The following is a 57671-nucleotide window of genomic DNA, read 5'->3' on the forward strand; positions in this document are numbered from 1 at the left end:
GCGCTTGTGCGCGGCATCGCGGCCGGTCAGAAGCTTGCCGTTCAGCAGCAGCACCTCGCCGGGCTTCCAGGTTGCTACGTCTTCGCGGGTCACTGTGTCGAGATCAACACGGCGCGCATTCGCGGGCGAGTACGTCAGCTCCGGCCAGTCTTCCAGAGATGGAGCTTCAATATGCGCCGGTCCCGAGCCATCCAGATGGAAGTGTGCATGGCGCGTCGCCGCGCAGTTGGGAATCATCGCCACGGGCAGGTTTGCCGCGTGCGTCGGATAATCAAGGATCTTAATATCGAGCACCGTCGTCAGACCGCCCAGGCCCTGCGCTCCAATACCCAGCGCATTGATCTTGCGGTAGAGCTCGATACGCATCTCTTCCAGCTTGTTCTGCGGACCGCGCGCGATCAACTCCTGCATATCGATCGGCTCCATCAGCGCTTGTTTGGCCAGCAGCATCGCCTTCTCGGCTGTTCCACCGATACCGATACCCAGCATGCCCGGCGGGCACCAGCCGGCGCCCATCGAGGGCACGGTTTTCACCACCCAGTCCACAATCGAGTCCGACGGATTCAGCATGGCGAACTTTGATTTCGCCTCGCTGCCGCCACCCTTGGCCGCAACAATAACATCGATGCTGTCGCCCTGCACCAGCTCAATGTTCACCACGGCAGGCGTGTTGTCCTTCGTATTCTTACGGCCGAAGGCCGGATCCGCCAAAACGCTGGCGCGCAGACGGTTGTCCGGATGATTGTAGGCACGGCGCACTCCCTCATCGCACATGGACTGCACGTCCATGGTCGCGCCTTCCCACCGCACACCCATACCGATCTTCAGGAAGACGGTCACAATGCCGGTGTCCTGGCAGATGGGACGGTGACCCTCGGCGCACATACGGCTGTTGATCAGAATCTGCGCCATCGCATCCTTCGCCGCGACCGACTGCTCCAGCTCATACGCCCGAGCCAGATTCCTGATGTAGTCCACCGGGTGGTAGTAGCTGATGTACTGCAGCGCGTCGGCGACGCTTTGGATGAGATCTTCCTGTTTAATCGTGGCCATGGGTAAGTTCCTGTATCCATTTTACGGCTCGGATAAGATCGTTGTACTCGCAGCGCAGGCACGGAACCGTTACGCAGGGCGCTCGATCTCCAGGACTGACTATGCGCAAACTCCTGATTGCCGCTGCCCTCTCGCTCTCCACGACTCTTCTACAAGGACAATCCCCTGCCATGAATCACGCCACCGGCACCTTTGAGGTCAAAGTCATGCCCACCGGACACGATCCGGAGCCGACCATCAGCTCCCTTTCGATCGACAAACAGATTCACGGCGATCTCGAGGCCACAACCAAAGGCGAGATGCTCGCCGCCGGCGACCAGAAGGCCGGCCTTGGCGGCTATGTCGCCATCGAGCGCGTCACCGGCAAACTCAGTGGCAGGATCGGCACCTTTGCCCTGATGCACTCCGGCACGATGGTTCCAGGCCAACCTTATGATCTGAAGATCATCGTCGTCCCAGGCTCGGGAACCGGAGATCTCTCCGGTATCTACGGCACCTTCCATATCATCATCGACAGCGCAGGCAAACACTCCTACACCTTCGACTACGCCTTCTCCACCAAGTAGATGGCTGCCCATAGATCGGCCTCGTATTTTTTGTTTGTCATTTCGCAGCGACCGGGCCCCGGCCAGCTTCGCTGGCTGGGTGAAGGGAGCGGAGAAATCTGCTTCTCTGCCCATCCACCGCACTACGCCATCAGGACACTCCACAAGCGATAATAGGGACCGGCTGAGCCCTCATGAAAACCCGTACAGAAAAAGACTCTCTCGGCACCATCGAACTTCCCGCTGATGCCCTCTACGGAGCGCAGACTGCCCGCGCCATCCGCAACTTTCCTATCAGCGGTATGCGCGCTCACCCAGCTTTGATTCGCGCCATCGCGGCCATCAAAATGGCAGCGGCCGAGGCCAATCGCGACCTGGGCACAGTCACCGCCGAACGCGCCAACGCCATCATGGCAGCCGCCAAAGAGATCCTCGACGGCAAACACCATGACCAGTTCGTGGTCGATGTCTTCCAGGCCGGCGCCGGTGTCAGCTTTCACATGAACACCAACGAGGTCATCGCCAACCGCGCCAACCAGATCCTGGGCGCGAGGCTCGGCAGCTACGAGAAGGTGCATCCCAACGATCACGTCAACTACGGTCAGTCGACGAATGACGTCTTCCCCACAGCCATGCGCCTCTCCGCGCTATTGGCCCTTGAAGATCTCTACCCGGTGCTGAAATCGCTTGCCGCTACTTTCGCAAAGAAGGCGGGAGAGTTCGACCACGTCCTCAAGTCCGGCCGCACCCACATGCAGGATGCAACCCCTATCCGCCTGGGACAGGAGTTCGCGGCCTACGGTTTGGCCATCGCCCACGCCTGCCGCACGATCAGCCGCACCTCGGCCAGCTTGCGCGAGCTCGGTCTGGGAGGCTCGGCTGTCGGCACCGGCCTCAACACCCATCCGCAGTACCGCGCTCTGGCGATTCAGAACCTCTCCACGCTGACGCGGCAGCCGCTCTGCCCCGCGCCCGATATGCGCTATGCCATGCAGAGCTGTGCCCCGATGGCCGATCTCTCAGCCTCGCTGCGCACCCTTGCTCTTGAGGTCATCCGCATCTCCAATGACCTGCGCCTGCTCGCCAGCGGCCCCAATACCGGCCTGAATGAGATTCAGCTTCCCGCACTGCAGCCCGGCTCCAGCATCATGCCTGGCAAGGTGAATCCGGTGCTAGCTGAGCTCGCCGCCATGGTTGCCTTCCAGGTCATCGGCAACGACACCGCCATCGGCTATGCTGTGCAGGCAGGACAGCTTGAATTGAATGTGATGATGCCCACCATCACGTACAACACGCTGCAGTCGATCCAGATCCTGACCAACATGCTGCGCGAGTTCGATGAACGCTGCATCGCCGGCATCACCGCCAACGAAGATCGTTGTGCTTTTTACGCGGAGTCGACAGTCTCACTGGCCACGGCGCTCAATCCCTACATCGGATATGCGAAAGCGGCGGAGCTGGTAAAGGAGTCCATTGCGAGCGGCAAAGGCATCCTCTCACTCGCTCGGGAGAAAGAACTCCTCACCGACGAACAGATCACCGAGATTCTCGATCCACAAAAGATGACCGAACCCCGCGAAACGATTTAACCCATACTTGAGTGCCTCATATCCGGGGTTCCCACGAGATATCCGGGGTTCCCACGAGCTTGCTCGGTTGGGGTGGTGTCTCGGCTACGCCGAGATGTGGGCATTCGCGCCCCGCGCGAACCATTTATTACCGCTAGTGTGGTGAACGTTCTGGGGGATAGCCGGCAACAGGGAAAATGCTCTAAACCAAACAAAAGCGAAGACTTCACCCGTCCCTCGTTAACACAGCCCCAAGCCCCAGAACTTTTTCTTGCAACTTCCTGTGCCGGAGGCTAGTCTCTACAACTGACATGCGGATGCGCACGTTCCAGCCCGGCTTTTGCTTTACCTACCGCTACTGGTGGCCAGTAGCGGCTCAGGCGAAGCGCGGGCGCGTGTTCCAGGGATAATACCCAAAATCCAGCACAAAAGCCCAAGTTTCAAGACCCGAGCCGCGACCCCACCAAGGTCGCGGCTTTTGTTTTCCCCAAATCCAGCCACAAAAGAGGACAATGAAATGGTGACCGTCGAAAGCGCAAAGAAACCCCAACCCCAAACTCCATCACTGATTACCGTCACCACCGAGCGCGTGGTGTTGACTGGCTATATGGGCGCCGGCAAGTCGACGGTTGGCCGCGCCCTGGCTAAGGAGCTTGGCTGGGAGTTCTGCGATCTCGATCACCTCATCGAAACCACGCACGGCGCAACCATCGCCGAACTCTTTGCCCAGCATGGCGAGCCCGGCTTCCGGCAGCTTGAGACCCGCGCTCTGGCTGCGGCTCTTGGCCGTCCAAACGCTGTCATCGCTCTCGGCGGCGGAGCGTTGGAGTCGCTTACCAATCGCCTGCTCCTCGAACAAAAGCCCAACACCCTTACGGTCTTCCTCGACGCCCCATTCGAGGTCCTCTTCGATCGCTGCGTGCTTCAGCCGGATGCCGCTATCCGCCCCGTTCTCAAGGATCCTGATGTCGCTGCAGCCCGCTTCAAGGCACGTCGACCGCAATACCAGCGCGCAGCCCAGATCGTCGTTGACACCGAACCGCTCACCCCGGCTGAGACCGTCACACGGTTGATTGAGGAGTTGCGCCGCAAGTAACTTCGCCCGCCAGGCGCAGTTCCTGCATCGTATGCTTTGACGAAAGCTGCGTTTGCACGGAGACCTGCGCTTGGCGGAACCACCCATCATTAATCCCCCGAAAGACCGCGCCCGCGAGATTCGCGGCTACATTCTCTTTACCTTTCTGGTGATGCTCGCCGGCTTTCTCGCCTGGAAGCTGATCCATGAGCTCGAGATTCTCTACGTTTCGGCCATCTTCGCCGTCGTACTGACTCCCGTCGTGCATGCCATCATGCGCTGGAAGATCAGGAGCTGGAGTCCCAGCAAAGGCACCTCCGTACTTGTCCTGATGATCGGCATCCTCGGTCTGCTGACGCTGCTCTTCTGGCTCGGTCTTCCACCGGTCATCTCCGATCTGAAGGAGTTCGCGCAGGATCTTCCCTCCCGTATTCCGGGAGCGATTGCCAAAATCAAACGCATCCCCATGGCCGACAGACTCGGTATCGACTCGGTCACCCAGCATGTCGAACAGGTGCTCGCCGCCACCGCCGGCTACATCGTCGCCGGCCTGCCGAAATGGATCGCCCGCGTCGCCGACATCATCATGGCAATCATCCTCACGATGTACTTCATCCTTGAGGGCGACACCGTCTACCACTACTTCCTCTCCATGGTGCCTGCCATCTATCGCACCCGCCTGGATATGACGCTGCAGAAAGCCGAGCTGCGTGTCAGCCGCTGGCTTATCGGGCAACTCTCGCTCATGGCGCTTCAAGGTGTCTACAGCATCATCGTTTTCTGGAGCCTGCACGTCCGCTACTTCATGCTGCTGGGTGTGCTGATGGGCATCACCAATATCATTCCTGTCGCCGGCAATCTGATTACCATCATCATCGTCTTCTGCGTTGCCGCAGTAGACTCCTGGACCAAGGCCTCCCTTGTCCTGCTCTTCTATGTCATCTATTCCCAGGTGGAGAACGCGTGGCTCGTGCCCCGCATTATGCGCTCCAGTGTCGACCTGATGGGCATTACTGTCCTGGTCGCACTACTCTGCGGCACCGCCGTCGCCGGCATCGTCGGCGCGCTGGTTGCTGTCCCCACCGCCGCCCTTGTGGCGGTGATCGCCGGGGAGTATCTGGTACGGGGAGATTGAGGAAGGTTGAATAATTGAATGATTGAAAAATTGAAAAACGCGATAGTGGCCATACCTCCCGCCTAGCCAAGCCCCTGATTCAATCATTCCATCCTTCAATTATTCAATTGTTTTTCTCCGTCCTTATTGTGTTGCAGGTCATGTTTTTAGCGTCCTATACTCGTGCGGTTTGGCCACCGACCGGTCTGGTCAAACCAGTTCCGCTGCCGATCTATACCGTGGCAGCACGACGGCCGGAGAGACGCTGCTGACAGCGACAACCATGAAGGACAAAAAACATGCAGGTGAACGAAATTTTGACGCTTGACCAGGAGACCAATCCCTGGGCAGCGCAGGAAGCCCGCTTCAACGAAGCGGCAGAAAAACTCGGGCTCGAAGAAGGTCTACAAAAAGTTCTACGTCTGCCAAATCGCGAGATCATAGTCCACTTCCCCGTTCTGATGGACAACGGAAAAATTGAAGTCTTTACCGGCTACCGTGTGCAACACTCGGTTGCCCGCGGCCCGGCCAAGGGCGGTATCCGCTACGCTCCAGACGTCTCTCTCGATGAGGTTCGAGCTCTGGCAAGCTGGATGACCTGGAAGTGCGCCGTGGTTAACATCCCCTTTGGTGGCGCAAAGGGAGGAGTGATCTGCGACCCTCGCAAGATGAGCCAGGGAGAGCTCGAACGGCTCACCCGCCGTTTTACTGCGGAGCTCATCGAGTTTATCGGCCCCGAAAAAGACATCCCCGCCCCGGACATGAACACCAACGAGCAGACCATGGCCTGGATCATGGACACCTACTCCATGCACATGCGCCAGACCGTAACCGCTGTCGTCACCGGCAAGCCGGTCAACATCGGCGGCTCCCGCGGCCGCACTGCTGCTACCGGACGCGGCCTCAGCGTTGTCTGCGATGAAGCGCTGAAGCACCTTGGCATCGCCCGCGAAGGCTGCAAGGTCATTGTCCAGGGCTTCGGCAACGTCGGCTCTAACGCCGCCAAGCTTCTCTGTGAGAAGCGCTACAACGTTATCGGCATCGCCGAGCACGACGGTGGGCTCTACAACGCCAACGGCATCGACATCCACGCCCTGTTGAAATACAAACAGCAGGCCGGCACGGTCGTCGGATTCAAAGACTCCGAAGCCGTCGATCCGCTGGAGCTGCTTACCTGGAAGACCGACATCCTTCTTCCGGCGGCGACAGAAAACGTCATCACCAGCCGCAACGCAGAACGCATCCAGGCCCGCATCCTCTGTGAGGGCGCCAACGGTCCCACCACCCCCGTCGCCGACGAAATCCTGGCCGACAAGAAAGTCTTCGTTATTCCCGACATTATGGCCAACGCCGGCGGGGTCACCACCAGCTACTTCGAATGGGTCCAGGACCGCATGGGCTTCTTCTGGACCGAGGAAGAAGTCAACACCCGTCTCGATAAAACCATGGCGGAAAGCTTCGCGGACGTCCTCCGCTATGCCCAGGCCCACAATGTCAATAACCGCATCGCGGCCTACATGCTGGCTGTCGATCGCGTCGCCTATAACATCCGTCAGCGCGGCATCTACGCATAGGGCATGTCATCGCCCTCCGGCAGAACAGTGGATCGCAAGGTCCACTGTTTTGCTTGGCGGCAATCCCCGGCAAGTGACTAGAATAAAGTTGCCGTGAATCTCCCGAACTCCATCACGATGAGCCGTATCGCCAGTGTCCCCCTGCTCATTTGGGCGCTGTCCCCGGTCTTTCCCTGGAAGCACGTTTCTGGTGCGCAGGAGATCACTGCCTCAATCATCTTCATCCTCGCCTCCATCACCGATGGCGTCGACGGCTATCTTGCCCGGCGACGAGGCCAGGTCACCACACTCGGCATACTGCTCGACCCTCTGGCTGACAAACTTCTGATCACCACGGGATACATCTGCCTGGTCAGTTACACACCCTCCGTTGTGAAGGCCTGGATTGCCGTCCTGGTCATTGGCCGTGAGTTCCTGGTCAACGGCCTGCGCTCCATCGCCTCCAATGAGGGCTTCACCATCGAAGCCAGCGAGATCGGGAAACTCAAGACCGTGCTCCAGATCGTCAGCGTTACAGCCGCCATCATGAATCACGGCTGGCAGACCTGGAATATCTACGGCTTCATCTTCGACTGGCACCTGGTCGCCATCACCGCGATCTACTGGATGGCTATCGTCTCGATCATCTCGGCGGTGGACTACTTCGTCGGCTTCTGGAAGAAGATCGACACCAAGTCCGAGATCCGCCGCAAGCGCCGCTCTTTCGTTCTCAGCCGCAAAAAGAAGAAAATTCTCCCAGGCGCATCGGGTCCCCAGTCGGCGAATCCCCTCCACTAACCCCCAAATGGTGCCTCACCCACCGCTTTGCGACGGATCGATCTCGAGCGAACCTCTTTCTTGAAATTCTTGGGTATTCCCTCCCACCCTAACGTTGTGAGGGGTGGGGCACCCATGCAAGGAAAATGGATAGAAGAAGCCAGCAAAGCCACCGAAAGAGACAACAACAAAAGCCCCGCCGAAGGCGGGGCTTTTGTGCGGAGTTCTTTCGAAGTTACGCGCTGACAGCGGTTACCGGCACACGTGCCGCAGCGGCGACCACCTGAGCCGGAACCGCCGGCTGGTGGGTCTGATGTCCGGTCTGAGGACGATGCACGAAGTGATACGGCGGCCAGGGCCCGGAAAGCTGGAATTGGCAATCCTTCATCGTCTGATGCGCCTGAACATACTTATTCTGGTAGCGCTCCACGCACTTGCGATCAATCAGGTGAGCGATGTCAATCAGCAGCTTGCCGGAGTCCAGACGCTTGCAGGAGATCTCCTCCGCCAGCGGCAGGAACATACGGTTCAGTTGCACTGACAATGCCCGGGCACGAGCCTGACGCTCACGCTGGCGGGCAGCCTGCTCACGCAGACCAGCCAGATACTCTTTGCCGGCACAGCAGGTCTGTACCTTAGAGGCGCCCTCGACATCGTCGACCAGGACCTTCAGGTGCATCTCCGCCTTGCCCTGGAAGCGCTCCAGGTTGGCGACAAATTGGCGATGGTTGGAACGAATCGATCGCCGCAGCGCATCGTCATCCGTAAAAGTGGTGTTGAAACGAAATGGCAGAAGCGTCGTCTGTTTAAAGCAGTCGGCGATTACGCGTGCGTGATCCTTCTGACACTGCTGGTCGATGCGGGCTGCATCTTCCTCGGAGTGCTCAGAAACCAGAACGGCGAGGTCGCTCGCCGGAAAGAGGAATACCTGATTTCCAAAGAGGCCTTTTACGTTCTCCAGGGGCATCGGACGACGATGCCGCGAAAGCTCCGGAAACGCCTGCCGTTCAGCGATACAGTATGCATACCAAGACATATTCTCTCCGCATAAAACCTTGGGAATCATATAGATCCCTCGGCCGTTATCGACGTATGAAGTGCGGTGAAACTCAACAACGTTTGGCAGCTGGTTCGACCACTATGGCGGACTGAACCGATTGCGAAACGGATACTATGCCCGCCATACAACGTTTGGCAAGCAGATGTTTTCTTGCGGGTTTGAAGAAAAAACCGAAGGCACCAGCGGCCTGTTCGCGGTCTCCGCTTATCCCTTACGATTCAAGCGCATGGAGGGAGTTCGCCAGCCGAAGAAATTCGATAACAGGCGCAGCAGAAAACCCGTCGCAGATCCCAGGGTTGAGCTTGTCTCCGGAGACAACCCAAGCCGTTCGGCGGTGAGATAGGTTGCAGCAGCAGCAGTTGCGGCCAGGGCGTAAGGCTCGCCCCTCTCAAAGACAGCTGGTGTCCGGCCGGTGAAGACATCACGCAACGCTCCACCGCCGACTGCGGTCGTAATTCCCAGCAGCAGGCACGGCAGAAAAGCCAGGCCGGCATCCTGGGCCCGCGTGGCTCCAGCGACGGCAAAGAGGCCGAGCGAAACCGCATCGATAAAGAAGATGAAGCGTTGCACACGCGCACCCACCGCGGAGCCGAAGAACAGCGCCAGCGTCGCTCCGCCAAGAGCACAAGTGAGATAGGACGGATGTTCGAATGAAAGTGGTACGCCCTGCTGCAGAATGAGGTCGCGGGTAACTCCGCCACCCACACCCGAGATCAGGCCCAGGCCGAGTACACCTATCCAGTCGTAGTGGTATCGCTGGTCGCGCCGCACGGCCAATGCTCCGGCAAACGCACCTACTCCGAGCGCCAGATACTCGATAACGGTCGAGATCGTAGAGCTGCGAATAGGAGCATGCGGCAGCGCGGGCAGCATGGGCTATTTTTTTCCGTCCTCAGGCAGCTTGTCACGCCAACTCGGCCCGTTAGCCTCGCGGCGCTTACGCGAATCCTCGGGGTTCGAGATGCCGACGAGGGAAAGAATGCGAACAATCATATCGATAAGAGACTTCATGTCACGTGCCCTCGTCTGCGTGAGGGAAAGATGACATCATCTTATGAGACTGCCCGTTGATGTGGCTATGGGATGAGAGTCCCGTAACCCGAGACAAACCGCACAAAAACCCCCATTTTTGCTGAGAGGAAATCGCGAGTTCATGTCCCTGTTCAAACATGCGCGCGGATTAGCGCTGTTCTTTGCCCTGATTCCGGCAGCCATGCCGGCTGAAGATAAGCCGAATACCGAAAAATCAAACCCCGATGTCATCGTCTTCAAGAACGGCGACCAGTTGACCGGAACTCTGGTGCGCGGCGTCGGCAATTCCATCCTCTTCAAAAGCGATATCGTTGGCGAAGTCACCATTCCGTTAAGCAAGATCAAGGAGCTCCACTCCAGCGGCAGCTTCGCTGTCCTCAAGAAAGACACCCCTGCGACCCGTACCAATACTCAGACCGGCATGGTCACCGTCAACGACAGCACCGTCACCTTGCTGCATCCCATGGGACAGGTTGAGACGCTTCCGGTCAGCAACGTAGCCTACATCATCGACCAGGCCGTCTACGACCGCGAACTCGAAAAGAAGGCCGGCCCTCTCTATGGATGGACGGGCAGCATCTCCGCCGGAGCATCGTTCGTTCAGAGCACCCAACATGGAGGCACGTTCACAACAGGCGTGAAACTGATACGCACTATCCCTTCCGTACCCTATCTGCCGACACGAAACCGTACCCTTTTCAATATTTCAGAGAGCTACGGAAAACTCACCACGCCGGTGATTCCACAGACGATTCCGGCGTCGCCTGACTCTGTGGTTAAGACCAGCATCTTCCACACCGACCTCGAACGTGATCAGTACGTCTCGAAGAAGTTCTACTACCTCGGCACCACAGCCTTCGACCACAACTTCTCCTCCGGTCTCGATCTGCAGCAGATCTACGGTGCCGGTCTCGGTTGGACACCTGTCCTGGACGGGAAGCAACAACTCGATGTTAAAGGCGATATTCATTACGAAAAGCAGGAGTTTGAGAACTCTGCCAGCAACCTGAACCTGATCGGCGCGACCATCGGTGAGGCCTACAAGCGAACCCTGCCGCGCTCCATGATCTTCACACAGACAATGCAGTTCCTACCGGCCTTCAATGAAACCAATGCCTACTCGGCAAACTTTACTACCAGTGTGGCGATGCCGGTCTTCAAAAAGCTCAGCATGAGTATCGCCGCCAGCGACGGTTTCCTGAATAACCCATCGCCCGGCTTCAGAAAGAATACCTTCCAGTTCGTCACCGGCGTAACCTACACGCTGCCGTAAACGGAAAGAAAAGCCCGCATCGTCAGGATGCGGGCTTTCACTTTGGAACATTCAAAGACAGAATCGCCGTGTCCTGACAGACGTGGCTGTTCGTGCGCAGGTCGACTCTTTTGTTTGTCATTTCGTAGCTCCCGGAGGGAGCGGAGAAATCTGCTTCTCTACCACCTGCGTTTCTAGCCATCTATCCAGCTAGAGCATTTTCCCTGTAGGTGTAGTGTAGGGTTTCTACATCTATGGGCGTTTTCCGCAATGAAAATGCCACGGCACTCTTCTTTCGGGAATACCGGCAACAGGGAAAGTGCTCTAATCTCCCAGCAGATTACGAACCGGATCGGGCAGATCATTGCCAGCCTCCTTCAATAGCAACGTGAGCTGCCAGATCTGTTGGCTGCTCAGTTTGCCGGCAAAGGCATGGCCGCTCACCTTCGGACTTCCCTTGGCAATCACCGTATAGATCGCCGACGGAGCCTTGTGACCAACACTGGATGCACCCGCAACCCAGAACTGCGGAGCTCCTCCAGTTCGTGGCTTTCCGCTCGGCGTTCCATGGCAGGCGGCACATTGCTTGCGGTAGATCGGAGCCGCAGCCTCAAAGACATCCTCGCTGGCGGCAAACGGGGGTTGCCCAGCGGCAACTTCAGCCGGATTCGGCGGCGCTACCTCAGACGGAGCAGGCGTCACCGGCTGCTGATGCGGCTTATCCTGTGGTTTCGATAAGGGCGGCCGCTTCGCTGCCGATGCCTCTTCAGCGCCCGGATTTTCTGCTGCCCCATTTTCTGCTCCTGGATAATCGCCATGAATCCCCGCGGAGCCGCGAATACCACGCAGAGCCGCCGGATGCAGGTACAAATAGCCTGCACCTGCGACAAGCCCACCGCCCAGCAGCGCGCCAAGCAGCAAGCCGGATGTACTGGAAGAGCCTTTACTGGATCGTTTGGCCATGAATTCCGCGCCGGGGATGTTCTAATAAAAGGGTGTGCCGCAAATGACGGCCCACCTGGTTTGAAACTAACAGAGCAAGAAGGCTGCAGGGGTATCGTTTGATGTTCGGTTTGAAGCGGATCGTGTGCGCGCTGGCCTTGGCCGCGCTGGTGGGAACGGCTTTTCACGGCGAGGCACAACAGGACCGCCGGCAGCGGCGCATGAACGCCAATCGCCAGGCGCGTATCGCCAAAATGATTGAGGACACCTACTCCCACAAGTACGAGGTCTTCGGCGGCATCGGCTACCTGCGCTTCCGCTCGGGTGAGTTCCTGCAGCGCAACAACGAGATCAGTTGGCAGGTTGCCGGGAACTACTACCTGAACCCGCGTTGGGCAGTTGTCGGTGATGTCCGCGGCCACTACGGCAATGCCAAGACGGGCAACAACCCCTATAACATCTGGGATCCGCTCATCACGCACTACACCTTCATGGGCGGACCGCAGTACCGCTTCTACCGGAAGGAACGTCTGAGCGCGAACGTCAACGTTCTCGGCGGTATGGCCATGGGCAACTTCGACGGTGGCTCCAAGGGTGTTCCCGCTCCTGCTCTGGGTATGTGGAAGACCGGCAACGCCGGCGCCTTCGCCCTTGGCGGAAGCGTGGACTACAGCTTCTACCCGAACCTGGCCTTCCGTTTTGCTCCGACCTACCAGATCACAACCTTCGGCTCCACCCTGCAACATAACGTGGGCTTCAATGCCGGTCTCGTCTATCGCTGGGGCCATCAGAACAAGTAAGTTTCTACAAAAACGAGAACAGCCCGGCATTCGCCCGGCTGTTCCTTTGTTTGTCATTTCGCAGCGAGCGGCGCGAGCGGAGAATCCGCTTCTCTACCTACTCTCCCGCCATCCGGGCGGCATACGCATCTGGCAGATTCGCCCGCCTGAACTCGCGGTCGATCACCACATGCACGGTCTCCCCCTCGCAGAGTAGTTCCTCATCCCCGACACGGACTACCTGGTAGCCGATACGGATAATCGATCCCCGCACCTGCTTCACTGTCGTACGGACCGCAATCTCATCGTCGTACCTCGCTGGGCGCTTGTACCGGGCAGTCACCTCCGCGACGGCGATCAGAATGCCCTCTTCTTCTAACTGCTTATAGGGCAGGCCGATCGAGCGCAGAAGCTCCACCCTGCCAACTTCAAACCAGACAACATAGTTCGCGTGGTAAACCACACCCATCTGGTCGGTCTCGGCATAGCGGACCCGGATACGTGCTTCGGCTGTTGGTGCTGGCATAGTCCTAGTGTACGAATAACTGCATGACCTTCGCGTTATCTTCCACTGACGCCCTTATCGTTATCGACCTGCAGAACGACTTCTGTCCAGATGGCGCGCTGGAGGTGCAAAGGGGCGATGAGATCGTCCCCCTGGTCAACCGTTTGCAACAACGTTTTGCCCACGTCGCACTTACCCAGGACTGGCACCCAGCCGGACATATCTCGTTTGCGACCTCCCATCCCGGCACTCATCCCTTCGAGACCATTCAGGTCGCCTACGGCCCCCAGGTGCTATGGCCCGATCACTGCCTTCAGGGCAGCGAGGGAGCGGCCTTCCATCCGCTGCTCGACACCACACGCGCCGAGATGATCGTCCGCAAGGGCTACAACCCGCGCATCGACTCCTACTCCGCTTTTCTGGATAACGACCACTCCACGCCAACTGGCTTGGCCGGAGCCCTCAAAGAACGCGGCATCCAGCGTCTGTTCTTTTGCGGCCTGGCGTATGACTACTGCGTTCACTTCTCCGCCATGGATGCCGTAACCCTGGGTTTTACCGCCTGCATCATCGAGGATGCCTGCCGCGCCATTGACCTCAACGGCTCTGTCGCCCGAGTCAACGCAGAGATGCAGCAGGCAGGTATCATCCGCCTCTACAGCGACATGCTGCTCTAACACTCCCATCAAAAGCCTCTATGGGACGTTATTTCGGCGCCTGCGAGATCATCCCCTCAACCAGCTCCCCGACGCCACCGAGATGTTTGCCGGTTCCGCTCCGCTGCCCGAGAGTTAGAGCCGGACCCTCGCCCCTGAGCTACAATCGAAGAAGGTTCTAAAGCAGCGCGTCACGCCCTGCCTCATCCGGCCCTTGCGCCCGGAAAACCATCAGAACAGTTCAGGAGACACACCATGGCGATTCCCGCCACCCAGATGCGCCCGGGCATGATCATCAAGCACAACGACAAGCTCCACCTTGTCTTCTCCGTGGAGCACCGTACCCCCGGTAACCTGCGCGCCTTCATTCAGGCCAAGCTGCGCAACCTCTCCTCCGGAGCGATGTTTGAGCATCGCTTCCGCTCGGGCGATGCCATCGACCGCGTCGTTGTCGATGAAGTGGCCATGGAGTACCTGTACAACGACGGCGACGACTACATCTTCATGGACACAACCACCTACGAGCAGACCACCCTCTCCCGTGAGATCCTCGGCGACGCCGTGGACTACCTGCTCCCGAACATCGGCATCTCCGTCAGCTTCTATGACGGCAAGGCCGTCGGTATCGAGCTGCCGCAGGTTGTGGAGATGACCGTCGTCGAGACCGAGCCGGGCATCAAGTCCGCAACCGCCTCGTCCGTGACCAAGCCCGCCAAGACAGAGACCGGCCTGGTGGTGCAGGTTCCTCCCTTCATCAACGAAGGTGAGAAGATCCGCATCGACACCTCCGAAGGCGCCTACATGTCACGAGCCTAAGTCTGCGATTACTTCTGAAAAAGCTCGCCATCCGGCGAGTTTTTTTTCATTGGCTGTAAGGCACTCCGAACACCATCGCTGCTGTCCTCGCCGGACGGTGCATCTCTCCCACAATCTTGGGCGCTTTGCCCATCGCCCGCCACACCCGCAGCGCCTCGGCGTTCATGTAGTACGTCCGCGCCTGCTCACGTGTCTTGCCACTCTCGCCGTAGATGCTGATCGTGCGCAGCAGGTCTTCCTGGCCGGTCGCCTGCAGATACTCCCACATGCTTACCGACGGAGAGTTGCCGGTATCGCGCATCTCCTCCACACTCTGTGCCACCACGCTATAGTTCAAAGCCACATTCCGATTATCCACTTGCTCTACACTGACCAGAGTCATGGTGCGTCATTACCTCATCTCCGGTCGCGTGCAGGGTGTTGGCTTTCGCTGGTTCGTTCATCGCGAAGCCGCGGAACTGAACCTCAATGGCTGGGTCCGCAATCTCCCTAGCGGAGAGGTGGAATGCGTAGCTGCCGGCCCCGAAGACAGACTCAAAGAGCTGGAAGGCCACCTCCGCCAAGGCTCACGCGGCTCACGCGTCGACCGCCTCCAGATCCACGATCTTGATGACAATGAAGCCGACAAGCTCGGTCCCTTCCAGATTGAAGGGGCCTGGTGAGACGGTTGAATCGTTCAATTGTTGAATAGTTGAATGGTAGCGACTGCTCTAGCGGAGTGGCTGCGAGATTCGACCTGGCTACGTCTCACTATTCAACGATTCAACCATTCAACAATTCAACTATCCTCTAAAATTTCCTCATGGCGACACCCATTAACTGTGAACCACTCAAGTCCCTCGTGCGGACTGTTCCTGATTTCCCTAAGCCCGGCATCCTGTTCTACGACATCACCACGCTGCTGAAGGACAAGGCCGGCTTCGCGCAGATGATCGATGCCTTCGCCGCCTATTACATCGACAAGGATGTCGACCTGGTGCTCGGCATTGAGGCCCGCGGCTTCATCTTCGGACCGGCGCTCGCCTATCGCCTGAACGCCGGTTTCGTACCGGTCCGTAAGCCGCGCAAGCTGCCTGCCGCCACTGCCAAGGTTACCTACGACCTCGAATACGGCTCCGACTCGCTCGAAATCCATCTGGACGCCGTTCAGCCCGGACAGAAGGTCGTTATTGTCGATGACCTGCTTGCCACCGGAGGCACTATGGAGGCCACCACCCAGCTCGTCCGCCAGCTTGGCGGCATCGTGGTCGGCCTGGGCTTTGCCGTTGAGCTCGACTTCCTCAAAGGCCGCGCCAAGTTCCCGGACTACGACGTTTACTCGCTGCTGCACTACAACGAGTAACCGGCTGAATTTCCACTATCCCAGGCCTTCCGTAGAGATTTCTGCGGAAGGCTTGCCTATTTCTGCAGATTTGCGCAGAAATGATGCTTCTCCTCACCCGGCTTCGCTAGACTTTTCTTCGTGAGCCTGGCCGCCATTCACGCCCGGATGAACCGCATTCTCGACCGCATCTGCAGCGGTGAGGGCATTCGTCCCACCGAGCTGCCGGGACTACGTACCGTCCGTTGCCATAAGAACATTCCCCGCAGCTCCGTGCTTTACGAGCCCTCCATGGTGATCATCACCAGTGGCAGCAAGCGAGGGTATGTTGGCAGTCGAAGCTTCCTCTACGACACCGAGAACTACCTGGTCCTCGCCGCGCCCCTTCCCTTCGAGTGCGAGACCTTCTGCGAGCCCCATGCACCCATGCGTGGCGTCTCCATCCTGCTCGACATGGCTGTTCTCGCCGACCTGGTCCTCAAACTTCCGCCTGCCCCCGTGCTGTCTGGCACGCAGCCCAGGACCATCGACGCGACGCCTCTGCCGGAGGCGCTTGCTGAAGCGACGCTGCGCCTTCTGGAAGCCTACGAAAGCCCCAACGACCGCATGATCCTAGGCCCGCAGATCATGCGCGAGATCACGTATCGTGTCCTCACCGGTCCACGCGGGCAGGTCCTTCGCGATCTACTGGCGATGCAAGGCAACATCAGCCAGGTCTATCGAGCTATGCATCGCATTCATACCGAGTATCACCAGCCACTCGATATTCCTACTCTTGCCTGCGATGCCGGCATGAGTCTCTCTGCCTTCCACCACCACTTCAAGAACATGACCTCTACCTCACCGCTGCAGTACCTGAAGACAACGCGGCTGCATAAGGCGAGGCTCATGATGATCCAGGAGGGCATCGGCCCGTCGGCCGCCGCAACCCGTGTCGGCTACGAAAGCCCATCTCAGTTTTCCCGGGAGTTTAAACGACTCTTCGGAGTTTCCCCTGCGGAGGAAGCGCTTCGCCTGCGGTCGAATCTGGGCACGCAGGCGCAACACCCGCTCCGCGTCGCTATGATCTGATTTCCAACCGAACCACTCGTAAGGAGACAAGAACCATCATGATTGCCACCAAAGGCTACGCTGCGCACAATGCGACCACCGACCCGACTCCGTGGAACTTTGAGCATCGCGATCCCGGTCCCAACGATGTCCTGCTCGACATCCTCTTCTGCGGCATCTGCCACTCCGATATCCACCAGGCGCGCAATGAGTGGGGCAATGCCATGTTTCCCATGGTCCCCGGCCACGAGATCGTCGGCAAGGTTGCAGCAGTCGGCTCGGCCGTCACCAAGTTCAAGGTAGGCGACTCCGCCGCCATCGGCTGTATGGTCGACTCCTGCCGCACCTGCCCCTCCTGCAAGGCCGGAGAAGAGCAGTACTGCGAGAACTTTGCTACCGTCTTCACCTATAACTCCAAGGACAAGCAGGGCAACCTCACCTTCGGTGGATACGCCAATCACATCGTCGCCGACGAAGCCTTCGTGCTGAAGGTTCCCGGCAGTCTCGATCTTGCTGCCGCTGCTCCTCTGCTCTGCGCCGGCATCACCACCTACTCTCCGCTGAAGCACTTCGGGGCCGGCCCCGGCAAGAAGGTTGGCATCATCGGCCTCGGCGGCCTCGGCCACATGGGCTTGAAGTTCTCGCATGCCTTTGGAGCGAAGACAGTGCAGTTCACCACTTCCCCCTCCAAGATCGAAGACGCAAAGAAGCTGGGCGCCGATGAGGTCATCCTGACCAAGGAAGCCGACTGGACCAAGAACCACATCCACAGCTTCGACTTCATCCTGGATTGCGTCGCTGCACCGCACGATGTGAACCCGTATCTCAGCCTGCTGAAGCGCGACGGCGTTTATTGCACCGTCGGTGTTCCGGAGACACCTCTCTCCATTCAGGCATTCAGCGTGCTTGGCCGCAAGCATGTCACCGGTTCCATGATCGGCGGCATCAAGGAGACCCAGGAGATGCTGGACTTCTGCGGGCAGCACAATATCGTTTCTGACATCGAGATGACCAGCTTCACCAAGCTCTCAGAGGCCTGGACTCGCGTCGTCAAAGCCGACGTGAAGTATCGCTTCGTGCTCGACTGCAAGGCGCTGTAACGCTCGAAGTACATCCAACAAAGCGGCCCGCCAGAGTGCGGGCCGCTTTGCATGGTGAAGACCTTGTTATAGGGTACCCATCGCAAAAAACAAACGCCCGGCATAGTGCCGGGCGTTTGTTTGCAAAACCATCCCTTACTTCGAAAGCTTCAGATCGATGACCTCAACTTCGGTATTGTGTGCCGCGCGGATGCCATAGGCTCCATCGGTCGACTTCAGCTTGCCGGAGGCCATCACATCGGTCTTGTTCGCCGACCAGACCTGCGTACCGTTGATGCTGCAGCTTACGGTGTCTCCTTTGACCTGCATGGAGATCTGCTGGACGACTTCAGCGTCCTTCCCCGCCGCCTTGTGAACGGCTTCATTCTCCTGCCCCGTGCGTCCGTTCATCTGGAACGGTCCCGGCCCCATGCCGCGCACGATGAACTTTCCACTTCCATACGCTGCACAATAGAGGAAGCTCTGGTTCTCCGTTCCCATGTCGTTGGCGCCGATCACAATGCCGTATGGATGCGGGTGATCGTTCAGGTTCATGTAGTGGGGCTCGCGGAAGGTTGCCGAGACGGTGTAATCGCCTTTGGCCATATCGGACACATTCCAGTAGGTTGTCGCCGGTCCGGTCGTCACATGCAGATTCTTGCCGTCCATCGCCAGCCGTGAGTTCTCAATCGTCTCGCCGCGCTTTGCGGAGAGATCATCGACCACGCCCTTCCATCCGGGCGCGAAGATACCGCCGTGTTCCACCTTCCGGTTGGCATCCTGTGGTGGGCCCTGTGCCACGGCAACGCCGCCGAGCACCATCAACATGACTGCAATCTGGGTACACTTCATCACGGGTCTCCTTTTTCCGCGGGAAAAGCCTAGCAGGCTCCTGCTGAGACGCGCCAGCGGGCGTTCGGTTATCATTCGGCAAAAATCTGGCCTGGCCAAACCTTTCCTTCGTCCCGCCTGCCGCTGCGCTAGAGCATTTTCCCGGTCGGTGTAGTCCAGGGGGTTCGCATCTATGGGCGTTTTCCGCAATGAAAACGCCGCTGCACTCCTCTCCCGGGATACCCAGCAACAGGGAAAATGCTCTATCGTTAAAGAGATATGGGAATCACTCGCGAACAGGCCCTGGACTGCTTCCGCTCGGACGATCTGATCGGTATCGGCATGGAAGCTGACGCCGTACGCCGCAGGCTGCATCCTCACGGCATCGTGAGCTACATCATCGATCGCAATATCAACTACACCAACTTCTGCACCGAATATTGCACCTTCTGCGCCTTCTACCGGCCCCTGAAGGGCAAGCTCGCCAGCGAGGGCTACATCCTCGATTTCGAGACTATCTACCAGAAGATCGCCGAAACTGTAGAGATGGGCGGTACCGGTGTGCTGATGCAGGGCGGCATTCACCCCGACCTGAAGATCGAATGGTTCGAGTCCCTCTTCCGCGGCATCAAAGAGCGCTTTCCCCAGATCTGGCTCCACTGTCTCTCCGCCAGCGAGATTCTGGCCATCGCTGAATACTCTGAGCTCTCGCTGCGCGACACCATCATGCGCCTGCGCGACGCCGGCCTGCAGTCCATCCCGGGCGGCGGCGCCGAGATTCTCGACGACGAAGTGCGCCATCGTATCGCCCGGTTGAAGTGCAAGACGGAGGACTGGGTCAGCGTCCACCGTACTGCGCACGAGCTTGGTATGCGTACCACCGCCACCATGATGTTCGGTGTCGGCGAGACCTTCGAACAGCGTGTGAATCACTTTGAGGTCGTCCGCCGCCTGCAGGAAGAGACCGGCGGGTTCACCGCCTTCATCCCCTGGAGCTTCCAGCCGAAGAACACTGCTCTCGGCGGCCGTGGCTGGGACGAAGCCACCTCGGTCGAATACCTGAAGACCCTCGCCATCAGCCGGATGTTCCTGGACAACATCGAAAACGTACAGTCGAGCTGGGTCACGCAGGGCTTGAAGGTTCTGCAGATGGGCCTGCGCTTCGGCGGCAATGACGTTGGCTCCGTCATGCTGGAAGAAAATGTGGTGAAAGCCGCGGGCACGGCCAACTGCACTACCGAAGAGGAACTGCGTCGCATCATCCGCGATGCCGGTTTCCGCCCCGTCCAGCGCGACACCCTCTACCAGACGATGTTTCTGAACTAATCTGCCGTAGTCGTATTCCGGCTGCGGCCGCTATCCCCGAGAGTCCGTGGAACTGAGGATTCCGGCCCAACGCTCTTCTTCTCAAGCCAGGGTGCGCGCCAAATCCTAACAATCTCGCTACGGACATCCCTGCATGCCCTCAAGTAAGATGAAAACAATAGTTTTCTTCGAGTTTCCAGACCCTTGATCGCCTATCTCAACCTGATTGCGAGCCTGCTCCTGGCCCCCAAGGGCCTCGGCCACTACGTCCGGTCTCACTACCTGGACAACACCTTTCGTCAGTACGGCACCCTGTACCGCTGGAACGCCTTCGATACCTGGCTCCTCGTGCCCTACTTCATCGTCATGGTGATCCTGGCCTTTTATGGCATCCATCGCTATCAGCTGGTTTATCTCTACTACAAGCACCGCAAGAACGCCGCCAAGTCGAGTGAGCCGCCATCGCGCTTTCCCGAAGGTGAGCTTCCCTTCGTTACGATCCAGCTCCCGACCTTCAATGAGCAGTACGTTATTGACAGGCTGATCGACGCCTGCTGCAAGCTGGACTACCCCCGCGACCGCTTCGAGATCCAGCTCCTGGACGACTCTACCGACGAGACGAAAGAGGTAGCAGAGCAGATCGTCCGACGCTATGCCGAGGGTTTCCCGGGCATGCCGCCGCAGCCCATCAGCTTCCATCACCGCGAGAATCGCTATGGCTTCAAGGCCGGTGCGCTCGATGCGGGCCTGAAGAGCGCTAAGGGCGAACTCATTGCGATCTTCGATGCCGACTTCGTTCCGCCCAGCGACTGGCTGACGAAGGTGATCCATCACTTTGCCGAGCCAAATGTCGGCATGGTGCAGACCCGCTGGACCCACCTGAACCGCAACTACAGCTTTCTTACCCAGGTGGAAGCCATCCTGCTCGATGGTCACTTCGTTCTGGAGCACGGCGGCCGCCATCGCGCCAACGTCTTCTTCAATTTCAACGGCACCGCCGGTATGTGGCGCCGTACCGCCATCGACGAGGCCGGTGGCTGGCAGCACGACACACTCACGGAAGACACCGACCTCAGCTACCGCGCACAGTTAAAGGGCTGGCATTTCAAGTACCTGCAGGACGTTGAGTGCCCCGCTGAGCTCCCCATCGAGATGACCGCCTTCAAGACCCAGCAGGCGCGCTGGGCCAAAGGCCTCATTCAGACCGGCAAGAAGATTCTTCCGCGCGTTCTCAAGTCAGACGCCCCCTTCCACACCAAGCTGGAAGCCTGGTATCACCTGACCGCTAACATCAGCTATCCGCTGATGATCATCCTGTCGACGCTGCTGATGCCAGCCATGATCATCCGTAGCTGGCAGGGCTACATTCAGATGCTGCTCATCGACTTCCCTCTGTTCATGGCCAGCACCTTCTCGATCTCCAGCTTTTACCTGGTCAGCCAGAAGGAGCTCTTCCCAAAGACCTGGTATCGTACCTTCCTCTATCTGCCCTTCCTGATGGCGCTCGGCGTGGGCCTCACGATCACCAACACCAAGGCGGTGATGGAGGCTCTCTTTGGCATGAAGTCGGCCTTTGCCCGCACCCCGAAGTACCGCGTTCAGAAGAAGGGTGAGAAGAACAAGGCACAGAAATACCGCAAGCGCCTCGGCATCATTCCGTGGATCGAGCTGGCGCTCGGATGCTACTTCGCCTTCACCGTTTGGTACGCCTTCGAAAGCGAAAACTACTTCACCGTGCCCTTCCTTCTGCTCTTCGTTCTGGGTTACTGGTACACGGGTCTGCTCAGCCTGCTTCAGGGGCGTTTCGACAGGCTGGTAGCCGGCAGCAGCTCAGAGATACACGAAAAGCCGTATCCAGTGGGCATCTAGCAAACACAGGATTTCGCTCTATAGCTGTTTCGCGCGCGGTGGTGTAACGTGCTCACTGACGCTTCAATCTTCATGGATTTCCCAATGAGACCTATGCGTAAGTTGCATCTTGCCGCTCTGTGCCTTCTGCTCGCCGCCACCGTCGCTCACGCTCTGGATTCCGTTCCTCAGTCCGAGTACCGTCAGCGCCGTATCGCTCTCGCCGAGAAGCTGAAGGGAGGCGCGGCTCTCCTCTTCGCGGCCGAAGAACCGCAACTGGATTTCATGCCCTACAGACAGGATGAGGACTTCTATTACCTCTCCGGCTGGAATGAACCAGGTGCAGCTCTCCTCATCGTCAGCGCAAGTCAGGCTTCGGTCGACCGGCTGGGGACACAGATCCCCGAGCACAGCTATCGCGAGGTCCTCTTTCTGCCGGCCCGCAACCTCGTGACTGAGAAGTACACCGGCATCAAGATGGACGCCGCAACCAAGGACGTCGCCGAAAAGACCGGCTTCGCCGAGGTCATGCCCATGTCCTCGCTGCCCCAGGTTCTGGGCAGTTTCCTCGCCGAAGATCGCCGCCGTGCCTCCAGCCTGTTCACGCAGACTGATATGCCTTCCGCTCATGCCGCTGTGGAGTTCACAGGTGCGACACTCGGCAACTCAGGGCTAGCGGCAAAAGAGATACGCTCGCTGTTGATTCCACAGCGCATGGTCAAGTCTGATGCTGAGATCGATCTGCTGCGCAAAGCGGCCGTAGCTTCTGCCGCGGCACAGAAAGCCGGAATGAAAGCGATCAAACCCGGCGTGCGTGAACGCACCATCGCCGGCCTGGAGATTGCGAAGATGTTGGATGGCGGATGCGAGCGTCCCTCTTATGCTCCTATTGTCGGCAGCGGCATCAACTCCACGACACTGCACTACTCCTCTAGCGAAGCCACGATGGAGAAGGGCGATGTCGTCGTCATTGACGCAGCCTGCGAGTATTCCATGTACGCCTCCGATATCACCCGCACCATGCCCATCGGAGGCAGGTTCACACCGCGACAGCGCGAACTCTACGAGATTGTCCTTGGAGCCCACCGTGCAGCCGCAGCAGCCTTCGTCGCCGGCAAGATGCGCCTTGGCAACATCAATCAGCGCGGCCCTGAGGTTACTGACAGCCTCGACAAAATCGCCTATGACTACATCAACACCCACGGCAAGGACCTGCACGGCGAACCTCTTGGCAAATACTTCCTGCATGGACTGGGTCATCACGTCGGCATCAACGTGCATGATCCCTATGACCCTGCCAAACCGCTCGATAAGGGAAATGTCTTCACAATCGAACCTGGTATCTACATCCCCGAAGAAAAGATCGGTATTCGCATCGAAGACACCTACTACGTCGATGCAGAGGGCAAACTGGTCGACCTCATTACGAACCTTCCTGTTGACGCAAATAGCGTGGAAGCAGAAATGCGATAGGATCGAAAACGATGACTAAGTCGATACTTCTTATGGCTGTTGCGGTACTGGCCGGATACCTTGCCGTTATTCTCGCGTATCTCATCGTCACATTTGTCATCACGTTGCTGATGCCGACTTTCGTGATGCAGAAGGGCCGGTTCACCAGTTCTTATACAACATTGCATGCGCTCCTCTGGGCGGTATGCGGCTTCGCTGGTGGATATGTAGCCACAGTGCTGGCTCCGGTCGACAAGAGCTATCAGCCCTACCTGCCTGCGGGAATTCTGCTTCTGACGGTCAGCTATATCGTCTTCACGAATACAGGACAACTGAATCATTCGAGGGTCGGCCAGACACTGCTCGCAGCCCTCGGCGTCGCCGGCGGATCAGCTCTGTGCCTGACTCTCTAAGCATTGCTCTAGAGCATTTTCCCTGTTGCTGGGTAGCCCGAAAGAGGAGTGAAGCGGCGTTTTCATTGCGGGAAAACGCCCACAATGCGGAAACCCTACTCTACACCTACAGGGAAAATGCTCTAAGCGCTGAGGCGCTCTATACCAGCCTGGGGCAACGCCCCAGCTATGTGTTGCCAAAGAGAGTTAAAGGGCTGAATACCCGTTCCATAATTCCGCAGCCTAGCCAAGAAAAAACGATTCGCGCAACGCGCGAATCTCCCACCTATCGCGTCGCGATGGATGGGGCACCCAGTGTATGGCTTGTTTCGAATTGTTGATGCAGCAGGGGACTCAGCAACTTCAGCTTTGAGGGCCAAAAACGGATCCCATTAAACCAAAAGCCGCGAGCCTTCGCTCACGGCTTTCAAGCAACTCGCAATACTCTACCAACGCAAACCGAACGTTACGGGAATGTAGCTCGTCCGATAGTTATTCGGCGTGTAGTAGATGTTGTTGTTCGGCTGATTGTCCACCCACGTATAGCGCGCCTCGGCAAACAGCTTCTGGTTGCTGTAGTGCGACAGCTTGTGCGTAAAGCCCAGGCCGATATTCACGCCACCAGCGTTATTCGAATAGTGATCGAAGGTCTGGTTGGATTGAACTGGATAGCACCCATAGAAGTAATCGCAGTAGTAGCCGACCTGAGGCAGGGTGAAGTTCGTCACCTTGCGGTAGAAGCCGCCGCCACCCGTTATATAAGCGCTGGAAGAGTCGTTCTGCATGAAGGTAACGATCGGGTTCAGCGTAATCGACCAGAGATGTGTATTGCCATCCAGGCCGGTCGCATCGAAGCCGATCGCTGAGTAATCCGAGATCATCTTCCGCAGGATATAGCTCGGGATGTTCATCCGGTCATAGTCGTACTGCAGCAGAACGCCGAAGTACTTGTTGAAGTTCACGCCGCCGCCCACAGCAATCTTCCAGCCTAGCGTCTGATAGTTGCTTGTGGAACCAACAGGCGAAACGAAACCTCCGCCCACCATAAAGGTGTACCGGTTCGATCCGTCGGGATTATGGTTCCGGTCGTTATAGCGCGGACGGCCGTACTGACGGCGCGGTGGTGGTTGCATCTCGCTGGAGAAGTTCATCTCCGGCTCAACCGAGGCCACGACCGACGAGCTGTAAGACGCTGACGGCGTCGTGTCGTGCAGGTATTCATTGAGCGAAGGGAGAGACGGAGTCAGATCCAGCTTCGGTTCGCTCGCACTTTGCGCCTTTGCAACCAGCGAACCTGCCGCCAAGACAAATAAACCCATGATCCGCGCCATGCGCCGGCCGGTAAACTCAGTGCTCATCAGCATGTACATACGCTCCTTCTTCAAAAGGGCGGGGGAGGCCCGCCGTCAGCCTGTTCAGACACCGGTTTTTCCCGGTTGTTGTGTAGGACGCTCTTAGACGAGAAATGGATTCGTCACAAAAGGGAAAGCGGGTCCTGTGTCGGCAACACAGGACCCGCTTTCCTTCAAAAGATTAGTGAATGTCGAACTGCTCCGGGTGTAGGCTCGGATCGCTCTTCACCAGGATGGTCTTGCCCGTCAGCTCTTCTATCTCATGCAGCCAGCTTGCATTGTTGCTCTTCAACTGCTTGACCACCTCCGGATGTACACGCAACATGATGTCGCCCTTTTCGATATGGCGATACATCTTGCGCATCTCGATGTAGATCTCATTGGCGACCGTAACCGGCGACTTCACCATACCCGTGCCGGTGCAGATGGAGCACTGCGTACTCAGTGTGCGCTCCAGAGATTGCTTGACACGCTTACGGGTAATTGCCACCAGGCCAAAATCGTTGAACTGCAGCACCTTTGAAGGAGCACGATCGTTCTTCAGTTCCTCTTCGAGCGCGGCCAACACCTTCTGGCGGTTCTTACGCTCGTCCATGTCGATAAAGTCGATCACGATGATGCCGCCAAGATCGCGCAGGCGGATCTGCCTCACGATCTCGGGAATGGCATCGAGGTTTGTCTTTACGATAGTGTCTTCCAGGCGAGCTGTCTTACCCACGTACTTGCCGGTGTTGATATCGATGGCTACCAGGGCCTCAGTCTGGTTGATCACGATCGATCCACCGGACTTCAGCCATACCTTCGAACGCAGCGCTTTGTTGATCTCCTCAGAGATACCGAACTGCTCAAATAATGGCGTCTCCTTGCTGTAGAGCTTCACTCGGCGAATCAGCGAAGGCTCGAAGCGCTGCAGGAAGCGCAGCACACGCTCGTACTCGGTCTCGCTATCGACCCAGATATGAGAGAAGTTGTCCGTCACCTGGTCACGCAAGATGCGCTCCACCAGATTGAGGTCGTGATAGATCAGCGCGGGCGACTTGGAAGATTCTGAGCGTCCTTTGACATCGTTCCAAAGGTTAATGAGGAAGCGGAGATCGCTGCGCAGCTCCTGCTCACTGGCGCCATCCGCAGCCGTACGCACAATGAACCCGCCGGTCGCATCGCCCTTTTCGCTCAGCAGCACCTGCTTGAGGCGGCGGCGCTCATCGTCACTCGAGATCTTGCGGGAGACACCCACATGGTTGACCGTGGGCATAAATACCAGGAAGCGGCCGGGAAGGGCGATGTGCGAGGTGATACGCGCACCCTTCTTGGCGATGGGCTCCTTGGCGATCTGTACCAGGATCTCCTGCCCCGGCTTCAGCAGATCGCTGATCGCCGGCAGGTTGGTGGTCTGCATCGAGGCCCGGCTCGGACCACGTCCGCCACGCCCACGATCCCGGCCGCGGTCACGTCCACTGCGTCCACGACGATCGCGCCGTCCTCCACGCTCACGGCGAGGCTGTGCCTCACCTTCAGCCGCTACCTCTTCTGTCTCCTCTTCCGGGGACACCTCATCCTCAGACGTCTCTTCGAACTCGCCCTCGATCAGAGGCTCATCCCGCTCCTCTTCCTCTTCTTCCTCGGCTTCTGTTGCTTCGTCGATGGACATATCGCGGAGCATCGTACCCAGATCCGCGGCGCCTTCCAGCGTCTCTTCTTCCAGATCGTCTTCGAGATATTCCTCGTCGGCCGTATGCATCGCCAGAGGCTCGAACTCGTACTCGTCTTCGTCGATCAGTTCTTCTTCGAACTCGCCCTCATGCAGCGCCTCGACTATCGGCGCCTCGACCGTAGCCGCTTCAACCGGCGTTACCGGATGCTCCGCTTCGGAGAGCGTCACCGACTGCACCGCAGCCTCATGCTCAATGGGAGAGGATGGGACCTCCGGCGTCTCCACTTCGGAGATCATCTCGCCCGTCGGCTGCAGCGTGGTGAAGGCATGCTCGACCGCGGCATTTTCCTCCGCCGCAGCCTCCTCAACCATCACCTCTTCTTCAAACTCCGGCTCCGCCTTCTGGCGAAACTCGCTCTGACCTGGATCGACGCGAAACGATACTGAGCCCTCGGTGGGCTCATACTCGGCGGGTGCCGCCGGCTCCTCGGGTTTTTGCTCGACTGATGCCGTTTCCTCGACTGGTTCTGCCTGGACCTCTTCCCGAGCCCCTACAGCCCCAGGAGCGAACTCCAGATCCGTCGCCGTACTCAGCACTTCTGCAGGCTGCTCAGCAGCCACCGGAACCTCTTCAGCAGCCGGAGCAACCGGTACAACGGGAGCGGCGGCCTGCGGGGTACTGCGACGGCGGCTCAACGACTCCCCAGGCAGTGCAAATCCACCATCCCAGCCGGTTGTGTCGACCTCTTCCACCAGCGTTGCGGGCTTTGCTACACCCGAGATTATGGGCGCAGCAGGCGCGGGCTTCTCCTCGACTACGGCAGCGGCTGTCTCTCCGCCGCGGCGGTACTTCGAAAGCGACTCGCCCGGCAGGATAAACGGAGCCTCCAGATCGGCGGCTACCTCGGCCGTAGGCTCCGGCATCTCTGCCGGATGAGCCTCGGGTTCAAACTCCACTGGATCGGACTCGTGTTCAGAACGCAGCTCTCCGCTAAGGGTCTGCGACTCTTCGCGGCGGCCACGGCCACGGCGGCGGCCACGACGGCCACGCCAACGGCGGCTGCCGCCCTCTGTCTCCTGTTCATCGGCGGAACGCTGTTCGCCCTCTCCGCGGTCAGCCGATCCAGTAAACTCAGCGGTCTCTTCCTCGCCGAAGCCGCCCTCAAGCACCAGGGTCTCGCCCGTTGGAACAGCCTCCTGCCCGCCCTGTTGTTCACCACCGCGATCTCCACGGTCCCGCCCACGGCGTCCACGGCCACGGCGACGGCCTCCACGCTCCCGCTGTTCACCGGTCCCGGCGCCACTTTCTACGGGCGTGGCGCTGCCTTCCGTTTCAAACTCCTCTGAGTCGGGCGTCTCTTCCAGAAAATCGGTGATATAGAGGAAGGCGTCGCGCTCAAGTCCGATATCGACAAACGCCGACTGCATACCGGGCAGAACACGGGTTACTTTGCCTTTGTAGATCGAGCCGGCGAGAGTGTATTCGTTCTCGCGCTCGTAGTAGATCTCCGAAAGCGCCTCGTTTTCCACGATGGCCAGCCGCGTTTCGTGCGGCGTTGAGGAGATAAAAATTTCCTTCGACATGGTCTGGTCTCTTTCTTCTAAGACCAGGCGAATCAATTACCTGCCGAACAGAAAAGGAGAAAAACCCGTGCTACGCCCCCGCCCCGTGCCCGCCCCATCCTGGGGGAGCCCCGACGTGTGTTGAAACTGACATTGAGGGGATTACAACCGGGAAAACGCAGACGGATTTTGTGACCTGTGCTGCCTCTTTCTGAGGTGCGGCCGTTCGCGGTCCGTGTACGTTCATCGCTTCTTCTTCAATCCTGTCCAGCGGGCGGAATGGTCTTCGCCTGGCCGGAATCACATAAAATCTTTGTTCGCCGCCCGCGCTCATGTAGCGCCGCTAGGACGGCTGTAGGCCGTCTGCCGGAGATCTCGCCTCGGGCAGGTCCTGCCCATAGTATGCACTATCCCGGGTGCTGCGTCTAAACCGGCCTTTAATCTTGTGGGATTTCAGTTCACAAATCGCCGCATCCGCACGTTCATCACGATTCCCAGCGCCATAAACGTAAACAGCACCGACGATCCTCCATAGCTCATCAGCGGCAGAGGAATTCCCGTCACCGGCATAAACCCGATCACCATGCCGATATTGACCGCCATCTGGAAGACAATGATCGCCACAATCCCCATCACGATGAACGTTCCCGGCGGATCCGGCGCCGTCTGGGCGTTCTGGATCAGGCGCATCAGGATCAGGAAGTAGAGCAGCAACACTCCCAAGGCACCCACAAACCCATGCTCCTCGCAGAAGGCGGCAAAGATAAAGTCGGTATAGGGAATCGGAAGAAAGTCTCCCTGCGTCTGTGTCCCCTTCGTCGCGCCTTTTCCCCAGACGCCTCCCGATCCAACCGCGATCAGAGACTGGCGAATCTGGTAGCCGGAACCCTTAGGGTCGTTATCCGGATTGATGAAGTTGGTCAGGCGCGCCTTCTGGTAGGGCTTCAGCAACTTCCCGGTCTTCCACACACCGCCCAGCAGCAACAGAAATCCCAGAATAAGGATGGCCGCCTGCTTAAAACGGATGCCGCCCAGAAATAGACCGCAGATCAATATCGGAGAGTAGGTGAGGGCCGTTCCCAGGTCAGGCTGCTTCAGCACCATCAGCATGGGGACGCCCACCAGCAGGAAGGCTTTGCCGATGTCTTTCCAGGTCAGATCCCGACCGCCCAGGCTCCAGAAATACCGCGCGACCGCCACAACCAGCACCAGCTTGATCCATTCACTTGGCTGAAAATGGATGCCACCGGGGAACTTGATCCATCGCTTCGCCCCAAGCACCCTGGTGCCCACCGCCGCCACGGCGATGAGTGCAAAAATACTGGTGCCATAGGCCCACGGAACAATCTCCAGCAACTGGTGATAGTCGATCAGCGAGACGACAAACATCAGCACCAGGCCCACGGCGAGGTATTCGAGCTGCTTCTTCTCAAAGCCGTGGAATTTGGTGTGCATCGTCGCCGAATAGATCTCAAAAACCGAGATCACGCTCAGCAGGAGCACGAAGCCGAGGAGAACCCAGTCAAAGTCGCGAAACGAAGAAAAACGGCGCATGAATCAGGCAATTTCAGTGTAATGGTATCCAGCAGTGGCAGCATGAAGGCAATCACGTCCTCCGCACTAGTTCGTAACAGAGTCTTCTTTCTTCGCGGCATTTTCCAGCGGTGTAGCCGGTTTCGGGGCTTCGGCAACCTTCATCAGGTTCCCGGCCTTCTTCCGCTGTTTTTCCACGAAGCTATTCACTACCTGCGCGCCCAGCTTGGCGGCGTTGGCTCCCCAATCGCCGTTCTCCCATAGCACCGCCACTACAATATCCGGGTTCCGCCGGGGCGTCATCCCCACAAACCACGCATTAGGAACCGTCTTATGGCCGCCGCCGCTCCTGGCGAGAGCTGCGTGGCTCATGACCTGCGCGGTACCTGTCTTCCCGGCAAAGTCCACGCCTTCCAGGTGCGACGCGGCGGCTGTCCCGCTGTTCAGGGTCTCGGCCATCGCATCCGTAATAAGCTGCCAGTTCTCGGTCTTGAGGCTGACCTGCTTATCGCCGCTGCCGGGATAGGTATCCAGGACCGCCTGTTGATATTGCTGTGGGATCTGGCCGTCCAGGATGACATGCGGCCGCTTCAGAGCTCCGCCGGAGGCGATGCCGCTCAACGCCCGCGCAAGTTGAATCGGCGAGGCCTGAACGGCGCCCTGACCGATGCCGACCGAGATCACCTCGCCGGCATACCACTTGTCGTGGAAGTTCTTCAGCTTCCATGCCGTTGAGGGCATCGTGCCCGTAGCTTCATCCGGAAGGTCGATGCCTGTCTTCTGGCCGATACCGACCGAGTTGGCATACTTTGCGATCGTATCGATCTGCAGCCGTTCCGCCAGGGTGTAGTAGAAGGTATCGCAGCTCCAGGGAATGGCATGAGAGATGTCCACACCGCCGTGGTGCTTATCGCATGCGAAGAAGTGGCCGAAGAAGGTTCCACCCCCGGCACAGTTCACGTGCATATCCTGGGCGACGCCCTCTTCCAGGCCAGCGTAAGACATGATGATCTTGAACGTAGACCCCGGCGCGAGCTGCGCCTGGATGGTCTTATTCATCATCGGGTGATCGGGGTCGTTGAGGATCTTGTTCCAGTACTCCTTCGTCAGCCGCACCGCAAACTGATTCGGGTCATACGTGGGGCGGGAGACCATGGCGAGAACCTCACCCGTATGGGGATCCATGGCGACGATCGCTCCCGTCTTCCCTTCCATCGCCTTCTCCGCCGCCATCTGCAGGTCCAGATCGATACTCAGCTTGAGGTCCTTGCCCGGGACCGGGTCCTGCTGACCGAGCTGGCCGACCTCGCGGCCTCGGCTGTCCACCACCACATCGCGTGATCCATCGGTACCGCGCAGCACCGCGTCATAGGTCGCTTCCACGCCCGACTTCCCGACCACGTCGCCGGCCTGGTAGAAGGCATACTTCTCTTTATTGAGGTCGTTTTCGCTGATCTCGCCCACATACCCAATCAGGTGCGCGGCGAAACCGCCATTGGGATAGAGACGGCGCTGTTCGTCCAGCGTTTCCAATTCCGGCAACTCGTTCCGGTGCGCCTCGATAAACGCGACCTCATCCGGTGAAAGATCCTGCTTGAGCGGAATCGGCTGATACTTCGGAGCGAACTGATAGCGGCGCAGCACATACTGGATCTGGTCGACCGTCATGTGCAGGCCCTGGGCGATCATAGGCAGGTCGGCATCCCAGTCACGAGCCGGTTCACGCAGCAGGTAGCAGGAGATGGAGGCATAGTTGTCCACCAGCAGGCGGCCTTCACGATCGAAGATCTTGCCCCGCGGAGCCATGATGGGGACCTTGCGGACACGGTTCTGCTCCGCCAGCACGCGGTAGTTATCCGCACTGACCACCTGCAGCCGCCATAATCCGGCGATCAACACCACCAGAAGCAGGGCGACGGCATACTGCACCGAGTTCAGCTTCAACGGGGAGACCTTCTCCTCGCGGGCCGTTACCTTCTGCTCCTCTATCATCGCTTCCGCTCTCCAGATCTCTTCCTACTATGCGCGCTGTTTCGTGTAGTCCAGAAGAAAAAACAATGGGACTCCCACGGCCGTATTTACTCCTGCACGCAACAACTCATGCAACCAGCTCGTGTGCACGTTTGCGTTCTGCAACAGCCACTGATAAATCCCCAGCAACATCAAGCTCTGCAACAGGCAGAAGCCGAAGTTCATCACCACGCGCGTCGCCAGCGCATCCACATCCACGCGCAGGCTGATCGACGCCGCCACATACCCCACTACCGCCTTGACCATGCCATTGATGCCGATCGGCTGGTTCAATAGCAGATCCTGCAACACACCAACCAGAGCCCCCGTCATCACGCCCGAGATCGGGCTGCGCCGCTCCACCGCGAAAAAAATCACTACTATCAGTGGCAGGTCCAGAATCAGCAACCAGGGCGCCAGCTTCGGCAAATATGCGCCGGCGAACACAGCGGCCAGCGGCACCAGAAGACTGACCGCAGGATGGAAGACGTGCTCATCCATCTCCCGGCGGGAGCTGTACATCCTTCCCAGGGCGGCCATTAGTGCTGGTCACCGCCTGCTTCTGTAGACGGAGCAGCGGCCGCATTGTCATGACGCGCGCCCGGTGTCAGCGTCGCCGCCGACGGCGTAGCGCCGGGGCTGTATGTGTCCTGGCGGAGGGCCGGCGTGGGTCGCGGCAGCGGAGCTTCCTTCGCATCCTTCGCCTCTTCGTCAGGAGTCTGGGGCTTCAACTGGGGCAGATGCTCTCCGCGCACTCCGGTCTCCGGCTCATTCTCTGTGGAAGCTACCTGCTCCGGAGCGGCGGCACCTTTCTCCACCACGACCAGGACTTCTTCAAGCCGCGCCAGATTTGCCGTAGGCTTCACCGTCACCAGCGCATAGTTGCGGTCTTGGCCAATGCTGTCCACCACGCCAGCCTTCAGGCCGCGCGGAAAGACCTGGTCGCCTCCGCTGGTCAGTACAGGTTCACCCGGTTTGATGCGGCTGTCAGGCAGCACATCCAGAATACGGAGCCGACCATCCGTTGTACCGCGAAGCACACCGCGAATTCGCGTTGTTTCCAGAACGACGCCCGCTCCCGAGGTAGTGTCACTGATGAGCAGCACCTGCGCGGAATGCTGAAAGACGTCACGGAGTTTGCCCACGATGCCATCTGGAGTAATCACTGCCATATCCGGCTTCAGGCCGTCAGCGATCCCCTTGTCGATATACAGCACGCGCGACTGCTCGCTCCCGCTGGTGCCAATCACCTGGGCTGCTACCGTTTTCGCGATGTACTGCTGCTTGAACTCGAGCAATGCCTGCAGCCTCTGTCCCTGCCGGGCATCCTCTGCCATGGCGGCCTGGTACAGCCGCATGCGGTTCAGCTCGTCCTTCAGTTGCTCGTTCTGCCGGCGAACACTCCGCAGGTCGATGTAATTGTGCCAGGTCCCACGAATCCCCTGACCCGTGGCACGGAACAGGCGCTCGAAAGGAGAGACCAGTGCCACGGCCCAGTACCGGAAGACACGGACACGCTTCCCGTCCTCGCGCGAGCCATAGTCGGGCCGCCGCACCTGCACCGCCAGTCCAATGGTGAAAACCACCAGCACGGCAATCAGTACGAGAGCATTTCTATACCTGGCAAAGAACCCATCCATGACGTGAGATCCCGGCCCGACGGGCCTCCCGGCCCCGATGGGCCGTCCTCTTGACCTCGACTAAAGCATTTTTCCTGCAGGTGTAGTGTAGGGCTTCTGCATCCATGGGCGTTTTCTGCAATGAAAACGCCGCTCCACGCCCCCTCACGGGATACCCAGCAACAGGGAAAATGCTTCTAGTCGATAGAAATCTTACGCAGCAGCTTGAAGTCCGAGAGCATCTTTCCCGTACCCAGAACCACGGACGCCAGCGGGTCGTCAGCGATCGAGACCGGCAGCCCCGTTTCTTCGCGAATCCGCTTGTCCAGGTTCTTGATCAATGCTCCACCACCGGTCAGCACGATACCGCGGTCGCTGATGTCGGCAGACAGCTCCGGGGGAGTACGTTCGAGCGCTACGCGGATAGCGTTCATGATCGTGGCGATCGACTCGCCCAGCGCTTCGCGAATCTCCGAATCGTCGATCGAAATGGTCTTCGGAACGCCTTCGATCAGGTTGCGGCCCTTAATCTCCATGGTCAGCGGCTTGTCCAGTGGATATGCCGAGCCGATCTCCATCTTGATCTGCTCCGCGGTGCGCTCTCCGATCAGGAGGTTGTACTTGCGCTTGAGGTAGTTCATCACCGACTCGTCCATCTGGTTGCCGGCCATGCGGACTGAGCGCGAGTAGACGATACCGGCCAGTGAGATCACGGCGATATCCGTAGTTCCGCCGCCAATATCCACAACCATGTTGCCGCCGGGCTCCGTAATCGGCAGACCCGCACCGATCGCAGCCACCATCGCCTGCTCGACCAGATAGACCTCACTCGCCTTGGCGCGGTAGGCGGAGTCCTCAACTGCCCGCTTTTCCACCTGCGTGATCTCAGAAGGCACACCGATGATGATGCGCGGATGCACCATGCGCTTGCGGTTATGCGCCTTCTGGATGAAGTAGTTCAGCATCTTCTCCGTCACCTTGAAGTCGGCGATCACACCGTCTTTCATCGGCTTGATGGCAACAATGTTGCCCGGAGTCCGGCCAAGCATCTCCTTGGCCTCTTTTCCCACAGCCTCGACCTCGCCCGTCGACTTATTGATCGCGACAATGGAGGGCTCATTCACGACGATTCCCTTCCCATGGGCATAGACCAGGGTGTTTGCAGTGCCCAAATCGATTGCGAGATCGCTGGAAAATAGGCTGAAAAGGGAACGGAGGCTACGCCCCCGCGATGTGCGCTGCTGAAAACCGTTTGACGACATTTTGAAGCTGAAGTCCTGATCCGTAGATTAGTTCCATTGTAAGACCACAAAATCAGCTTTGGGTCTGAGGAACACAAGAAAACCGCAGCCGCTCGAACGTATCTGCACCATACCGGGAACAAGCTTAGGAAAGCACAACTACTGCCAACGTGTGATCAAAAGCGGCGCGGCATAGCCCGGTTGATATCCTTAATCGGAAAGTGAGTTGTACACCATGATTATTGGCGTCCCCAAAGAAGTGAAGGACCACGAAACGCGCGTCGGTATTACCCCAGCCGGCGTACGAGCCCTCACCGAAGCCGGCCACAAAGTGCTGGTGGAACACAACGCCGGAGAGCTCTCTGCCTTTCCCGACGACGATTACCAGAATGCCGGGGCCGAGATCGTTGGCTCCGCCTATGACACCTGGAGACTCGCCGACATGGTCGTCAAGGTGAAAGAACCCGTCGAAAAGGAGTACGGCCACTTCCGCGAAGGCCTGACGCTGTTCACGTATCTGCATCTGGCTCCTCTTAAGGACCTTACCCAGAAACTGCTGGACAAGCAGGTCACCGGCATCGCCTACGAGACCGTACGCGACCGCTTCAATACCCTTCCGCTCCTCACCCCCATGTCTGAGGTCGCTGGACGCCTCTCCGTTCAGGTCGGCGCCGAGTACCTGACCAAAGCGCATGGCGGCCGCGGCCTTCTGCTGGGCGGTGTTCCGGGCGTTCCTCCGGCGAACGTTGCCATCATCGGCGGCGGCATCGTCGGCACCAACGCCGCCAAGATCGCCGTCGGCATGGGAGCCAAAGTCACCATTCTGGATCTTTCGTTGCAGCGCCTGCGCGAGCTGGACGACATCTTCGGCGGCCGCGTGGCCACTGTCGCCTCCAATAGCTACAACATCGCCCGTGCCGCCGCAGAGGCCGATCTACTGGTCGGCGGAGTGCTCATCCCGGGCGCAGCCGCTCCCAAGCTGGTCACCAAAGAGATGGTCGCCACCATGAAGAAGGGTGCGGTCATCGTCGATGTAGCCATCGATCAGGGCGGATGCATCGAGACGGCGCACCCGACCACGCACTCAGACCCCTCCTACGAAGTCAACGGCGTGGTGCACTACTGCGTAACCAACATGCCGGCCGCCGTTCCCAATACCAGTACGCTGGCTCTGACCAACGCGACCTTCCCATACGTCATGCGTCTGGCGCAGCACGGCGCCGAGGCAGCCATCCGCCAGGACAAGGGCATCGCTGAGGGTGTCAACACCTACCGGGGACACTGCACCTATGGCGCGGTCGCAAAGGACCAGAGCCGCGAGTACACCCCCATCTCGTCACTGATTCAGTAGCCTAAGAAGGACGGCGCCGCATGCTTTTGCCTGCGGCGCCGTTCTGCTTTGTCTGCCTCTGGCTTCCTCTGAGGTGCGTTCATGCAACCGGTAAGCCATTCATTTAAAAGACATCTCTACATGCCATAATCTCTCCACCAAGGAACAGAGCCGTTGCCTCATTCTTTCGCTGAAGGCGAAAGAAGGGATCCTCGCGAACTCGTTCGCTGAGATTTTGCATGGGGTATCGCGGTTCGCGCGACCGCTTTTGCCTTGCTTAGGCCGTTCCATCCATTGCTCTCAGGACGCCCTACCGCCGGATTCGCACAGCAAACTGCGCAACTCTAGGATCGGTCGTCGTGCTGGTAATGCTTCCGAATGCCGACGATCCAAACGAGCCATTCGGCTGCGAGAACGCCGGGGTATTCGTTACGTTGAACAACTCCGCCCGGAACTCGACATCCGTTCGCTCTCCGACGACGGTATGCTTCACCAAAGCCAGATCAGCATCGCGATACGCCGGGCCGCGTACAGGGTTACGCGAAGCGTTCCCGAAGGTAAACTGCGGCGCCGTCTGGAATGCCGCGGTATTGAAGAAACGCTGCGGAGTCCGCTGCTCGGCAGGCAGCGAAGGCGACGCCACCATATTGGGCCGCTGCAGCACAATACCAGCAAAAGAGTTGTTATTCGTCGCCTGCGTGACCGTGACCGGCATGCCGCTCTGCATCGTGCCGATAAGATTCACCGTCCATCCACCCAATAGAGCTGTGGCTGCGCCATGGCCGCGGAACTTCGGCAGGTCATAGACCACGCTGGCTGTCAGCACATTCGGCATATCGCCGCTTGATGAATCGCGCTCCAGGTAAGGACGGAAGGTATCCGCCGCAATCAGCGACGAGCTGTTCGGTGAAGAAAGCACCGTGGAGGAAAACACCGACGAGGCATCGTCGATCAGCTTGGAGTGCGCATAGCTCACCAGCAGATACAAGCCACTGGAGAGTCGCTGCTCCAGTCGAGCCTGCAACGCGTTGTAGTTGCTGGTGCCGGAGTTGTTGCGATACGTCGCCACGTTCTGGAAGCGGGGATAGGGCTTCAGCAACTGTGCCGCGGCGATGGTGGGTGTGTTAAGCGTTGAGCCCGTGGGCAACTGTCCGTAATAGGGATTGGTCACACGGGCAGTCAGCGCCGTACCCTGCGCCAGCTGAGCAGCTGTAAGCTGATTCAGGTTCGAGTCCGGAATGCCGACGTGCACAATGTGGGATCCGACGTAGGCCAGCTCCAGCGACATGTTTTTGGTAATAGCGCGCTGCACGGCCAGGTTCCACTGCTCCGCGTATCCCGATCCCGCCTTGCGATTCGCCGTGTAAACGCTCTGTCCCAGACCAGCATCCGGAGTCAGCGGAATCGACGACACCGTCGGGCCGCTGCTCAGCTTGAATGGAGACACATAGCCGTCCTGCGTGCGCTGCTGCACATTCTGGATGAAGGGATACTGCGGTGTTGTAAACGGCGTCGTGATGCCGCTCTGGTCAATAAAGACGATCCCAAAACCGCTGCGCAGCACGGTCTTCCCATCGACCGCGTAGGCCAGACCGACACGCGGTGCGACATTGGCCCAGTGCAACTGACGCGCGGTGCGAGAGTAGCCATTCACGCCCAGATAGTCGAGTTGTTGCGTCGCCAGGTTGAAGACAGCTCCCTGGTTGTGCGTCTCCGTCGATGGCATGTGCAGCGCCCAACGCGTTCCCAGGTTCAGCGTCAGACGAGGCGTAATCCGCCAGTCATCCTGCAGGAAGAACTCATGGATGTAATCGCGCGGGCGAATCGTCTTCGTCTGCAGATCGATGGCGAAGGTATCTACCTGCCCCAGCAGAAAGCTGGCAAAGGCATTGCCTCCGCTGGCGCCGCCGGTCCCGGTGGTATTCGTACCAGTCGTTGTGAAGGCGAACGAGCCCGTCGGGTTCGGCGGCGAGATAGCGTTCAGCTCATACCGGCGCAGATCGCCACCGGCTTTGAGAGTATGGCCGCTGTGTGTCCACACCACCATGTCGACCAGCTCGCCAATGGAGGTCTGATATCGCGCTGAAGTGCTGGCATTGGCGCCAAGCTGCTGCAGGCCGGTAAAGGTGAAGAGCGGCAGCGTGTTATTGAAGGCCGCATTGACCGGAATGCCGGGAATCCCCAAACCGGCCGATGGGGAATTGGCGAGCGAGACACCGATCTGCGAGTTGCCACGGCGCGTGTATCCCAGCCGGAAGTTATTCAACACACGAGGCGAGAAGACGTGCGTCTCATTCAACACTACCTGCTGGCCTAGAACATCCGTCAGACCGGAGACATTGCCGGTCCCAAGCACTGAGCCTGAGATGGAACCCGATCCATCGGCAAACGGCGTCACCGGCCGCTCGACCTCATGGTAGTAGGTGTAACGCGCAAAACCGCTATCCTTCACGCCGAAAGCTCCATCCAGGCGAACGTCGAACTGGTTCTGATGATCATCATCCGGAGCCGTGCGGGTGTAATTGTTCGCCGAGCCACTGCTGGTCGGTGTTGGAATACGGCCGAGCAGCCGCTGCGCAACCGGATCGAAAGCCGATGTGATGACATCGTTCGTAAACTCCCTGCGCTGCACCTGCCCGTTCACAACCGTCGTCGACGAGGGATCGTAAATCTTCGCCACACCGGTAAAGATGCCCTGCCGCATCGCCGCCGTGGGTACGGTGGAGATGCGGGTGACACCGATGCGCTGTTTGATCCCCTGGTAGTCCGTAAAAAAGAAGAGATGATCACGCTTGATGGGTCCGCTCAGGGTCGCACCGAAGAGGTTGCGGCGATATTGTGGTTTGCGGGCCGTGGAAGAGGCAAAGTAGTTGCGCCCATTCAATGCCTCATGACGGAAGAACTCGAAGACGCTTCCGTGAAAAGCATTCGCGCCGCTGCGTGTGGCAACGTTCACGACACCACCGTTGAAGCGGCCAAACTCCGCGGGAACGTTGTTGGCCGCAACCGTGAACTCGGCGATGCTGTCGAGGATCGGAAAGAAGGCGACCTGTCCAGGCTCCGGCTGCAATGCAGAGATGCCGTCGTACAGATACTCATTCGTACGCGGCCGGCCGCCGTTGATGCGCGGCAGCACCGTGCCCGGCGGCAGCTCCACACCGGGAGCCATCTGGGTCAGCTGAATAAAGTTTCGCGAGTTCAGAGGAAACGCCACGATGGCATGGCTGGGGATCGTAGTCGCGATATCACTGGTCGATGCCTGCAGTAGCGGAGCATCCTCATTCACCGTGACCGAGTCTCCTGCTCCACCCGCCTTCAATTGCAGCTCCAGCGTGACTGTCTGTCCGGTGGTAACCGTCAGGCCGCTACGTTCCAGACGAGCGAATCCCGCCTGCGCCACAGCAAGGCTGTAGCTTCCTGAGGTGAGTTGCGTAAAGGAGAACCCACCCGATGATCCCGCGACTGTCTCTCGTGCAATTGCAGTTGCGGTTTGTGTGAGCGTGACCTTTGCCCCCGCCACTGCGGCCCCGCTCGCATCCACGACACGTCCTTTCAGCTCGCCGAGTACCTGTCCATCGGCATGGCCGAGAAAGGCAAGAAAGCAAACGAAGGCGATCAGAAGAGACCTGCGCGGAAATCTGAACATATGACGAATTTATACGATTTGAATCGTATTAACCAAACGGACGCGCAGATTGGCGCGGATTGCATGGGGTGGGAAACAGGCTGGCTTTAGAAACTGCGGAAAGTCGATTTTCAAAAAGCGCAAAACGATCGCAATCAGAATGCATATAAGCGATCCTTGGATATTGGTACGGAGAATCAAGCGCTGAAGGCGCGCTCTATATCAGCCTAGGGCAACGCCCCAGGTTTTGGCGCCCACAAGACGTCAAAGGGCTGAAGGCCCGCCCTATAATAAGAGCCTTCAATCCGACCGTATCGTTTCGATAGGCATACAACGATTCACGAACCGTTTCGTTTCTGACGATTGGGGATTATGGAGCGGGCCTTCAGCCCTCTTACCGTTTTCCTATCTCCGTACCTGGGGCGTTGCCCCAGGGTGGTATAGGTCGCGCCTTCAGCGCTCAGCACATCTTTCTGGCTCAACAAAGAATAGCCTTTAGCCCTGGGCCTTCTCTGAATGCCAAAGAAAAAGTCCAAGGCTAGCGCCCATTTCTTTTCGAGCTGATTGACGGAGGCTGAAGCCCGCGGCTCCCGCCCAAAAACTACAAACGCCCTACTCCAACCGCTCAATCATCACGTCGGTCGACTTCACCAGGGCTGCAGCCGTCTGTCCCTTTTTCAGGCCGAGCTCGCGTGCTGCCTCCGCCGTAATAATGCTGTTGATCCGCTGCTCGCCGACCGACAGAACCACCTGCGCCAGCAGGCCTTCAATCCGGACGCTGACAATCTTCCCGACAATCTGGTTCCGGCCGGAGACCCGGCGGTACCGCTCGCGCGACTCCTCCTGAGGCCGTTTCCGGTCCTCAGCAAGGTATGGCTTCAGCGCCGGCTCCGGAATACGATGATGCCCTCCCGGGGTCGTCACCGTCTTCAACTTGCCGCTCAGGATCCACTGTTTGATGGTCGGATAACTGATGCCGAGCATCCGAGCCGCTTCCCGCGCACTGAACATTGCCACCGTCGCCATACAGCATTCTGTACCATAATCTTCACGGACCGCATGAGCCCCGCCACGCCAACGCGCAAGGCCCTTACCATCGTGCTCGGTGTGTGTCTGCTGGTCCTGTTCCTCACCCTGGCTGCCCTGAACGCCTTCAAGCTCGACTTCCTGGACCCCTCCTCCACGCCGCAGATCTTTCTCTTTACGGCTCTGTCGACCATCGCCTTTCTGCTTTTCGTGGTGGTCTTAATCCTGCTGACGCGCAACCTGCTGAAGCTCTATGCGGAGCATCGCTCGCGCCTTCTCGGTTCCCGGCTTCGGGCGCGCATGGTCTGGGGCGCCGTCATCCTGTCACTGCTGCCCATCGCCTTCATGTTCGCCTTCAGCTATCTGTTGATGAATCGCGCCGTCGAGCGCTGGTTCTCACAGCCGGTGACGCAGCTCCGCGACGATTCCAACTCGCTCGCGGTGGAGCTCTCCCGCTACGCTGCTGCCAACGCACGCGCCGAGGCGCAGGCCATCGCCACCTCTCTCCCCGGCAACAACAAAGATCTGCTCAGAAAACTGCAGGAACACGAGATCACCTTGCAGGGCGGCTTTGTCGCCATTTACCGCAACAATACTCTGGTCGCGGCCATCCATCTGCCACAGGAGCAGAATGGCCATGTTGTCATCAAACAGCTTCTTCCGGAGGGAAGCGCTGCGGCCGCGGCGGCCGCATCGGTCTCGGAGCTACTCCAAACGGCGCTCCGCTCCGACGACCCCCTTTATTCCGTAGGCAACCAGGACTTCGCTCTGGGTACAGCATGGGTCAAACCCAATGGAGACATCGTTGTCGTCGGCCTTCCGCTGCCGCCAGGTATGTCCGACACCGTTAGCCGCATCCGCACCGCTGCCGATACCTACTGGACCCTCTTCCGCACGCGCCGCTCCATCCGCAACCAGTACATGCTGCTGCTGCTCATGATCACCGGCCTGGCGCTCTTCGCCTCGGTCTGGCTGGGCCTTCACCTTTCCCGGCAGGTCACCCGGCCCGTAGAGACATTGGCTGACGCAATGGAAGATATTGCCGCCGGTAACTACGCCCGCCGCGTCGAAGCCAGCGCCACGGAGGAACTGGGTGAGCTGGTGCGGTCGTTCAATCACATGGCGACCGACCTGCAGAGCTCCCGCGCGCAGATCACCGAATCGACCCAGCAGCTCTCTCTTGCCAATGCCGCCCTGGAGGCCCGCCGTAAAGAACTGGAGACAATGCTTGAGACCATTCCCAACGGCGTGGTCATGCTGGATATCCACCAGCGGGCCGTCCTGGCGAACCGCGCCTTCAGCGAGATGCTTGATCCTGGCGGCCAGCGTGCCTTCACCGGTGTAGCCCTCTCCTCCGTCATCCCCGCTGAACACATGCCGGAGTTTGAGCGGCTCTTCCGGCGATCGCATCGTATGGGTTCGGCATCGACTGAGATCGAGATGATGGGCCTGAACCTCTCCGTTACGGTCGCTCTGCTGGAGTCCGCCGAGCGAAACCATCGCGGCTATGTCCTTGTTCTGGAGAATGCAACGGAACTGCTGCGCGCCCAGCGCCAGTCTGCGTGGAAAGAAGTTGCCCGCCGCGTCGCCCACGAGATCAAAAATCCGCTTACGCCCATCTCGCTTTCGGCAGAGCAGATCCAGCGCCACGCCGGCCGCATTGAAACCCAGCTCCAGGAGGCGCAGCTCGAGTCGCCCTCGCCGCAGGTGATTCGACGCAGCTCCGAAACCATTCTCTCCGCCGTCGAGAGCCTGCGTACACTTGTCGATCAGTTCTCGTCGCTCGCCGAGTTCCCCATGGCGCGTCCCCGCCCCGCGGACCTGAACACCATCGTCGAAAACTCGCTGGCTCTCTTCGCCGGACGCACCCAGAACGTGCGCATCCGTCAAAACCTCTCGCCGTCCCTGCCTCTCGTCCTGGCTGATCCCGAAGCGTTGAAGCGTGCTCTCTCCAATCTGATCGATAACGCTCTTGAGGCCATGCAGAGCCAGCTTCTGCGCGAGCTGCGTATCTGCACCTCACTTCTGCCCTCGGGCATGGTGGAGCTGATAGTGGAAGATACCGGTACCGGCGTCACCGACGAGATGCGGGAACGTCTCTTCCTTCCCTACTTCTCCACCAAACAGCGTGGAACGGGACTCGGTCTCGCCATCGCCGCTAAGATCATACAAGAGCACCACGGCACTATCCGCGCTGAGAACGCCACACCAGTCGGCGCACGTTTCATTATCGAGCTGCCCTCGGCATCGGAATCAGACAACCAGGCCACACAACCTAACCAGCAACTCACAGCCAGCAACTGAGTCCTCCCCCATGAATCACATTCTCGTCATCGACGACGAAGCCTCTATTCGCACCTCACTCGAAAGCATCCTCAGCGATGAGCAATATCACGTCGCCAGCGCCGCCACGGGCGGCGAAGGTCTGGCGCTGCTGCAGGATGGCACCTGGGACGCCGTTCTGCTCGACATCTGGCTGCCGGATGCTGACGGTCTTGATCTGCTGGCGCAATTTCGAGCGCTGAATCTCTCCTCACCGCCGGAGGTCATCATGATCTCCGGCCACGGCACTATCGAATCTGCGGTTCGCGCCACCAAACTGGGCGCCTTCGATTTCCTCGAAAAACCGCTGTCTCTCGACCGCACGCTGCTCGTGCTGCGGAACGCGATCCAGGCCCGCCAGCTCCGCCTGGAGAACCAGGAGTTCAAACGCCAGCTTGCCACCAGCGCCACACTCACCGGGCAGTCCGTCCCACTGAAGGCGTTGCGGCAGCAGATCGCTCTGATGGCGCCTACCAACGGCCGGGTTCTCATCTATGGTGAGTCCGGAGCCGGCAAAGAGCTGATCGCACGCACCATGCACGGGGAATCGCTGCGCAAGGAACATCCCTTTGTCGAGCTCAACTGCGCCGCCATCCCCGAAGACTTCATCGAAGCCGAGCTGTTCGGCCAGCGCGGAGACGGGACGCAGAATAAGCCCGGCACCTTCGAGCGCGCTCACCTGGGCACTCTCTTCTTAGATGAGGTCGGCGACATGAGCCTGAAGACGCAGGCCAAAGTCTTGCGTGCCCTGGATGAGCAGCGCTTTACTCCGGTGGGCGCCACTTCGCCCATCGCAGTGGATGTCCGCGTTATCGCCGCAACCAACAAGGACCTGCAGGAAGAGATCGCCCGCGGCAACTTCCGTGAGGATCTCTTCTATCGCCTGAACGTCATCCCTTTCTTCGTTCCGCCGCTGCGCGACCGCAAGGAAGACATTCCTCTGCTCGTACGCGAGTTTCTGCTGGAATTCGGCCGGCAGTACGGCCGCCCACGCATGGAGATCGCGGATGACGCCATCGCCACACTGCAGCACTATCACTGGCCCGGCAATGTGCGTGAGCTACGTAACGTCATTGAACGTGTGCTGATCCTGAATCCGCGCGTGCAGCGCATCGAACGCAAACATCTTCCCGTACTGGTCTATCGCGAGCCAGGCAAACCAGGCCGGACAGAAGACTTCCCCACGCTGCTGCAGGCACGTGAGGCCTATGAGCGCGATTACATTTTGAAAAAACTGGACGACGTCCACGGCAATGTAAGCCGCGCGGCCGAACTCCTTGGCCTGGAACGCTCACACCTCTACCGCAAGATGAAGGCCCTCGGCATCAACATCAAGGAATAAGCAAGACCATGACGAATGCAGCACCCCGTACCAACTGGGCCGGAAACTACACCTATAACGCCGGCGATCTGCTGATCCCTGCCTCCGTGGAAGAGGCGCAGGAGCTGGTGCGGCAGACACCGCAACTACGCGCACTGGGCACGCGGCACTGCTTTCACGGTATCGCCGACAGCGACGGTGCCCAAATCTCCCTGGAGCGCCTGACCTCGATCACGCTGGATGAAGCGGCACGAACCGTAACCCTGGGTGCAGGTGTTCGCTACGGTGATCTGGCCGTGTGGCTGCACAGCCGGGGTTATGCCATCCATAACCTCGCGTCTCTGCCGCATATCTCGGTCGTGGGCGGTGTGATGACAGCAACCCATGGATCAGGGCTGCGCAATCGTAATCTCGCCGCTGCGGTCGTCGGTCTGGAGATGCTGAACGCCAACGGCGACCTGGTCACGCTGACGCGCGATGCGAATCCCGATATTTTTCCCGGAGCCGTTGTCTCCCTTGGTGCACTCGGCATTGTCACTTCGATCACACTGCAGATCGAACCGGCCTTCGAAGTTGCGCAGACAGTCTATGAGAATCTCTCCTTCGATCATCTGAGAGACAACCTGCGCACCATCATGGACGCAGCCTATTCCGTCTCACTCTTCACCACGTGGCAGAACCACCGTGCCACACAGGTGTGGTTGAAACAACGTGTGGATGACGGTGTTGCTGCACCGGCGGAGTTTTATGGAACGACACAAGCGACTGCCAATCTGCATCCACTCGCCGGACACGATCCTGTGAACTGCACCCAGCAGCTTGGTGTGCCCGGTCCGTGGCACGAGCGCCTGCCGCACTTCCGTATGGAGTTCACTCCCAGCTCCGGCGCGGAGATCCAGACCGAGCTCTTCGTCCCTATCGACATGGGCTATGACGCCATCCTCGCCGTCGAGACGCTGAAGGATGAGATCACACCGCATCTGCACGTCACCGAGTTGCGAGCCATCGCCGCTGACGACCTCTGGATGAGTCCAAACTACCGCCGCGACTCGCTCGGCATTCACTTCACATGGAAGGCCGAACCGGAAGCCGTAGCGCACCTGGTTCCAAAGATTGAAGCCGTACTCTCACCCTTTGGCGCCATTCCCCACTGGGGCAAGTTCTTCACCATGGACCCGCGTGTTCTGCAGCGCCGCCTGCCTAACCTGACCCGCTTCAAGAACCTGATCTACCACTACGATCCGAAGGGTAAGTTCCTGAACGAGTTTCTGGAGAACACGATCTATTAGGACTTCTGTGCGAGTCCGAACTGGTAGAGAAGCGGATTTCTCCGCTGCGCTACGAAATGACAAATAAATAGACATGTCGAGCTTCGCCCAGCGAATGTATTCGCCAGGAAAATTTTTGTTTGTCATTTCGTAGCGACCAAAGGGAGCGGAGAAATCTGCTTCTCTGCTGATTACCAAACGCAGTTCGCGCGGAGCGCGAATACCCATGTCCCAGGAGCGGGGCACCACCCCAAGGAACAAGTTCGTTGGGGACCCGGGACATGGGCCACCGGTGATACCCTTCCCTACTCTTCGTTCGATTGCTTGATCGCCAGATCTTCCAACTGCTTGCGCCAGTCGAGATCATCGATAAATCCACGCGACGATCTCCACTCCGACTGCACCTTCACAAACAACTCCAGAAAGACCTTGCCACCTAGCAGATACTCCATCTCCTTGCGGGCAGCGGTTCCGATCTGTTTCAGCATCGCTCCGCCTTTGCCAATCAGAATCGCCTTCTGGCCATCGCGTTCGCAGTAGATCGCCGCGGCGATGCGCGTCGCGGCGCCCTTCTTTACCGGCTCCTCAAAGCGCTCGACGACAACCGCCGCCGCATAGGGCACCTCTTCGCCGGTATAGAGCAGTACCTTCTCGCGGATGAGCTCCGCTACCAGGAAACGCTCCGGTTGGTCGGTAATCTGGTTCTTCGGGAAGTAGCGTTCGCCCAGAGGCAACACCGCAACGATGGCCTCGATCAATCGCTCCAAGCCATCCTTTTTCTTCGCCGAGATCGGGATGACCGCAGCGAACTCATGCTGTTTTTGCCAGTACGCGATCTGGGGCAGCAACTGATCGCGCTGTAGCTCATCGATCTTATTCAGCGCCAGGATCACCGGGCAGTCCAACTTTTTCACCAACCCGAGCGTGAAGTTGTGCTCGTCCAGCGACAGCTTCGCCTTGCCGGTTACTGTTTCTCCCTCCTGTGGCAGCCTGTGGGTCACGTCCACCATGAAGATCACCGCATCGCGGCTCTCCAGGGCGTCGTGCACCTCCTGCATCATGCGGCGGTCAAGCTCAGTGCTGGGCTTGTGGATTCCCGGCGTATCCACCAGGACGATCTGCGCCGCTGGATGTCCAGGATGGCGTGTTGTCTTTTTCTTAAGAGGGACCTCCAGCACCGCCTGAATGCGATTGCGTGTGGTCTGTGGTTTGTGCGTCACAATGGCCAGCTTCTGGCCGAGCAGCGCGTTCACCAGCGTCGACTTGCCGGCATTGGGACGGCCGACGATGGAAACGAATCCGGAACGAATAGGCATCGCTATTGATTATCCGCCGTCTCGGGCGAAGCGGCCATCTGCACCTTCACACGCTGCACACGCCGGTCGGTCGACGACAGGATCTCCAGCCGCAGGCGCCCGGCGTCCACCACCTCTCCCGAGTGCGGAATATGACCGGCTAATTCGCTTACCAGACCGCCGACCGTCGTTGCCTCCGCATTCGAAGGCAACTCCAGATCGACCGGAAACTCATCGTTTTGACTCTCAAAGAGATCCCGCAGGCGCGAGACTTCAAAACGCCCAGGAACCGACCATCCCTCTTGTGGATTGCCGACCGGCTCGTTGGTCTCTTCTTCGACATCGTGCTCATCCTCGATGTCGCCGACAATCGCTTCGAGCAGATCTTCAATCGTGAGGAGCCCGGCCACTGCGCCATATTCGTCTACCACGATGCGCATGTGCTGCTTGGCCCGCTGCATCTCCTTCAGCAGCTCGTTGACCTTCTTGGTTTCAGGAACAAACGCGACCGGTTTCTGAATACTGGCCACCGTCTGACGAGCTGCCTCAGAATCGGCTACTCCCAGTAGATCGCGCGCAAACGCAATGCCGGTAATGATGTCGATGGACTCGCCATAGACCGGCACACGCGAATACGCCTCTTTTGCCATCAGGCTTGTGAATTCTTCCAGCGTCATGGTGGCGGGAACACAGAACATCTCCGGACGAGGCGTCATCACTGCCCGCGCAACCTTATCGCCGAACTCCACGACGCTGCGCACCAGCTCGCGGTCGCTCTCCTCCAGAATGCCCTCTTCCTTGCCGGCATCCAGCAGCGCGTCCACACCCTCCGAGGAGTTCTCTTCCTCCTCCGGTTCCTCGGGCTCCGCCAGCGCAATGATGGAGATCAACAGGCTCAACAAACCCGTGATGGGCAAGAGCGCCAAAAAGATCAGTACCAGCGGCAGGCGAAGGCGCGCAATCCACAGTCCCCTCGTCCGGACAAAGAGCAGATAGGGGATCAGGCGATCGAAGAGGATGACGATACTCACCAGCTCGACCGCTGTCATCGCGAAGTCAGGCAGACGGGGGCCATGCCGCAGGATCGGCAACAGCGTCAGCGAACTGTAAAGTTTGGCGCCGAACAATACGGCGATCGCCGTCAGCGTGATCTGTCGCAACACTGAGGCCGAAAGCGCCAGCGTATCCCGGCCGAGGATCATCTTCGGCTCAACCGCACGCGTCCAGGCATCGACATTCTCCTGGAAATCGCGGGAGAGGAACTTGCCCATCTCCGAGTAGACCCGGTCGATGTAGGAGGCGAGCGTTTGTACGACCAGCAACAGAACCAGCGATCCCAGGGCCCAGTAGCTCATCGCCTGCCACCCTCCACGCGCGCAATCAGGCTGCTGGGCAGCCGCAGCTTCGCCCGCAAACGTGCCTCTTCGGCAGCCATCTCTCCGCTGTCGGTCTCATGGTCGTAACCCGCCAGATGCAGCAGGCCATGCAGCAAGAGCGTCTTTATCTCATCCTCGAGGGTGAGGCCGAAGCGCCTTGCCTGTTTTGCGGCAGTATCGAGCGAGACAGCAAGGTCTCCTACGATTCCCTCGGCAAAATCGCCGGCAGGGAACGACAGGACATCCGTCGCTTTGTTCTTGCCGCGGAAGTCGCGGTTCAGCCGCTTCACCGTCTTATCGTCCGTAAGTAGCACATCCACCTGGCCTTCCAGGCACACGGCGCGGCGCGCGCGCAGCAGGTAGCGCGATAAGCGGGTTCGATTGACCTCCGCGGCAGCAGGCATCTGTTGTGGTTCGATGCGAATCATGCAGAAACAGGAAAGAGGGCGTAACGCCCTCTTTTCATGATGGTACCCGATTCAATGCCGTCTAGAAGCCTTTTCACTGTTGCTGGGCATCCCGCAAAAGGAGTGCAGCGGCGTTTTCATTACGGAAAACGCCCACAGATGCGAAAGCCCTGCACTACACCTACAGTAAAAATGCTCTACTGCGGCTTTGCGATTCGTTTGACCGGAGGGGGCGCCGGCAGGGCGTCCCCAAGAGAGGTTTCGAGTCCCAGCGGAAGCTCCTGCTGTTCCCGGTTGTAGGTGTCGTAGGCACGCACAATACGCTGCACCAGATGGTGGCGTACGACGTCCGCATCTTCAAAGTGAACAAAACCGATGCCTTCCACACCATCCAGCACCCGCAGCGCCTCCAGCAGGCCGCTCTTCTTGGGATTCGGAAGATCGATCTGCGACAGGTCGCCGGTGATGATCGCCTTGGAGTTGGATCCAAGACGGGTGAGGAACATCTTCATCTGCTCGTTGGTTGTGTTCTGGGCCTCATCCATGATGATGAAGGCGTCATTCAGCGTACGGCCGCGCATAAAGGCCAGCGGCGCGATCTCGATGACGTTGGTCTCCAGCATCTTGTCCACCCGCGGCGGATCCAGCAGATCGTACAGAGCGTCATACAGCGGACGCATATACGGGTCTACCTTCTCCTGCAGCGACCCGGGCAGGAAGCCCAGGCGCTCGCCGGCTTCAACCGCCGGACGCACCAGGATGATACGGCTGATCCTCTTCGCCATCAGCGCCGAGACCGCCATGGCGACGGCAAGATAGGTCTTGCCGGTACCAGCCGGTCCAATGCCGAACGACATATCGTTCTGTTCGATGGTTTCAATGTACTTTCGCTGATTGGGCGAACGCGGCTGTACCATGCGCTTTACGCCGGTAGAGCGCTGCCGTCCGCTTTCGACCAGTCCGCGCAGCGTAATGCGCGGGTCTGAGACAACCAGCTTCAACATGCCATGCAACTCACCGTTCTGCAGGACAATGCCTTGATTGCAAAGCTGGTCGTAGTCCGTGAAGATCTTCTCGATCCGTTCAATACTCTCCGGATCGCCCGTCACCATCACCGCATCCGATCGCAGGTCGATGGCAACACGCAGGGCCTTTTCCATCAGGTGAAGGTTTTCGTCGCGGGTCCCGAACAGGGGCTCGATGTTGGGCGTAATTTCAAGCGCTTTTTTCATCAAGCAGATTGCTGACCTCCGTCAGCAGGTACGGCGGTGAAGGTTGACTGACTCTGGGAATTAGATGCCGCATCCAGCCGCCGCGCTGCGCTTAGCGCTAACGGGAGCCGGACCGGGTTGGCGAGAGCTGCCAATGAAGTTGCGCAAAGAGTAACCCTGGTAAAAACCGGAGTCAAGCGAAAAAGCCGCCAAAAAAGTGCGGCGTGCCCTGGTTGGGGCACGCCGCGAGGGAGTTGCGTTTCGTCAGGTTAGAAGTTGATCCGGCCCGAAAGCTGGAGCTGACGGTTTGCGCCCTGACCCACCTGATTGCCAACGGTCGAGGTGAAGGCTCCGAAGTTCGAACCTGCCGTGCCGGTAGAGAACGCCTGCCCCGGCTGCACGCCGTTGCTGATGGTCGTCGTGGCCGCGTTGCCGCCGGTCGGAATACCCTGCGACAGGCGCAGGGCGCCCGGAACAGCGTAGTTCGGATGGTTGAGGATGTTGAAACCTTCCGCCTTGAAGTCAACCTTCACACGCTCGGTGATGGCGAAGGTCTTCTCCAGGGTCAAATCAAGCTGGGCCAGCGAGGCTCCATTCAGAGCGTTGCGGCGCAGCGAACCGAAGGTGCCGGGAGTCGGAATCGTGAACGCAGCAGGATTCAGCAACTGCTTGCCGGCGTTGGTATACGGATTGACGCCAGGTAAGAGGTTCACGCGGCGAATGTTACGGGTGTTACCGCCACCCGGAACGTTGACCACAGCTGTGGTGCAGACGCCCGCATTCACGCTCGTGGCGCCGCTGGAGTAAGCCGGGCACGAGGAGGAGAGCACAGGCGAGGAGTAGACCTTGCCGGCGTACGTACCGGAGACCGGCGTACCGACGTAGGCGATGTCCGGACGGGTGATCAGAACGTCGATCGGGAGGCCCGAGCGGAAATTCACGATGCCGCCGGCCTGCCAGCCACCTAGCAGCGCATTGCCGATGCCGCCCAAGTCCATCGACTTGCCATGACCGATCGGCAGGTCATACAGAACCGTCGCGTTCAGGCTGTGGCGGATGTCGAAGTTGCCACGGCCGTACTCCGTATTGAAGTCGAAGGGGTTCTGCGCCGTGCTGGCTTCATTCGACCCGCTGGTCGTGCCAAGCTCCTTCGCCCAGGTGTACTGCGCACCCAGCGACAGACCCTGACGGAAGCGGCGCTGCAGCGTCGACTGCAGAGAGTGATAGTGGTTCGTACCACCTGAGGTCTTGTAGTCGATTTCGCCGAAGCGGCTGCCGAACTCACGAACGGCGGTACCAGCTCCGGTCGAGGCATTGGTCGTCACGCCGGTGATGCGGTTGGTGATCGAACGGAGGAACAGGTTACGTCCCTGCGATCCGACATAGCCCACCATCAACTGCATCTGTCCCGGCAGCTGCTGCTGGATCGAGAAGGTGTAGGTCGCCACACGCTCCGGCAGGTGATAGTTGGGCGCATAGGCACGTGGCTGGAACCCCGAGAGGTTGTTGGCATCGAAGCCTGACAGAAGGTTCGCCGTGTTCACTGGATAAGGCTGTGCGCCGTTAGAGAAGGTGCGGCCGACGCGATCGTTTGCTTCCGGCTGAACCTGATCTTCCGTCTGGCCCGGGCCGAAGAAGATGCCGGCGCCGACGCGGATCACCGTGTTGTTATGCAGACCGGCAGGGGCCCAGGTCAGGCCCAAACGAGGTCCGAAGTTCTTGGTAGAGCTGCCAAACCAGCTCTTGTTGTACTTGGGGAACGCTGCGACGCGGCCGCTGGAGTACAGCGTAGCCGTCGACATGTCGAAGAAGACGTACTTATCGTTGACTTCGTGCAGCGGCTGGAAGTACTCGTAGCGCAGGCCGTAAGCCAGGGTCAACGTGGGACGGAGCTTCCACTCATCCTGACCGTAACCGATGTAGTAGTTCTGACGCATCTGGGCATTGCCGGAGAGGCCGCTGAACGGGCTGAGAGCGCTGAGGTCACCATTGAAAGCAGTCGTGTCCGGAACATTGTTCACGAAGTTGCTGACATTGTTGAAGGTGTACTGCGTACCGCCGAGCTGGTCATTGAAGATCTTGATGATGCGCGATTCAAAGCCAAACTTCATGTTGTGGTTGCCCTTGATGATCGAGAAGTTGTCGATCGGCGAGATGCTCCACGCGGTATACGGTGCGCCACGGCCGGTAAAGCTCGAAGAGGTCGTCACCAGACCACCCGGCTTGACGGCATTGGCGATGTTGAACAGGCTGGCGCTCAGGTCAGCATTGGGGCTGGGTCCGCTGACTCCGTTGACGCGGGTCTTGGCATAGTTGAAGCCCACCTTGGTCTCGTTGAACATCGAAGCCGAGAGCACCTGGTTCAATGCGATCACGCCGTTCTGCGGAACATACTTGTTCTGCGTCAGGCCCATCGCCGGATCCTGCGTCTGGTTCGCCGTACCCTGGTCGCGGTTGAAGCGAACGTAGGAGGAGTACTTCTCATTGAAGCGGTAGTCAAATCGAATGGCCGCGAAGTTCTCCTCCAGCGAGAAGGGCACTGCGCGGCTCACCGAGACCAGTTCGCGTCCGGTGGCTCCATTGACCGTACCATCTTTGTAGACCGCGCCCGGCAGCTCCATCGCGATCGGATTCGGATCTACGGGGTAGGCACCTACGACATTGCGGATGGGCGATGTGGAAGGAATGCGGGAGATGGTGTAGTTCGAGATCGTGTTGCCGGTCGAAGCGACATCCCAGTACTGACGCAGACCTTCATACACGCCGAAGAAGAAGAGCTTGTCCTTGATGAGGGGACCGCCCACCGAACCGCCGAACTGGTTCAGACGGAACTTCGGGGAGTTATTGGCGGTGTTGACTGCATTGAAGGTGTTACGAGCATCGAAGAAGTCGTTACGCAGATACTCGAAGACCGATCCGTGGAACGCGTTCGAACCCGACTTGGTCACGAAGCTGATCTGGCCGCCCGTACCGGTGCCCATCTCGGCGGGGTAGCTATTGGAGTCGACACGGAACTCCTGAATGGCTTCCAGCGACTGCTGCAGACGGAAGATCGAGTTAGCTTCACCGTTCAAGTTGCCGGGAGCGGCGTCGATAATGGCAGTAGCTTCCACGCCGTCCAGGCGAAGAATGTTCTGCTCCACGGCGCGGCCGGAGAAGCGAATCTCACCGAAGTTGCCCGAGCCGACGTTGGTCGCGCCCGGCGCCAGCAGATAAAGTTGCGAGACCTGGCGTCCATTGATCGGCAGGTCTTCAATCTCGCGGCTGGCGACGTTGGCGCCGATACGCGCCGAGGAGGTGTCCAGAGCAACGAGCTGTCCGGCATCGACCAGCACAGACGTTGCGCTGCCGGCCACCGGCAGGCTGATGTCCTTCACCAGCTCCTGGCCCACGGCAAGGACCACGCCCTTGGACTCGGCGTCAGAGAAGCCGCTCGCCGTAACCTTCACCTCATACTCCGAGGGCACGAGCGACGGAATGATATAGAGACCCGAGTCGTTAGTCGTCACCGTACGGCTCTCGCCGGTACGAACGTTCTTCACGACTACGGTTGCGTTGGGAATCACAGCGCCGCTCTGATCGGTCACGGTACCGACAAGACGCGCGGTCGTCATCTGGCCAAATGACGGGATGCAGAAGATGGCAAGCAGAAGGGCAAGCCTGATGAGTTTCATATATGTTTGAGCTTCGCCAGCCAGAGTTACGGCCCGTTAACGGAATCGTGAATGTTCCGTTAACAACCGCGAAAACATTGGAAAATCGAGGGCTTTCCGATGGCGATTATGTAAGCTCGATGACACTCATGCCGGGCAAAATGCATCCTCGGTTGGAGCGGAGCCAAGGATTCCGCCTGGGCCTTGAAACTGCTGCGCGAACAGGGCGAATGGCAGGTCGACGCCCTTCTGACGACCGTCAACGAACACTTTCGCCGCATCGCCATCCACGGCGTCCGCGAAGATCTACTCGACCGCTAGGTAGAGGCAGCCGGACTGCCTCTCTGGAAGGTTCTCGGCAGAGCTCGCTGGCCAAAACTGGGACCGCAATCTCATCGCCTCACTTCCTGCAGGGGGCGATCCGTGCGGGTAAAACGGCGAGTTCCACACCTTCACCGCCGGCCCCATTCTGCACAAAGAGATCGCAGTCGAGCCCGGCGAACGCGACGGCTTCGTGTACGCCGAGCTTCTGGGGTAGCCAGGTGGGAGCGGTGGGCTTTCAGCCCACCGACACGAAGCTTGTAGGAGATTGGGCTTTTAGCCCTGGGCCTTTTGCTCGAACCATCCGAAAGCCCCAGGGCTAAAAGCCCAACAAATTATTTGGCCTAAATCAGCGGGCTGAAGCCCGCTGCTCCCACCTAACCTCTAACCACTCTTCCCATACCAGTTACCTTCCCCCACACCACCTCAAAAATTCTCTTCCCTCGAAGCCACACCCGGCGTTAGGATTCTGCCGCCTATTCAGGAGGCTCGAATGCTGAAGCCTTTCTTTGTTCTACCTGCCTTGGTGGCTCTGGCATTTCCACCACAGCAACCCGTACCCGCAACTCCCGCGCCTGCAACCGGGAACGCAGCCAATCCCGTTAAGCCCACGGCCGAGTCCCAGGCCAAAGCAAAGAAGATGTACGGCTACGACTGCGCAATGTGCCACGGCCCAACCGGTGACGGCAAAGGCGACATCGCTATGAAACCGGCGCCAAAAGATCTCACCGATCCCGCATCGTTGAAAGACATGTCCGATGCCGACCTCTTCGCCATCATCAAAAGCGGCAAAGGGCAGATGCCCGGTGACGGCGACCGCCTGAAAGACGACGACCTCTGGAATATGGTGATCTACGTTCGGTCACTTGCTAAGAAGTGAGATAAGCGAGTCTGAACCGGGCGCCTATTTAGAGCATCGCTCGAAAGAGAAGCCCCGCCTAACGGCGGGGCTTTCTGTTTTGCGCGAAGCGCGTTTGCCTGGACGACCAGTCCATTAGCTGCAGCCGCTCGTTGAACCGCAACTCATGCAGCGATAGCAGCTACCGTTGCGCACCATGATGGCTCCGCAGGTGGAGCACGACGGAGCATCGCCCATGTCGTACATGCTCTTCATCGCATCGGCCGCATGCACGGTCTTCGCGATGCCGCGGTCTTCCATGCCATAGCTCGCCACCGGAGCCGCACCCGTCGCCGTCGGATCGGGAGCGATGCCCTCCACTGGAGGCGTGGTGCGAGGGCCGTAGACCTCAGCCGACAGGCTCGGAACCACCGTGGCCTGTTCGCCCTCCATCGCGTCCGTCACCGGCACAGCCTTCGCCGGAGCCAGGCCCTGGAAGAGGTCAAGCTGCTGGCCGCTGAGGAAGCGAAGCTGCATCCAGCGGAAGAGGTAGTCCATGATCGACTTCGCGTAGCCGATCTGCTCGTTGCCCGTCCAGCCCGAGGGCTCGAAGCGCGTGTGAGCAAACTTCTCGCTCAGCACCTTCAAGGGCACACCGTGCTGCAGCGCCAGCGAAACTGCCGTCGCGAAGGAGTCCATCAGGCCCGAAACCGTCGAGCCTTCCTTCGCCATGCGGATGAAGATCTCACCCGGAGCTCCATTCGGATACAGGCCCACCGTGATGTAGCCCTCGTGGCCCGCGATGGAGAACTTGTGCGTCACCGAAGCACGCTCGGCCGGCAGACGATGCCGTACAGCGCGCGGCGGAGCCGTGGAATCGGTAGCATCGGTGTTCTGGTTGGACTGCGCGATGAGCTGCGCGACCTGAGCCTCCAGGGTCACGATGCGGGCATCCTTCGCCGCAACGACAGCCGGATCGACCACCGGTTCAGCCGTGGCGTTGATGGCGGCCGTTGCCTTGTCGGCGATGCCCTCCTTCTTCGCCTTGCCGTCAGAGGCAGAGACGTTCAGCGGCTGCGATCCCTTCGAGCCGTCACGGTAGATAGCAACGGCCTTCAAGCCCTGGCGCCAGCTCTCGATGTAAGCCTCGGCGATATCGTCCACCGTGGCATCGTGCGGCAGGTTCACCGTCTTCGAGATCGCTCCCGAAAGAAAGGGCTGCGTCGCCGACATCATCTTGATGTGGCCCATGTAATGAATCGAGCGCGTGCCCTTGGCCGGCTTGAACGAGCAGTCGAAGACCGCCAAATGCTCCGGCTTGATACCCGGTGCGCCTTCGATGGTGCCGGTCGAATCGATATAGCTGACGATCGAGTTCACCTGGTCGTTGTCGTAGCCCAGCTTGAACAGAGCCGACGGCACCGTGTTGTTCACGATCTTGATCATGCCGCCGCCGACCAGCTTCTTGTACTTCACCAGAGCCAGGTCGGGCTCAATGCCGGTGGTGTCGCAGTCCATCATGAAGCCGATGGTTCCGGTCGGGGCAAGCACCGTTACCTGGGAGTTGCGGTAGCCGAACTTCTCGCCGTGGGCCAGAGCGCCATCCCACGAGTCCTTGCTGGCCTCAATCAGCTCATCGAGCTGGGGAGCGACGAAGCCTTCTTCTGAGGTCTTCGATTTGCCGATCTCATTCACGCTGGCGCGGTGCAGACGAATCACATCCAGGAACGGCTCACGGTTGACGTAGAAGCCCGGGCAGGCGCCGCCCTCGCGGGTGGCGGACTGCGTCAGCGGAGTGGCTGCCGCCAGCGGCTGGCACAGCTCGGCCACACGGGACGACTGCCAATACGCATCGCCGCACATGATCGCGGTGAGCGTCGCAGCAAAATCACGGCCGGCGTCGGAGTCATACGGCAGACCAAAGGCCATCAGCAGAGCACCCAGGTTGGCGTAGCCCAGACCCAGAGGGCGGTAGTCGTGCGAGTTCTTCGCAATCGCCTCGGTCGGATAGCCGGAGTTATCGACCAGAATCTCCATCGCAGTAATCACCGTGCGGATAGCAGCGCGGTAGGCCTGAATATCAAACTGTCCGCCCGGTGTGAGGAACTTCAACAGGTTGAAGCTGGCCAGGTTGCAGGCCGAGTCATCCAGAAACATGTACTCCGAGCAGGGATTCGACGCATTGATGCGCGCCGTATTCTTGCTGGTGTGCCACCGGTTGATGGTGGTGTCGTACTGCATGCCCGGGTCGCCGCACTGCCAGGTCGCCTCGGCGATCTTGGTCATAATGTCGCGGGCGCGGTACTCCTTGACCGGCTTGCGATCCTTCACCGTCAGCGTCGTGAACTGCCCATCGCGCTCCACCGCCTGCATGAACTCGTCGGTCACACGCACGGAGTTGTTCGCGTTCTGGAAGAAGATCGAAGAGTAGGCCTCGGAGTCCGGACCCGAGCCGTCATAGCCGGCCTGCACCAGCGTCCAGGCCTTGGCCTCTTCCTTCTGCTTGCACTCGATGAAGTCGATGATGTCCGGGTGCTCCACGTTCAGGATCACCATCTTGGCCGCGCGGCGGGTCTTGCCGCCGGACTTGATCACGCCGGCAAAGGCGTCAAAGCCGCGCATGAAGCTCAAGGGGCCGGAGGCGGTGCCGCCGCCCGAAAGCGTCTCCATGGAACCGCGGATGGCCGACAGATTTGATCCC

Annotated in this window: 46 protein-coding genes (2 of these 46 only partly in view); 23 read left to right on the forward strand and 23 right to left on the reverse strand. The window is 59.1% G+C overall.

Annotation, left to right across the window (positions count from 1 at the left end):
- Nucleotides 1–1053, reverse strand: the 5' portion of a protein-coding gene (locus tag OHL21_RS22450) for a fumarate hydratase (protein ID WP_263419540.1). 474 nt of this gene lie to the left of the window's left edge; 1053 of the gene's 1527 nt are visible here — the first part of the coding sequence; the start codon lies at nucleotides 1051–1053; the stop codon falls past the left edge of the window.
- A 101-nt stretch (nucleotides 1054–1154) separates the two neighbouring features.
- Here OHL21_RS22450 and OHL21_RS22455 point away from each other — a divergent pair, with 101 nt between their 5' ends.
- The 6 genes from OHL21_RS22455 (at nucleotide 1155) to pgsA (ending at nucleotide 7706) form a co-directional block, all read left to right on the forward strand.
- The gene (locus OHL21_RS22455) at nucleotides 1155–1619 is read left to right on the forward strand and encodes a DUF3224 domain-containing protein (RefSeq protein ID WP_263419541.1); all 465 of its coding nucleotides are present in this window, start codon (nucleotides 1155–1157) and stop codon (nucleotides 1617–1619) included.
- A 173-nt stretch (nucleotides 1620–1792) separates the two neighbouring features.
- Nucleotides 1793–3187, forward strand: coding sequence for an aspartate ammonia-lyase (locus OHL21_RS22460; RefSeq protein ID WP_263419542.1), 1395 nt, complete (start codon nucleotides 1793–1795; stop codon nucleotides 3185–3187).
- A 496-nt stretch (nucleotides 3188–3683) separates the two neighbouring features.
- On the forward strand, nucleotides 3684–4262 hold the full coding sequence (locus OHL21_RS22465) for a shikimate kinase (RefSeq protein ID WP_263419543.1): 579 nt from the start codon (nucleotides 3684–3686) through the stop codon (nucleotides 4260–4262).
- Between the two features lie 70 nt (nucleotides 4263–4332).
- Nucleotides 4333–5376 (forward strand): AI-2E family transporter, encoded by a 1044-nt coding sequence (locus tag OHL21_RS22470; RefSeq protein ID WP_263419544.1) that lies wholly within the window; start codon nucleotides 4333–4335, stop codon nucleotides 5374–5376.
- Between the two features lie 278 nt (nucleotides 5377–5654).
- A complete protein-coding gene (locus OHL21_RS22475) occupies nucleotides 5655–6929 on the forward strand; it encodes a Glu/Leu/Phe/Val family dehydrogenase (RefSeq protein WP_263419545.1) in 1275 nt (424 codons plus the stop codon).
- A 93-nt stretch (nucleotides 6930–7022) separates the two neighbouring features.
- Entirely contained in the window at nucleotides 7023–7706 is a 684-nt protein-coding gene (gene pgsA, locus OHL21_RS22480) for a CDP-diacylglycerol--glycerol-3-phosphate 3-phosphatidyltransferase (protein ID WP_263419546.1), read from the forward strand.
- A 214-nt stretch (nucleotides 7707–7920) separates the two neighbouring features.
- On the opposite strand, the gene OHL21_RS22485 is transcribed toward pgsA, so the two are convergent.
- From OHL21_RS22485 to OHL21_RS22495, 3 genes are all read right to left on the reverse strand, one after another.
- Nucleotides 7921–8721: a GvpL/GvpF family gas vesicle protein gene (locus tag OHL21_RS22485; protein WP_263419547.1), complete on the reverse strand. Its 801-nt coding sequence runs from the start codon at nucleotides 8719–8721 to the stop codon at nucleotides 7921–7923.
- 228 nt (nucleotides 8722–8949) lie between these two features.
- Nucleotides 8950–9618, reverse strand: a complete 669-nt coding sequence (locus tag OHL21_RS22490; RefSeq protein ID WP_263419548.1) for a trimeric intracellular cation channel family protein — start codon at nucleotides 9616–9618, stop codon at nucleotides 8950–8952.
- 3 nt (nucleotides 9619–9621) lie between these two features.
- The gene (locus OHL21_RS22495; protein WP_263419549.1) at nucleotides 9622–9756 is read right to left on the reverse strand and encodes a hypothetical protein; all 135 of its coding nucleotides are present in this window, start codon (nucleotides 9754–9756) and stop codon (nucleotides 9622–9624) included.
- Between the two features lie 142 nt (nucleotides 9757–9898).
- On the opposite strand from OHL21_RS22495, the gene OHL21_RS22500 reads away from it, so the two are divergent.
- Nucleotides 9899–11050: a DUF481 domain-containing protein gene (locus tag OHL21_RS22500; RefSeq protein WP_263419550.1), complete on the forward strand. Its 1152-nt coding sequence runs from the start codon at nucleotides 9899–9901 to the stop codon at nucleotides 11048–11050.
- Nucleotides 11051–11353: 303 nt separating this feature from the next.
- Here the strand turns inward: OHL21_RS22500 and OHL21_RS22505 are convergent, their stop codons facing one another.
- A complete protein-coding gene (locus OHL21_RS22505) occupies nucleotides 11354–11992 on the reverse strand; it encodes a c-type cytochrome (protein ID WP_263419551.1) in 639 nt (212 codons plus the stop codon).
- A gap of 101 nt (nucleotides 11993–12093) precedes the next feature.
- On the opposite strand from OHL21_RS22505, the gene OHL21_RS22510 reads away from it, so the two are divergent.
- On the forward strand, nucleotides 12094–12771 hold the full coding sequence (locus OHL21_RS22510; protein ID WP_263419552.1) for a porin family protein: 678 nt from the start codon (nucleotides 12094–12096) through the stop codon (nucleotides 12769–12771).
- A gap of 97 nt (nucleotides 12772–12868) precedes the next feature.
- On the opposite strand, the gene OHL21_RS22515 is transcribed toward OHL21_RS22510, so the two are convergent.
- Entirely contained in the window at nucleotides 12869–13276 is a 408-nt protein-coding gene (locus tag OHL21_RS22515; RefSeq protein WP_263419553.1) for an acyl-CoA thioesterase, read from the reverse strand.
- Nucleotides 13277–13299: 23 nt separating this feature from the next.
- Between OHL21_RS22515 and pncA the strand changes: the two genes are divergently transcribed.
- Both pncA and efp read left to right on the forward strand, forming a co-directional pair.
- Complete coding sequence (gene pncA, locus OHL21_RS22520) at nucleotides 13300–13932, forward strand: bifunctional nicotinamidase/pyrazinamidase (protein ID WP_263419554.1); 633 nt, start codon at nucleotides 13300–13302, stop codon at nucleotides 13930–13932.
- Between the two features lie 234 nt (nucleotides 13933–14166).
- The gene (efp, locus tag OHL21_RS22525; protein ID WP_263419555.1) at nucleotides 14167–14727 is read left to right on the forward strand and encodes an elongation factor P; all 561 of its coding nucleotides are present in this window, start codon (nucleotides 14167–14169) and stop codon (nucleotides 14725–14727) included.
- A 46-nt stretch (nucleotides 14728–14773) separates the two neighbouring features.
- On the opposite strand, the gene OHL21_RS22530 is transcribed toward efp, so the two are convergent.
- Complete coding sequence (locus tag OHL21_RS22530) at nucleotides 14774–15109, reverse strand: hypothetical protein (RefSeq protein ID WP_263419556.1); 336 nt, start codon at nucleotides 15107–15109, stop codon at nucleotides 14774–14776.
- Between OHL21_RS22530 and OHL21_RS22535 the strand changes: the two genes are divergently transcribed.
- The 4 genes from OHL21_RS22535 to OHL21_RS22550 all read left to right on the forward strand — a co-directional run bounded on the left by OHL21_RS22535 (nucleotide 15108) and on the right by OHL21_RS22550 (nucleotide 18198).
- Nucleotides 15108–15389, forward strand: a complete 282-nt coding sequence (locus tag OHL21_RS22535) for an acylphosphatase (protein ID WP_263419557.1) — start codon at nucleotides 15108–15110, stop codon at nucleotides 15387–15389. The genes OHL21_RS22530 and OHL21_RS22535 overlap by 2 nt on opposite strands.
- A 140-nt stretch (nucleotides 15390–15529) precedes the next feature.
- Nucleotides 15530–16069, forward strand: a complete 540-nt coding sequence (locus tag OHL21_RS22540) for an adenine phosphoribosyltransferase (protein WP_147647005.1) — start codon at nucleotides 15530–15532, stop codon at nucleotides 16067–16069.
- 120 nt (nucleotides 16070–16189) lie between these two features.
- A complete protein-coding gene (locus OHL21_RS22545) occupies nucleotides 16190–17119 on the forward strand; it encodes an AraC family transcriptional regulator (protein ID WP_263419558.1) in 930 nt (309 codons plus the stop codon).
- 38 nt (nucleotides 17120–17157) lie between these two features.
- Nucleotides 17158–18198: an NAD(P)-dependent alcohol dehydrogenase gene (locus OHL21_RS22550; protein ID WP_263419559.1), complete on the forward strand. Its 1041-nt coding sequence runs from the start codon at nucleotides 17158–17160 to the stop codon at nucleotides 18196–18198.
- A 135-nt stretch (nucleotides 18199–18333) separates the two neighbouring features.
- Here OHL21_RS22550 and OHL21_RS22555 read toward each other — a convergent pair whose 3' ends face one another.
- Nucleotides 18334–19029, reverse strand: a complete 696-nt coding sequence (locus OHL21_RS22555; RefSeq protein ID WP_263419560.1) for a hypothetical protein — start codon at nucleotides 19027–19029, stop codon at nucleotides 18334–18336.
- Between the two features lie 258 nt (nucleotides 19030–19287).
- On the opposite strand from OHL21_RS22555, the gene mqnC reads away from it, so the two are divergent.
- The 4 genes from mqnC (at nucleotide 19288) to OHL21_RS22575 (ending at nucleotide 24026) form a co-directional block, all read left to right on the forward strand.
- A complete protein-coding gene (gene mqnC, locus OHL21_RS22560; protein WP_263419561.1) occupies nucleotides 19288–20334 on the forward strand; it encodes a cyclic dehypoxanthinyl futalosine synthase in 1047 nt (348 codons plus the stop codon).
- 345 nt (nucleotides 20335–20679) lie between these two features.
- Nucleotides 20680–22182: a cellulose synthase family protein gene (locus OHL21_RS22565; RefSeq protein ID WP_263419920.1), complete on the forward strand. Its 1503-nt coding sequence runs from the start codon at nucleotides 20680–20682 to the stop codon at nucleotides 22180–22182.
- A 93-nt stretch (nucleotides 22183–22275) separates the two neighbouring features.
- Complete coding sequence (locus OHL21_RS22570) at nucleotides 22276–23634, forward strand: M24 family metallopeptidase (protein ID WP_263419562.1); 1359 nt, start codon at nucleotides 22276–22278, stop codon at nucleotides 23632–23634.
- A gap of 11 nt (nucleotides 23635–23645) precedes the next feature.
- On the forward strand, nucleotides 23646–24026 hold the full coding sequence (locus OHL21_RS22575; RefSeq protein WP_263419563.1) for a hypothetical protein: 381 nt from the start codon (nucleotides 23646–23648) through the stop codon (nucleotides 24024–24026).
- A gap of 425 nt (nucleotides 24027–24451) precedes the next feature.
- Here OHL21_RS22575 and OHL21_RS22580 read toward each other — a convergent pair whose 3' ends face one another.
- The 7 genes from OHL21_RS22580 to OHL21_RS22610 form a co-directional block, all read right to left on the reverse strand.
- On the reverse strand, nucleotides 24452–25363 hold the full coding sequence (locus OHL21_RS22580; RefSeq protein WP_263419564.1) for a porin family protein: 912 nt from the start codon (nucleotides 25361–25363) through the stop codon (nucleotides 24452–24454).
- A gap of 175 nt (nucleotides 25364–25538) precedes the next feature.
- Nucleotides 25539–28595 carry an Rne/Rng family ribonuclease gene (locus OHL21_RS22585; protein WP_263419565.1) on the reverse strand — a complete coding sequence of 1019 codons (3057 nt, stop codon included), beginning with the start codon at nucleotides 28593–28595 and terminating at the stop codon, nucleotides 25539–25541.
- 432 nt (nucleotides 28596–29027) lie between these two features.
- The gene (rodA, locus tag OHL21_RS22590; RefSeq protein ID WP_263419566.1) at nucleotides 29028–30128 is read right to left on the reverse strand and encodes a rod shape-determining protein RodA; all 1101 of its coding nucleotides are present in this window, start codon (nucleotides 30126–30128) and stop codon (nucleotides 29028–29030) included.
- A 66-nt stretch (nucleotides 30129–30194) separates the two neighbouring features.
- Nucleotides 30195–32099: a penicillin-binding protein 2 gene (gene mrdA / locus OHL21_RS22595; protein WP_263419567.1), complete on the reverse strand. Its 1905-nt coding sequence runs from the start codon at nucleotides 32097–32099 to the stop codon at nucleotides 30195–30197.
- A 27-nt stretch (nucleotides 32100–32126) separates the two neighbouring features.
- Entirely contained in the window at nucleotides 32127–32639 is a 513-nt protein-coding gene (gene mreD, locus OHL21_RS22600) for a rod shape-determining protein MreD (protein WP_263419568.1), read from the reverse strand.
- 17 nt (nucleotides 32640–32656) lie between these two features.
- Nucleotides 32657–33757 (reverse strand): rod shape-determining protein MreC, encoded by a 1101-nt coding sequence (gene mreC / locus OHL21_RS22605; RefSeq protein WP_263419569.1) that lies wholly within the window; start codon nucleotides 33755–33757, stop codon nucleotides 32657–32659.
- Between the two features lie 176 nt (nucleotides 33758–33933).
- Nucleotides 33934–34998, reverse strand: coding sequence for a rod shape-determining protein (locus tag OHL21_RS22610; protein WP_263419570.1), 1065 nt, complete (start codon nucleotides 34996–34998; stop codon nucleotides 33934–33936).
- Nucleotides 34999–35212: 214 nt separating this feature from the next.
- On the opposite strand from OHL21_RS22610, the gene ald reads away from it, so the two are divergent.
- Nucleotides 35213–36328 (forward strand): alanine dehydrogenase, encoded by a 1116-nt coding sequence (gene ald, locus OHL21_RS22615; RefSeq protein ID WP_263419571.1) that lies wholly within the window; start codon nucleotides 35213–35215, stop codon nucleotides 36326–36328.
- Between the two features lie 289 nt (nucleotides 36329–36617).
- Here ald and OHL21_RS22620 read toward each other — a convergent pair whose 3' ends face one another.
- Together OHL21_RS22620 and OHL21_RS22625 are read right to left on the reverse strand one after the other, a co-directional pair.
- The gene (locus tag OHL21_RS22620) at nucleotides 36618–39953 is read right to left on the reverse strand and encodes a TonB-dependent receptor (RefSeq protein WP_263419572.1); all 3336 of its coding nucleotides are present in this window, start codon (nucleotides 39951–39953) and stop codon (nucleotides 36618–36620) included.
- 591 nt (nucleotides 39954–40544) lie between these two features.
- A complete protein-coding gene (locus tag OHL21_RS22625) occupies nucleotides 40545–40958 on the reverse strand; it encodes a helix-turn-helix transcriptional regulator (RefSeq protein ID WP_263419573.1) in 414 nt (137 codons plus the stop codon).
- 33 nt (nucleotides 40959–40991) lie between these two features.
- Here OHL21_RS22625 and OHL21_RS22630 point away from each other — a divergent pair, with 33 nt between their 5' ends.
- The 3 genes from OHL21_RS22630 to OHL21_RS22640 are packed head-to-tail and all read left to right on the forward strand — an operon-like array spanning nucleotide 40992 to nucleotide 45890.
- Complete coding sequence (locus OHL21_RS22630; protein WP_263419574.1) at nucleotides 40992–43262, forward strand: sensor histidine kinase; 2271 nt, start codon at nucleotides 40992–40994, stop codon at nucleotides 43260–43262.
- A 10-nt stretch (nucleotides 43263–43272) separates the two neighbouring features.
- Nucleotides 43273–44622: a sigma-54-dependent transcriptional regulator gene (locus tag OHL21_RS22635; protein WP_263419575.1), complete on the forward strand. Its 1350-nt coding sequence runs from the start codon at nucleotides 43273–43275 to the stop codon at nucleotides 44620–44622.
- An 8-nt stretch (nucleotides 44623–44630) separates the two neighbouring features.
- Nucleotides 44631–45890: a D-arabinono-1,4-lactone oxidase gene (locus OHL21_RS22640; protein WP_263419576.1), complete on the forward strand. Its 1260-nt coding sequence runs from the start codon at nucleotides 44631–44633 to the stop codon at nucleotides 45888–45890.
- A gap of 284 nt (nucleotides 45891–46174) precedes the next feature.
- On the opposite strand, the gene era is transcribed toward OHL21_RS22640, so the two are convergent.
- The 5 genes from era to OHL21_RS22665 form a co-directional block, all read right to left on the reverse strand.
- Nucleotides 46175–47185: a GTPase Era gene (era, locus tag OHL21_RS22645; RefSeq protein ID WP_263419577.1), complete on the reverse strand. Its 1011-nt coding sequence runs from the start codon at nucleotides 47183–47185 to the stop codon at nucleotides 46175–46177.
- 2 nt (nucleotides 47186–47187) lie between these two features.
- A complete protein-coding gene (locus OHL21_RS22650) occupies nucleotides 47188–48519 on the reverse strand; it encodes a hemolysin family protein (RefSeq protein ID WP_263419578.1) in 1332 nt (443 codons plus the stop codon).
- Nucleotides 48516–48968 carry an rRNA maturation RNase YbeY gene (gene ybeY / locus OHL21_RS22655; RefSeq protein WP_263419579.1) on the reverse strand — a complete coding sequence of 151 codons (453 nt, stop codon included), beginning with the start codon at nucleotides 48966–48968 and terminating at the stop codon, nucleotides 48516–48518. Before ybeY ends, OHL21_RS22650 begins: the two co-directional genes overlap by 4 nt.
- A gap of 176 nt (nucleotides 48969–49144) precedes the next feature.
- Nucleotides 49145–50182 (reverse strand): PhoH family protein, encoded by a 1038-nt coding sequence (locus tag OHL21_RS22660; protein ID WP_263419580.1) that lies wholly within the window; start codon nucleotides 50180–50182, stop codon nucleotides 49145–49147.
- A gap of 245 nt (nucleotides 50183–50427) precedes the next feature.
- Nucleotides 50428–53832, reverse strand: a complete 3405-nt coding sequence (locus OHL21_RS22665) for a TonB-dependent receptor (RefSeq protein ID WP_263419581.1) — start codon at nucleotides 53830–53832, stop codon at nucleotides 50428–50430.
- 793 nt (nucleotides 53833–54625) lie between these two features.
- Here OHL21_RS22665 and OHL21_RS22670 point away from each other — a divergent pair.
- Nucleotides 54626–55012 (forward strand): c-type cytochrome, encoded by a 387-nt coding sequence (locus OHL21_RS22670; protein WP_263419582.1) that lies wholly within the window; start codon nucleotides 54626–54628, stop codon nucleotides 55010–55012.
- 114 nt (nucleotides 55013–55126) lie between these two features.
- Here OHL21_RS22670 and OHL21_RS22675 read toward each other — a convergent pair whose 3' ends face one another.
- A protein-coding gene (locus OHL21_RS22675) for a vitamin B12-dependent ribonucleotide reductase (RefSeq protein ID WP_263419583.1) crosses the window boundary here: on the reverse strand, nucleotides 55127–57671 show its 3' portion. The gene runs 683 nt beyond the window's last position; only the last 2545 of its 3228 coding nucleotides appear in the window; its start codon lies beyond the right edge, outside the window; the stop codon is at nucleotides 55127–55129.

Source organism: Terriglobus albidus (assembly GCF_025685425.1).
Taxonomy (GTDB): Bacteria; Acidobacteriota; Terriglobia; order Terriglobales; family Acidobacteriaceae; genus Terriglobus; species Terriglobus albidus.

What these genes read in the sequence shown, in the direction of transcription:
- OHL21_RS22515 (WP_263419553.1), bottom strand. Translation starts at nt 13,276, where the DNA reads ATGCCAGCACCAACAGCCGAAGCACGTATCCGGGTCCGCTATGCCGAG.
- rodA (WP_263419566.1), bottom strand. Translation starts at nt 30,128, where the DNA reads ATGCGCCGTTTTTCTTCGTTTCGCGACTTTGACTGGGTTCTCCTCGGC.
- OHL21_RS22555 (WP_263419560.1), bottom strand. Translation starts at nt 19,029, where the DNA reads ATGAAGTGTACCCAGATTGCAGTCATGTTGATGGTGCTCGGCGGCGTT.
- efp (WP_263419555.1), top strand. Translation starts at nt 14,167, where the DNA reads ATGGCGATTCCCGCCACCCAGATGCGCCCGGGCATGATCATCAAGCAC.
- ybeY (WP_263419579.1), bottom strand. Translation starts at nt 48,968, where the DNA reads ATGATTCGCATCGAACCACAACAGATGCCTGCTGCCGCGGAGGTCAAT.
- OHL21_RS22635 (WP_263419575.1), top strand. Translation starts at nt 43,273, where the DNA reads ATGAATCACATTCTCGTCATCGACGACGAAGCCTCTATTCGCACCTCA.
- OHL21_RS22550 (WP_263419559.1), top strand. Translation starts at nt 17,158, where the DNA reads ATGATTGCCACCAAAGGCTACGCTGCGCACAATGCGACCACCGACCCG.
- OHL21_RS22575 (WP_263419563.1), top strand. Translation starts at nt 23,646, where the DNA reads ATGACTAAGTCGATACTTCTTATGGCTGTTGCGGTACTGGCCGGATAC.
- pncA (WP_263419554.1), top strand. Translation starts at nt 13,300, where the DNA reads ATGACCTTCGCGTTATCTTCCACTGACGCCCTTATCGTTATCGACCTG.
- OHL21_RS22485 (WP_263419547.1), bottom strand. Translation starts at nt 8,721, where the DNA reads ATGTCTTGGTATGCATACTGTATCGCTGAACGGCAGGCGTTTCCGGAG.
- OHL21_RS22670 (WP_263419582.1), top strand. Translation starts at nt 54,626, where the DNA reads ATGCTGAAGCCTTTCTTTGTTCTACCTGCCTTGGTGGCTCTGGCATTT.
- OHL21_RS22585 (WP_263419565.1), bottom strand. Translation starts at nt 28,595, where the DNA reads ATGTCGAAGGAAATTTTTATCTCCTCAACGCCGCACGAAACGCGGCTG.
- OHL21_RS22535 (WP_263419557.1), top strand. Translation starts at nt 15,108, where the DNA reads ATGGTGCGTCATTACCTCATCTCCGGTCGCGTGCAGGGTGTTGGCTTT.
- OHL21_RS22495 (WP_263419549.1), bottom strand. Translation starts at nt 9,756, where the DNA reads ATGAAGTCTCTTATCGATATGATTGTTCGCATTCTTTCCCTCGTCGGC.
- OHL21_RS22665 (WP_263419581.1), bottom strand. Translation starts at nt 53,832, where the DNA reads ATGAAACTCATCAGGCTTGCCCTTCTGCTTGCCATCTTCTGCATCCCG.
- OHL21_RS22510 (WP_263419552.1), top strand. Translation starts at nt 12,094, where the DNA reads ATGTTCGGTTTGAAGCGGATCGTGTGCGCGCTGGCCTTGGCCGCGCTG.
- OHL21_RS22475 (WP_263419545.1), top strand. Translation starts at nt 5,655, where the DNA reads ATGCAGGTGAACGAAATTTTGACGCTTGACCAGGAGACCAATCCCTGG.
- ald (WP_263419571.1), top strand. Translation starts at nt 35,213, where the DNA reads ATGATTATTGGCGTCCCCAAAGAAGTGAAGGACCACGAAACGCGCGTC.
- mqnC (WP_263419561.1), top strand. Translation starts at nt 19,288, where the DNA reads ATGGGAATCACTCGCGAACAGGCCCTGGACTGCTTCCGCTCGGACGAT.
- OHL21_RS22630 (WP_263419574.1), top strand. Translation starts at nt 40,992, where the DNA reads ATGAGCCCCGCCACGCCAACGCGCAAGGCCCTTACCATCGTGCTCGGT.
- OHL21_RS22650 (WP_263419578.1), bottom strand. Translation starts at nt 48,519, where the DNA reads ATGAGCTACTGGGCCCTGGGATCGCTGGTTCTGTTGCTGGTCGTACAA.
- OHL21_RS22625 (WP_263419573.1), bottom strand. Translation starts at nt 40,958, where the DNA reads ATGGCGACGGTGGCAATGTTCAGTGCGCGGGAAGCGGCTCGGATGCTC.
- OHL21_RS22565 (WP_263419920.1), top strand. Translation starts at nt 20,680, where the DNA reads ATGGTGATCCTGGCCTTTTATGGCATCCATCGCTATCAGCTGGTTTAT.
- OHL21_RS22540 (WP_147647005.1), top strand. Translation starts at nt 15,530, where the DNA reads ATGGCGACACCCATTAACTGTGAACCACTCAAGTCCCTCGTGCGGACT.
- OHL21_RS22490 (WP_263419548.1), bottom strand. Translation starts at nt 9,618, where the DNA reads ATGCTGCCCGCGCTGCCGCATGCTCCTATTCGCAGCTCTACGATCTCG.
- OHL21_RS22570 (WP_263419562.1), top strand. Translation starts at nt 22,276, where the DNA reads ATGCGTAAGTTGCATCTTGCCGCTCTGTGCCTTCTGCTCGCCGCCACC.
- mreD (WP_263419568.1), bottom strand. Translation starts at nt 32,639, where the DNA reads ATGTACAGCTCCCGCCGGGAGATGGATGAGCACGTCTTCCATCCTGCG.
- OHL21_RS22455 (WP_263419541.1), top strand. Translation starts at nt 1,155, where the DNA reads ATGCGCAAACTCCTGATTGCCGCTGCCCTCTCGCTCTCCACGACTCTT.
- OHL21_RS22465 (WP_263419543.1), top strand. Translation starts at nt 3,684, where the DNA reads ATGGTGACCGTCGAAAGCGCAAAGAAACCCCAACCCCAAACTCCATCA.
- OHL21_RS22580 (WP_263419564.1), bottom strand. Translation starts at nt 25,363, where the DNA reads ATGAGCACTGAGTTTACCGGCCGGCGCATGGCGCGGATCATGGGTTTA.
- OHL21_RS22530 (WP_263419556.1), bottom strand. Translation starts at nt 15,109, where the DNA reads ATGACTCTGGTCAGTGTAGAGCAAGTGGATAATCGGAATGTGGCTTTG.
- era (WP_263419577.1), bottom strand. Translation starts at nt 47,185, where the DNA reads ATGCCTATTCGTTCCGGATTCGTTTCCATCGTCGGCCGTCCCAATGCC.
- OHL21_RS22505 (WP_263419551.1), bottom strand. Translation starts at nt 11,992, where the DNA reads ATGGCCAAACGATCCAGTAAAGGCTCTTCCAGTACATCCGGCTTGCTG.
- OHL21_RS22610 (WP_263419570.1), bottom strand. Translation starts at nt 34,998, where the DNA reads ATGTCGTCAAACGGTTTTCAGCAGCGCACATCGCGGGGGCGTAGCCTC.
- OHL21_RS22640 (WP_263419576.1), top strand. Translation starts at nt 44,631, where the DNA reads ATGACGAATGCAGCACCCCGTACCAACTGGGCCGGAAACTACACCTAT.
- mrdA (WP_263419567.1), bottom strand. Translation starts at nt 32,099, where the DNA reads ATGATAGAGGAGCAGAAGGTAACGGCCCGCGAGGAGAAGGTCTCCCCG.
- OHL21_RS22500 (WP_263419550.1), top strand. Translation starts at nt 9,899, where the DNA reads ATGTCCCTGTTCAAACATGCGCGCGGATTAGCGCTGTTCTTTGCCCTG.
- OHL21_RS22460 (WP_263419542.1), top strand. Translation starts at nt 1,793, where the DNA reads ATGAAAACCCGTACAGAAAAAGACTCTCTCGGCACCATCGAACTTCCC.
- mreC (WP_263419569.1), bottom strand. Translation starts at nt 33,757, where the DNA reads ATGGATGGGTTCTTTGCCAGGTATAGAAATGCTCTCGTACTGATTGCC.
- OHL21_RS22620 (WP_263419572.1), bottom strand. Translation starts at nt 39,953, where the DNA reads ATGTTCAGATTTCCGCGCAGGTCTCTTCTGATCGCCTTCGTTTGCTTT.